General features: G+C 58.3%; 45 protein-coding genes and 1 pseudogene. 9 read left to right on the plus strand and 37 right to left on the minus strand.

Annotated elements, in window-relative coordinates:
• On the plus strand, nt 1-301 hold a 301-nt coding region (locus G533_RS24105), incomplete at its 5' end, for an integrase core domain-containing protein (protein WP_144079736.1).
• Between the two features lie 3 nt (nt 302-304).
• The gene (locus G533_RS0116825; RefSeq protein WP_027950972.1) at nt 305-628 is read left to right on the plus strand and encodes a tyrosine-type recombinase/integrase; all 324 of its coding nucleotides are present in this window, start codon (nt 305-307) and stop codon (nt 626-628) included.
• Nucleotides 629-731: 103 nt separating this feature from the next.
• On the opposite strand, the gene G533_RS22500 is transcribed toward G533_RS0116825, so the two are convergent.
• The 7 genes from G533_RS22500 to G533_RS0116860 all read right to left on the minus strand — a co-directional run bounded on the left by G533_RS22500 (nt 732) and on the right by G533_RS0116860 (nt 10,193).
• Nucleotides 732-1,355, minus strand: a complete 624-nt coding sequence (locus tag G533_RS22500; RefSeq protein WP_051230549.1) for an SLATT domain-containing protein — start codon at nt 1,353-1,355, stop codon at nt 732-734.
• Between the two features lie 7 nt (nt 1,356-1,362).
• Nucleotides 1,363-2,661, minus strand: coding sequence for an SMODS domain-containing nucleotidyltransferase (locus tag G533_RS0116835; protein ID WP_027950973.1), 1,299 nt, complete (start codon nt 2,659-2,661; stop codon nt 1,363-1,365).
• Between the two features lie 68 nt (nt 2,662-2,729).
• Nucleotides 2,730-3,488 carry a M48 family metallopeptidase gene (locus tag G533_RS0116840; RefSeq protein WP_027950974.1) on the minus strand — a complete coding sequence of 253 codons (759 nt, stop codon included), beginning with the start codon at nt 3,486-3,488 and terminating at the stop codon, nt 2,730-2,732.
• Nucleotides 3,481-6,768: a type I restriction endonuclease subunit R gene (locus tag G533_RS0116845; RefSeq protein WP_027950975.1), complete on the minus strand. Its 3,288-nt coding sequence runs from the start codon at nt 6,766-6,768 to the stop codon at nt 3,481-3,483. The genes G533_RS0116840 and G533_RS0116845 overlap by 8 nt, the downstream gene beginning before the upstream one ends.
• A 33-nt stretch (nt 6,769-6,801) precedes the next feature.
• Entirely contained in the window at nt 6,802-8,007 is a 1,206-nt protein-coding gene (locus tag G533_RS22505) for a restriction endonuclease subunit S (RefSeq protein ID WP_205622646.1), read from the minus strand.
• Complete coding sequence (locus G533_RS0116855; RefSeq protein ID WP_027950977.1) at nt 8,004-9,581, minus strand: type I restriction-modification system subunit M; 1,578 nt, start codon at nt 9,579-9,581, stop codon at nt 8,004-8,006. The genes G533_RS22505 and G533_RS0116855 overlap by 4 nt, the downstream gene beginning before the upstream one ends.
• Nucleotides 9,582-9,605: 24 nt before the next feature.
• Nucleotides 9,606-10,193 carry a restriction endonuclease subunit S gene (locus G533_RS0116860; protein ID WP_027950978.1) on the minus strand — a complete coding sequence of 196 codons (588 nt, stop codon included), beginning with the start codon at nt 10,191-10,193 and terminating at the stop codon, nt 9,606-9,608.
• 173 nt (nt 10,194-10,366) lie between these two features.
• Between G533_RS0116860 and G533_RS0116865 the strand changes: the two genes are divergently transcribed.
• On the plus strand, nt 10,367-11,602 hold the full coding sequence (locus tag G533_RS0116865; protein WP_027950979.1) for a Fic family protein: 1,236 nt from the start codon (nt 10,367-10,369) through the stop codon (nt 11,600-11,602).
• 381 nt (nt 11,603-11,983) lie between these two features.
• Here the strand turns inward: G533_RS0116865 and G533_RS0116870 are convergent, their stop codons facing one another.
• Nucleotides 11,984-13,099, minus strand: a complete 1,116-nt coding sequence (locus G533_RS0116870; protein ID WP_027950980.1) for a hypothetical protein — start codon at nt 13,097-13,099, stop codon at nt 11,984-11,986.
• 490 nt (nt 13,100-13,589) lie between these two features.
• Between G533_RS0116870 and G533_RS0116875 the strand changes: the two genes are divergently transcribed.
• From G533_RS0116875 to G533_RS25170, 3 genes are all read left to right on the plus strand, one after another.
• On the plus strand, nt 13,590-14,651 hold the full coding sequence (locus G533_RS0116875) for a type IV toxin-antitoxin system AbiEi family antitoxin (RefSeq protein ID WP_051230551.1): 1,062 nt from the start codon (nt 13,590-13,592) through the stop codon (nt 14,649-14,651).
• A complete protein-coding gene (locus tag G533_RS22510) occupies nt 14,593-15,447 on the plus strand; it encodes a nucleotidyl transferase AbiEii/AbiGii toxin family protein (RefSeq protein ID WP_144079924.1) in 855 nt (284 codons plus the stop codon). Before G533_RS0116875 ends, G533_RS22510 begins: the two co-directional genes overlap by 59 nt.
• A gap of 205 nt (nt 15,448-15,652) precedes the next feature.
• Nucleotides 15,653-16,429, plus strand: a complete 777-nt coding sequence (locus G533_RS25170; protein ID WP_027950982.1) for a restriction endonuclease — start codon at nt 15,653-15,655, stop codon at nt 16,427-16,429.
• A gap of 135 nt (nt 16,430-16,564) precedes the next feature.
• Here the strand turns inward: G533_RS25170 and G533_RS24110 are convergent, their stop codons facing one another.
• From G533_RS24110 to G533_RS0116925, 7 genes are all read right to left on the minus strand, one after another.
• Nucleotides 16,565-17,392 (minus strand): ImmA/IrrE family metallo-endopeptidase, encoded by an 828-nt coding sequence (locus G533_RS24110; RefSeq protein WP_084639079.1) that lies wholly within the window; start codon nt 17,390-17,392, stop codon nt 16,565-16,567.
• The gene (locus G533_RS0116895) at nt 17,385-17,798 is read right to left on the minus strand and encodes a hypothetical protein (RefSeq protein ID WP_027950983.1); all 414 of its coding nucleotides are present in this window, start codon (nt 17,796-17,798) and stop codon (nt 17,385-17,387) included. Before G533_RS0116895 ends, G533_RS24110 begins: the two co-directional genes overlap by 8 nt.
• The gene (locus G533_RS0116900) at nt 17,795-18,352 is read right to left on the minus strand and encodes a hypothetical protein (protein ID WP_027950984.1); all 558 of its coding nucleotides are present in this window, start codon (nt 18,350-18,352) and stop codon (nt 17,795-17,797) included. Before G533_RS0116900 ends, G533_RS0116895 begins: the two co-directional genes overlap by 4 nt.
• Before the next feature lie 655 nt (nt 18,353-19,007).
• Nucleotides 19,008-19,199 carry a hypothetical protein gene (locus tag G533_RS0116910; RefSeq protein ID WP_027950986.1) on the minus strand — a complete coding sequence of 64 codons (192 nt, stop codon included), beginning with the start codon at nt 19,197-19,199 and terminating at the stop codon, nt 19,008-19,010.
• A 20-nt stretch (nt 19,200-19,219) separates the two neighbouring features.
• Complete coding sequence (locus G533_RS22515; RefSeq protein WP_051230556.1) at nt 19,220-21,340, minus strand: DNA topoisomerase III; 2,121 nt, start codon at nt 21,338-21,340, stop codon at nt 19,220-19,222.
• Nucleotides 21,337-21,546 carry a carbon storage regulator gene (locus tag G533_RS25395; RefSeq protein WP_027950987.1) on the minus strand — a complete coding sequence of 70 codons (210 nt, stop codon included), beginning with the start codon at nt 21,544-21,546 and terminating at the stop codon, nt 21,337-21,339. Before G533_RS25395 ends, G533_RS22515 begins: the two co-directional genes overlap by 4 nt.
• A complete protein-coding gene (locus G533_RS0116925) occupies nt 21,543-21,755 on the minus strand; it encodes a hypothetical protein (protein ID WP_027950988.1) in 213 nt (70 codons plus the stop codon). Before G533_RS0116925 ends, G533_RS25395 begins: the two co-directional genes overlap by 4 nt.
• A gap of 192 nt (nt 21,756-21,947) precedes the next feature.
• Between G533_RS0116925 and G533_RS0116930 the strand changes: the two genes are divergently transcribed.
• Nucleotides 21,948-22,169: a hypothetical protein gene (locus G533_RS0116930; RefSeq protein ID WP_144079925.1), complete on the plus strand. Its 222-nt coding sequence runs from the start codon at nt 21,948-21,950 to the stop codon at nt 22,167-22,169.
• Here the strand turns inward: G533_RS0116930 and G533_RS0116935 are convergent.
• The 19 genes from G533_RS0116935 to G533_RS22560 are packed head-to-tail and all read right to left on the minus strand — an operon-like array spanning nt 22,166 to nt 38,975.
• On the minus strand, nt 22,166-23,824 hold the full coding sequence (locus G533_RS0116935) for a conjugal transfer protein TraG N-terminal domain-containing protein (RefSeq protein ID WP_027950990.1): 1,659 nt from the start codon (nt 23,822-23,824) through the stop codon (nt 22,166-22,168). The genes G533_RS0116930 and G533_RS0116935 overlap by 4 nt on opposite strands.
• Nucleotides 23,825-23,835: 11 nt before the next feature.
• Entirely contained in the window at nt 23,836-24,183 is a 348-nt protein-coding gene (locus tag G533_RS0116940) for a hypothetical protein (RefSeq protein ID WP_027950991.1), read from the minus strand.
• Nucleotides 24,180-25,499 carry an integrating conjugative element protein gene (locus G533_RS22520; RefSeq protein WP_158413434.1) on the minus strand — a complete coding sequence of 440 codons (1,320 nt, stop codon included), beginning with the start codon at nt 25,497-25,499 and terminating at the stop codon, nt 24,180-24,182. Before G533_RS22520 ends, G533_RS0116940 begins: the two co-directional genes overlap by 4 nt.
• Before the next feature lie 18 nt (nt 25,500-25,517).
• Nucleotides 25,518-26,474: a TIGR03756 family integrating conjugative element protein gene (locus tag G533_RS0116950; RefSeq protein ID WP_027950992.1), complete on the minus strand. Its 957-nt coding sequence runs from the start codon at nt 26,472-26,474 to the stop codon at nt 25,518-25,520.
• The gene (locus tag G533_RS23645; RefSeq protein ID WP_051230560.1) at nt 26,461-26,868 is read right to left on the minus strand and encodes a DUF1525 domain-containing protein; all 408 of its coding nucleotides are present in this window, start codon (nt 26,866-26,868) and stop codon (nt 26,461-26,463) included. The genes G533_RS0116950 and G533_RS23645 overlap by 14 nt, the downstream gene beginning before the upstream one ends.
• Nucleotides 26,861-29,599 carry a conjugative transfer ATPase gene (locus G533_RS0116960; RefSeq protein WP_027950993.1) on the minus strand — a complete coding sequence of 913 codons (2,739 nt, stop codon included), beginning with the start codon at nt 29,597-29,599 and terminating at the stop codon, nt 26,861-26,863. Before G533_RS0116960 ends, G533_RS23645 begins: the two co-directional genes overlap by 8 nt.
• Nucleotides 29,596-30,303: a TIGR03751 family conjugal transfer lipoprotein gene (locus tag G533_RS22530; RefSeq protein WP_205622647.1), complete on the minus strand. Its 708-nt coding sequence runs from the start codon at nt 30,301-30,303 to the stop codon at nt 29,596-29,598. The genes G533_RS0116960 and G533_RS22530 overlap by 4 nt, the downstream gene beginning before the upstream one ends.
• On the minus strand, nt 30,290-31,699 hold the full coding sequence (locus tag G533_RS0116970; RefSeq protein WP_027950994.1) for a TIGR03752 family integrating conjugative element protein: 1,410 nt from the start codon (nt 31,697-31,699) through the stop codon (nt 30,290-30,292). The genes G533_RS22530 and G533_RS0116970 overlap by 14 nt, the downstream gene beginning before the upstream one ends.
• Entirely contained in the window at nt 31,696-32,559 is an 864-nt protein-coding gene (locus G533_RS0116975) for a DUF3438 family protein (RefSeq protein ID WP_084639085.1), read from the minus strand. Before G533_RS0116975 ends, G533_RS0116970 begins: the two co-directional genes overlap by 4 nt.
• Nucleotides 32,556-33,194: a PFL_4703 family integrating conjugative element protein gene (locus G533_RS0116980; RefSeq protein WP_027950996.1), complete on the minus strand. Its 639-nt coding sequence runs from the start codon at nt 33,192-33,194 to the stop codon at nt 32,556-32,558. The genes G533_RS0116975 and G533_RS0116980 overlap by 4 nt, the downstream gene beginning before the upstream one ends.
• Nucleotides 33,191-33,556: a TIGR03750 family conjugal transfer protein gene (locus tag G533_RS0116985; protein ID WP_027950997.1), complete on the minus strand. Its 366-nt coding sequence runs from the start codon at nt 33,554-33,556 to the stop codon at nt 33,191-33,193. The genes G533_RS0116980 and G533_RS0116985 overlap by 4 nt, the downstream gene beginning before the upstream one ends.
• Nucleotides 33,556-33,960 carry a TIGR03745 family integrating conjugative element membrane protein gene (locus tag G533_RS0116990; RefSeq protein ID WP_035528720.1) on the minus strand — a complete coding sequence of 135 codons (405 nt, stop codon included), beginning with the start codon at nt 33,958-33,960 and terminating at the stop codon, nt 33,556-33,558. The genes G533_RS0116985 and G533_RS0116990 overlap by 1 nt, the downstream gene beginning before the upstream one ends.
• Nucleotides 33,961-33,972: 12 nt before the next feature.
• Nucleotides 33,973-34,233 carry a TIGR03758 family integrating conjugative element protein gene (locus tag G533_RS22535; RefSeq protein ID WP_035528721.1) on the minus strand — a complete coding sequence of 87 codons (261 nt, stop codon included), beginning with the start codon at nt 34,231-34,233 and terminating at the stop codon, nt 33,973-33,975.
• 14 nt (nt 34,234-34,247) lie between these two features.
• Nucleotides 34,248-34,916, minus strand: a complete 669-nt coding sequence (locus tag G533_RS0117000) for an IncC plasmid conjugative DNA transfer DtrJ family protein (RefSeq protein WP_027950999.1) — start codon at nt 34,914-34,916, stop codon at nt 34,248-34,250.
• Complete coding sequence (gene traD, locus G533_RS0117005) at nt 34,913-36,955, minus strand: type IV conjugative transfer system coupling protein TraD (RefSeq protein ID WP_027951000.1); 2,043 nt, start codon at nt 36,953-36,955, stop codon at nt 34,913-34,915. The genes G533_RS0117000 and traD overlap by 4 nt, the downstream gene beginning before the upstream one ends.
• Nucleotides 36,952-37,515 (minus strand): PFL_4695 family integrating conjugative element protein, encoded by a 564-nt coding sequence (locus G533_RS23650; RefSeq protein ID WP_051230564.1) that lies wholly within the window; start codon nt 37,513-37,515, stop codon nt 36,952-36,954. Before G533_RS23650 ends, traD begins: the two co-directional genes overlap by 4 nt.
• A complete protein-coding gene (locus G533_RS23655; protein WP_144079926.1) occupies nt 37,505-38,080 on the minus strand; it encodes a lysozyme family protein in 576 nt (191 codons plus the stop codon). Before G533_RS23655 ends, G533_RS23650 begins: the two co-directional genes overlap by 11 nt.
• Nucleotides 38,077-38,742 carry a TIGR03759 family integrating conjugative element protein gene (locus tag G533_RS22555; protein ID WP_051230568.1) on the minus strand — a complete coding sequence of 222 codons (666 nt, stop codon included), beginning with the start codon at nt 38,740-38,742 and terminating at the stop codon, nt 38,077-38,079. Before G533_RS22555 ends, G533_RS23655 begins: the two co-directional genes overlap by 4 nt.
• 11 nt (nt 38,743-38,753) lie before the next feature.
• Complete coding sequence (locus G533_RS22560; protein WP_035528724.1) at nt 38,754-38,975, minus strand: Cro/CI family transcriptional regulator; 222 nt, start codon at nt 38,973-38,975, stop codon at nt 38,754-38,756.
• A gap of 397 nt (nt 38,976-39,372) precedes the next feature.
• Here G533_RS22560 and G533_RS0117030 point away from each other — a divergent pair, with 397 nt between their 5' ends.
• A complete protein-coding gene (locus tag G533_RS0117030) occupies nt 39,373-39,705 on the plus strand; it encodes a YegP family protein (RefSeq protein WP_027951001.1) in 333 nt (110 codons plus the stop codon).
• Nucleotides 39,706-40,122: 417 nt separating this feature from the next.
• Here G533_RS0117030 and G533_RS25400 read toward each other — a convergent pair whose 3' ends face one another.
• Complete coding sequence (locus tag G533_RS25400) at nt 40,123-40,254, minus strand: SET domain-containing protein-lysine N-methyltransferase (protein WP_084639091.1); 132 nt, start codon at nt 40,252-40,254, stop codon at nt 40,123-40,125.
• 49 nt (nt 40,255-40,303) lie between these two features.
• Here G533_RS25400 and G533_RS0117035 point away from each other — a divergent pair, with 49 nt between their 5' ends.
• Nucleotides 40,304-41,266 carry an IS5 family transposase gene (locus G533_RS0117035; protein ID WP_027951002.1) on the plus strand — a complete coding sequence of 321 codons (963 nt, stop codon included), beginning with the start codon at nt 40,304-40,306 and terminating at the stop codon, nt 41,264-41,266.
• A gap of 143 nt (nt 41,267-41,409) precedes the next feature.
• Here G533_RS0117035 and G533_RS22565 read toward each other — a convergent pair whose 3' ends face one another.
• Together G533_RS22565 and G533_RS0117045 are read right to left on the minus strand one after the other, a co-directional pair.
• Nucleotides 41,410-41,622 (minus strand): SET domain-containing protein, encoded by a 213-nt coding sequence (locus G533_RS22565; protein WP_051230570.1) that lies wholly within the window; start codon nt 41,620-41,622, stop codon nt 41,410-41,412.
• A 106-nt stretch (nt 41,623-41,728) separates the two neighbouring features.
• Nucleotides 41,729-41,924 (minus strand): annotated as a pseudogene (locus G533_RS0117045) (IS630-like element ISPa47 family transposase); the annotation flags it as partial.

Here is a 41,924-nt window from a genome sequence, read left to right on the forward strand (position 1 = left end):
CTATCCCCGCAAGCCGTTCGAGAGTATCGAAGCAGCGCGCGCCTGGGTCTATGAGTTCGTTACCTGGTACAACAATGAGCATCGTCACAGTGCGATTAAATACGTGACGCCGGCACAGCGCCATGCTGGTCTCGATAGTGAGTTACTGCGGCAGAGGAAAGCAGTTTACGAAGCGGCGAAAGCCGCACATCCACAACGGTGGTCTGGCCCGACACGTGATTGGGAAAGGACCGACGAGGTCTGGCTGAACCCACCGAAAGAATTGTGCACTGAGAAACCATCATTGGCTAAGGCTGCATAATCAATGAACGCGACATCTTTGTTGACAAACACCGAGCATCCAGGCGCCAAGCCCACGGATCCCCTTTTCATCACCCAGAAAGATGTCCCCTACTCCCCAAATACCCTACAGGAACACATGGCGCTGATTTTGAGGGGCTGGGCCGGCATCGAAAAGGCCAGCTCTCACAGCGGCCGACGCTCCGTGATCACGGACATTATCCACAAGCAGAAGAAATCGTTGAAGGTGGCCCAGAAGGTCGCTGGTCACAAATCAGCCAGTACAACTGTTATCTACGATGAGCCCCCGGAAGAAGCCATCAGCGATGCGTTGAAGAATCTTTCGTAGTTGATGTCTGGCGGAAACCTGATAGATCAAACCCATGATCACTGGATAGCTTTACTGCCGCTAGTGCTGAGTGTGTGGCCCCATAACTAGTTCCATGCACAGCTTAGAGATCGCCAACAGGCGATATGCCAAGTGTGCAATCCCAGACGAAGGGGTTGAATATCCATAAACCCGCTATGCAAGCCAACATTATCAGGCAGATCCAGAATGAAAGAGGAACTTTGTCTCTGAAAAATTTGAAGCGCAACTCTTCTTCCAACCATCCAATTTGCAGTTCCCAGTAGAATTTGTAATGTGCATACCAATTACTAAAAAGAATCTGCTTACTAATGCAGTCTGAAAAAAACCGGCTCTCTATATCAAGCAGTTGCCTTTCACATTTAGAAATTTCTTCTCGGCCTTCCGCCCCTTTAAGAGTCAAGTACAACATCTTAAGCTCGTAGTAAAGTTTGGTAAGAGATGCGCCAGCTTCATTATATCGATGTTTGTCATGTGCATAGAAACCCACATATAAGCTAACTACACCTAAAACCACGAATGTGGCTGACGTAAACTGCGTGGCGAGATCTGTATATGCGAGCGAAAATATACCGAAAGCTATTGATGTAAACCCAATCCAACCTGGAATTTTTTCAATAATATCGTATGTGGCGAAGTGCTTTTTTGCACCGAAACCAACGTCATACCCACGTTCGGCAATTGCCTTAAGCAAATCAGATTTATTCATGGCTTTCTCACAAAATGGGGACTTTTATGCTATCTCTGGCCACCACTACCCCGCCCTTGAGGGCGTAGCATTCGACGAAATGGTTTCCTTGAAAATCTGCAGATTCTTTCCTCGAGTTATTGCCATTATTTGAGTGCTCAATTTGCCCTCGAATACAGTCTCGGCTCTTAGCCTCGACGCCTCGATTTAGTATTTTCCACCTCACTTCAAAGTCACCTTCGATATCGTGCTCTACAATATTGAAGATAAGCTTCCTGTTGTTACTAATGCCAAAACCCTTTTCGAGCATCAAAAGCAAGCTCCTTGGCAATCCCTGTCTTTGATGCACAGCACAGTCTATTTTCAGGCTATAGCGAACATCGACCGGGTAGAAATCCTCTATGAACTGCTCCGTATTACGCCATGCTTGCTCCGATAGGGCGGACCTATTTTCAGCATCGGAAGCCGGGAAGTTACGGCCATAGACCATTTTCCACTTATCATTCACAGAGTCGTCTTTCTCAGCCTCGATGGCTTTCAAACATAACTCATAAGCATCACTAGCTTTACTTTGAAACCGTTTTTTTACTTTTACATTCTGATTGCTACCAGGAGCTTTGTAGTGGTCTTGGTCAGGCTGGTCTGCCATATACTTGAAGAAATCCCTACTAAGCCAATCGAAGTAGAGAAAACTTTTATCATCGAATTCTACTGTTGAGTTCATAAAATTGTACGCTAGGGTGTCGATCAACAAACCGCCCATTACAACACCGTGTTTGTTCTTCCATGCCCTAGCCATTTTGCATAAAAGCCTCAAATTACGATTTTTGGCTTCATTCAGTTCTTTTATCGCCTGCATTTCCTGTCGCGGTTTAGTTATCTTCCAGCTTCCGCCATTATAAGAGTCTGGGTATTTAAAATAGCTATTGCCATCCTCGTCTGCTTCTTCAAAAACTGGCTGAACTTCTACATGAAAATTTGAGTAGGTAACTGTGACTACTAGACGATCAACACGGATGTCTGTTTTTGGGTACCTTACTTTAATTGCATCTTTTACATCAGTCAGAAGCTGTGACTGCTTTCCGTCTTTGTAATTTTCCCACTGCGCTTTTGGCATGATGTAGATCATGTCTAAATCAGATATACCTTTTATGCCCGTATACCGTCCATACGATCCAACTTGGATTGTGTTCGCCTCTTTAGACTCTGTATCTCTAAACTTTTTATTCAAGCTGGACGTGATCTCGCCATATCGGAGACTAATTTGTTCAGCGTTGTCGACTTTCAAGTTGTCCAGGAACATTTGGAACATATCTGAAACTGACATTGATATCCTTACCTTTCGATTCTGAAGCTGTTGTCCGTTAACAAAATTGCCGTCAGTTCAATCTTCTCTCAAGCGTTCAAGTACAACTCCGACATCCCATCCAGGTTAGCCTTCACCTTTTCCCAGTCCGGCATGGCTCGGTTCAGCAGCTGGTAGAACTGTACGCTGTGATTGTGTTCTTTCAGGTGACACAGCTCGTGAATAATGACGTAGTCGATACAGCGGGTAGGCGCTTTCACCAGCTGGGGATTCAGCGCAACGCGCCCATTGGGGGAGCAGCTACCCCACTGTGTTTTCATCGGACGGATGGACAGGGGCGGCACCTGCTTAATCCAGGGCAGTCGGTCAGTGACTAACTGTAGTCGACGGGATAGCACAATCTTCGCCCGGTTCTGATACCAGCTATCCAATGCGGCTTTTACTGTCTTTTTGTTCGGTGACGCGAGGTCGATGCAGATCCGTCCCCGCAGCAACTTCACCGGTTCCTGCTCGTCGCTCTGCTTCACTTTCAGGGTATAGCGTCGCCCCAGATAGAAGGCGGTCTCGCCGCTGACATATTCCCGCTCCAGGACATCGGCGTTGCGGGTTTCGATATCGCGCAGATGTTTACTGACCCACTGGGCGCGCTTCAGGAGTGCCTGCTTGGCCTCGGACAGGGTGGTCTCCGGCGGTGTTTCCACCTCTACCAGTCCGTTGGGATGGACGTGGATGCGCGCCTTGCGGACACCCGTGGCCGGCCGCTTTGTGCGCTGGCGCCAGAGGAACGCCAGGCGCCGTCCGCCATACTGCACGCTGTGCGTTGGTTCCAGAGTGGCGATATCAGTCATGATTCAGGCCCACGCGGACAATGTGCACGATCTGGTCGAGTAGCCCATTGGCTTTGTCCAAGCCAAAGCGCTGGAAGAGCGTGGGCAACAGGGCCTTGCGGATACCCTTGTCCACCCCAGTGGGATTCAGGGTATTCTGGGCTACGACTGTATGTACCGTCTCGTGGATCTGACGTGCCAGGCTGATCAGGGTCTCTGGCTCGGCGGCCATACCGGCATCCACAGCCTCGTCGCCGGCGATCAGCCGGAAGAGCCCGAAATACGCCTTGGCGTGGGGATTGTCTGCCAGCTCATCGGGAATGCCGGGTGTTTTGCGAGCCCTCACTGCCTCCTCGAACCCTTGGAACAGTGCGTACTGCTTGGTCGGGTGATCAAACAGAGCCTCGGCTTCCTCAATGGCTTTCTTCAGCAGTTCGGAAAATACCTTCTTGGCATAGGGGTCGTCCTCGAGGTCCTGTTCTATGGTTCTCCGGGTACGGGTACGAATAGTGTCCGCCTCGTTGCGGGTCTTTTCGTCGTCCCAGTCTTCCGGGTCCCCGCCCAGCCTGGAGACGTCGTAGGTACCCTCCCCTCGCGTGATTTCTACGCCCACCACATCGCGATCGACCAGTTTGCGGATCTGCTTCTCGTAGGCGCTGTAATCTACTGTTTCTTGGGCATCCTGCCGGGCGATTTTGCGCAGCTCTATAAACCACTTCAGGTCGCGCTTGTAGGTATTGACCATCTCTTCGGTGAAAGACTTGTCCTCGAAAAACGATCTTGAGGACCTGGCCACCTGCAGGCACATGCCGAACTCTGTGAGGGCAGCATAGAAGTTCTCGCGGATCTCCTGCCGGGTGTCGTACTCGACCCCGTCCGGATCAGTGTCGTATTTGGGCATCAGGACCTTGCGATAGGCTTCCACATCCTGGCGGTTCTTCACCTCACTGAAAAACGCCCAGACCCGCTTGTGCAGCTGCGGCAGTTGCTTGTATTCGGTCGCCACATTGGCATACAGGCCATCGATATCATCGATATCGAATCCTCCCTGGGTGTGCTCCTCCAGATTCCGGTAAGTCTCTATGGCTGTGTCCAGCTCCTTGAGGATGCCGCGATAGTCGATCAGCAGACCGAAGGCCTTTTCCTCGTGAAGTCGGTTCACCCGAGCGATTGCCTGGATCAAGTTATGGCCCTTGAGTGGCTTGTCGATATACAGCACCGCATTGCGTGGCTCGTCGAAGCCGGTAAGCAGCTTGTCCACCACGATCAGCAGGTCCGGATCTCCGTCCATCCCGAAATGCTCGATGGTCTCCCGCTCGTACTCACGGGGATCACCCGGCATGTTGTCCTTCCACCACTGCTGCACCTCGGGCAGTTCAGCTTCATCCACCTCACTGTGGCCCTCGCGGGTATCCGGTGCAGAAATCACGATACGCGATGAGACCAGCCCGGTTTCATCCAGGAAACGCTTGTAGCGGATGGCGGATAGTTTGCTGTCACAGGCCACCTGTCCCTTGAGGGGCTTATCCAGCTTCTTGAAGTTCTCGCTGAAATGCAGAGCGATGTCCCAGGCGAGCAGGCGAATGCGATTCTCAGCGCCGTAGACGGCGCCGCGCTTGGTGTACTTGCGCTTCAGGTCCGCCTTCTGATCATCAGTCAGGCCGCGGGTGATGGTCTCGAACCACTTGTCGATGGCCTGCTGATTCACGTCCAGCGCAGGACGGCGCTCCTCGTAGAGCAGCGGTGCCACGGTGCCGTCATCCACCGCTCGGCGCATAGTGTAGGCATGAACAATTGGGCCGAAGGTCTCCTCCGTCTCCCGCCGGTCTTTCCTCATCAGCGGCGTGCCGGTAAAGGCGATATAGGCGGCATTTGGCAGCGCCCTGCGCATGCGCTGGTGATTCTCACCACCGTGGCTGCGGTGACCTTCGTCCACCAGTACCAGGAGATTCTCACTGGGATTGTGGCAAGCCTTCATCTTGATGGCGGACAGGAATTTCTGCACCAGTGTGAAGATGACCCGTTGCTCACCATGGCCGATCTGGTTGGCCAGGTCCTTGCCGGAGCCCATGCGGGCCTGGCCAGCCTCTCCGCTACTTGCGGAGGTCAGGCCGAGAGCGCCCGACGCGGCGAAGGTTTGGGATAGCTGTTTCTCCAGATCCACCCGGTCAGTGACCACAATAACCCGGCACTGGCGAAGGGATTCGTGGAGCACCAGTAATTTACTCAGGAACACCATGGTGAAGGACTTGCCGGACCCTGTGGTATGCCAGATCACTCCGCCCTTTCGTGCCCCCTTGTCGTCCACGCCGGTAATCTGGCGCAACAGGGCCTCGATGCCGAAGAACTGCTGGTAACGGGCAATGATCTTGTCGTGCTTGTAATACAGGATGTAAAAGCGCAGAAGAGACAGCAGCCGCTGGGGGCTAAGGACGCCGATCAGCAGCTCATCCTGCTCGGTGGGCAACACCGGGTTGGCCCAGAGCTGCTCAAAATAATGCCGCACCTTGGTGGGCTTGTCGGCAAACAGCGCGTCGATTTGCCCAGGGCTCAATGGCCGGTTCTTGATGGCCTCGCGCTCGGTCTCGCTGATTACCTCCTCTTCCCACTTGGACCAGAATTTGCGCGGTGTCTTGGTGGTGCCATAACGCCCTTCAGTCTGGCTGACAGCCACCAACACCTGGGAGAAAGCGAACAGGTAGGGAATCTCCTGCACACCCTGGTTACGGATCATCTGGCTTACGCTTTCGTCGATCATGGACTTATTGGGATTCCCCGAGGCTGCCCGTTTGGCTTCGATGACTACCACCGGAATGCCATTCAGAAAACCCACCAGATCCGGACGGCGGTGGCCGGTGGCCGCGGCGTTCTGGACTTCCAATTCCTCGGTGACGATATAGCTGTTCTGTTCGATGTCCTGCCAGTTCACCAGTGGAACGGTAGTTGCGTGACGCTTCCCATCCGGCATGAACTCGTTGACGGTGATACCCAGGGTGATCATGTCGTGCACCGCCTCATTGGCGGGCATCAAACCCTCGGCCAGACCGGGTGACGCCAGTGTTGTAAGAATCTGCTGGATACCCTCGTTGGACAGCGGATAACTCTTGCCCTTGTACTCGAAGCGGTGCTGACGCAGAAATTCAATAAGCACCGGACGCAACAGTACCTCCCGGGTAGAGTTGTCGCGTAGCTTCAATACATCGGTCGATGAGCGATACTCCCATCCCAGGCGCACCAGCATCGCCAGCGCCGGAATATGAGAGGCGTAGAGTTCGCTGGTGTTAGGTGTGTATGTGTTCATGGACTTGGCTTCATTTCCTGGCTCGCAACCGCCTCAGGCGGTGATCGCTTCGGCCTCTTCTTCATTTTTTACGCGGCGCTTGCCGGTCAGGAGTTGTTGCATAAGGGCCTTCTTTTCGGACTTAAAATACACAAGTTCCTTTTTTAGGGCCTGGATAACTTTATCTTGTTCGGAAATCACGGTGGCTATCGCTTTCTGCTCTTCCAGTCTGGGAACAACGACTGTGATTTTGGCGAAGTGGTTGTACTTCAGATTCCAAGTATCAGAAACCAGCCCCTGTGAGTGTCGAAAAAACAAGTGGATTATCGGAGGCAGCTTGAAGAGATAAGCAGCGAACCTAGAATCTACCAATTTGCTCGGCTTTAGTACTGTGTAAGCAGGGCTAACGATCCCTTCAAGCCCTGACAGGGCTGAGACGCCCTGCCACATTCGCATTGTGTTGTAGGCAATATCCCCTGGACATACTTTTAAATACTTTGACTTGTCCTCGCTTGACGTGTCTTTTCGACCAACATCGTCACGATAGATAATTCCTTGGTCCTGTGTAACCGATAATAGTGGGTAGTCCGACAGGCCGCTTTCTTTCCTTTCCTTGAAGAGATCGCCAAGCTTTTCGGACTGCCACTCCCCTTCAAACCTCGGCAACCGCTTCTTCCCTATCAACAACTGCTGCATCAGTGCTTTTTTCTGCTGCTCACTGTTGGCCAGAAAATGCTCTGTGGTGGCGATGGCTTCATCCCAGGTGGAGAGGATTTTGGCGATTTTTCGTTGTTCAGTGATTGGAGGACACAGAACCTGGATTTTTCTAAGCTCTTCTAATGATATCTCCTTAAAAGTACTGCCTTTGCTAAGTGCATTAATGCGGGAAATGATTGGAAAAGTCTGTAACTGATAGTAGTGAAAATAGCTATTATGATCTTTTGAAACAGATATTCTTGCGGTACCCTGCGTCAAATTTGCTTCTGGCAAATCATCAGGAACTATAGCTAATTCACCTATATTCCCCCTAAGAGAAAATACAATATCTCCGGGATGGACCGAGGATCGGCGATATTTAAAGTGGATATCTTTACTTGTCTTTTGAAGTTTCTCCGGATCAATTTTGCCGCGAACATCGGAACTCTTAATATACGGCACCCCGTCAGTTATATGGGGTCCTGCTTGTACAATGCCGTACGATATTTTCTCCTTGACCACCTCGGATAGCATTTTTCTATCCCAACCGCCAGGCACGTTCACGTTTTACCTCCGACACCAGCCGCTCCCGGCTTCCTGCCTCCCGCGGCACTAGCACCTCCCTGTGTGTCGTAACCCAGCTCCTTAAGGTAGCCATCCATTTCCAGCTCCAGTGCTTCCAGCTTTGCCTTGAGTTGCACTCGTTCTTCACGTACTGCCAACAGGTCAATTTCTTCTTCTTCCTCGAAGGTATCCACATAGCGGGGGATATTCAGGTTGAAATCGTTTTCCTTGATTTCTTCCGGGCTGGCGACATGGGCATATTTGTCTACGTCTTGTCTTTGTTTGTAGGTGTCGACGATCTTCTTAAGATTGTCTTCCGACAGGGCGTTCTGGTTCTTGCCCGCCTGATATTCACGGCTGGCGTCGATGAACAATACGTTGTTGTCTTGCTTATCCTGCCGAAAAACCAAGATGGCGGCGGGGATGCCGGTGCCGTAGAAGAGTTTCTCCGGGAGGCCGACGACAGCGTCCAGCAGGTTTTCTTCGATCAGTTTCTGCCGGATCTTGCCTTCGGAGGAACCACGGAACAGCACGCCGTGGGGGACGACCACGCCCATGCGGCCGGTACCGGGTTTCAGGGTCTCGACCATGTGGGAAATGAACGCGTAATCCCCCTTGGTTTTCGGGGGAATGCCGCGGCGGAAGCGCCCATGAGGATCATCACCGGCGCCGTCGTGGCCCCACTTGTCCAGGGAGAACGGCGGGTTGGCCGCTACGATGTCGAACAGCTTAAGCCTGCCGTCCTTGTCCAGCAGCTTGGGATTGCGAATGGTGTCGCCCCACTCGATACGGTGGTTATCCACGCCATGCAGGAACATGTTCATCTTGGACAAAGCCCAGGTGCTGCCGATGGCTTCCTGACCGTAGAGCGCAAAGCGCTTGGAACCGTCAAAAGCGTTCTTGATCAGGTTGGCGCATTTCAGCAGCAGTGAACCGGAGCCACAGGCGGGGTCACAGATCTCATCGCCCTCCTTCGGCGTCAGCAGCTCGGCAATGAGTTCGGAGACTTCCGGCGGGGTATAGAATTCCCCGGCTTTCTTGCCGGAGCTGGCAGCGAATTGTTTGATCAGAAATTCGTAGGCGTTACCGATAATATCCAGGCGACCGATACGGCTAGGACGCAGGTTGAGTTCGGTTTTATGGAAATCCTCCAGGAGGGACTTGAGGATCTCATTCTTTTGCTTCTCATCACCCAGCTTGTTGGAGTTGAAACTGATGTCCTGAAACACGTCGCTGAGCTTCTGGATGTTGGTTTCTTCTATAGCATGCAGGGCCTTGTCGATACGCTCGCCATTACCCGGTTCATGCCGGTGTTCATACAGGGCGTAGAAGTTGGCATCCGGTGGCAGGACGAAGCGCTCGTTTTTCATCAGCTCCCGGATCAGTTCGGGGTGATCGCCGTGCTCGGTCTGGTACTGCTCCCAGTGGTCCTGCCAGACGTCGGACAGGTACTTTACGAACAGCATGGTCAGGACGTAGTCCTTGTAAATGCTGGGGTCCACCGTGCCGCGGAAGGTATCGCAAGCCCGCCAGACGGCCTGGTTGATTTCTCGTTGGTTCACACTGTCGTTCATCTGAGTTCCTATATTTCCTTGAACCTATTGAATCAGTCCGCGCGCGACCAGCGTTAACTGCTGTTCACGGTTACGGATCAGTTGTTCTGTGAGCTGTTTCTCGCGCCGCGCGGTGTCCACAAGGTTCACGATTAACTGTTGCCGCTGCAGATCCGGTATGGGGAGTGGCAGGGCTTCGAGGATCTGGCGGCGGATGCTGGTGACGACGCTGCCCTCTGCCGATTGCTCAAAGTAACGCTGTGCAGGGCCTTCATTGAGGTACCAGGCCAGGTACGCCGGCAATACGAGATCCCCCCTTACCCGCAACAGATAGAACTGCGGCGCGCACACGGCTCGGGCCGGCACCTGATCTAGATGAACAGCCACGTTTCGGTTGCCTCGTGCAATGAAAAGCACATCGCCGCTCCGCAGCCAGTCTGGAGACTTACGGCCGGCTGGAGTGGTGCTGACCAGTGCCCCCCAGTCGACTCCCTGCTCAGGATCAGCGTTCTTGATCTGGACCACCGCCAACTCCCCGCCGGGAACCGATTTGATCGCGCCACGGAACGGGTAGCCAGGGCGAGCCTCCGCTACATCGCCAAGCTGAGCCATTGTTACTGCATCATTCGACATGCTGCATATTCAAGACCAGCAAACGACGCATGTCAAGCGCTCTAAATGCATCATTACATATGCTGCAGTTTTCTTCATTGAAGCTTCATGGCTTGAGGTGGACATCAAACCGGACATTTTAGTGCTACACTCCGTCCAATGAAGCTCCCTAACATTCTGTTATTCATGAAAATATGAGCAGTGAAGAACCGGACATAAAAGCGGACATCGAACCGGCGGAGGACCGTGGCGAGGATATCGCGGCGATGGAGCCGCTGCTGCTCAGTGATAATGTCCCTCGACGAGAAGCCCTGACGGAGCTTGCCATGGAGCTGGCCGCGAAATCCGCCGGATTCAGCCGTAGCCTGCCAGACGGGGTGGTCAGCGCCCTGGCCGAACTGGTCCGTTCCATGAACTGTTATTACTCCAACCTGATTGAGGGGCATGACACCCATCCGATCGACATCGAGCGCGCCCTGCAGAATGATTACAGCGACGAACCGCGCAGACGTGATCTCCAGCTTGAGGCGCGTGCCCACGTCGCCGTCCAGCAATGGATTGATGAGGGTGGATTGTCCGGTCGTGCCACCACGCTTGACGGCATCTGCGAGATACATCGACGGTTTGGCGGCGAGCTCCCGGGTGAACTGCTCTGGGTCGAGGATCCCGAGAGCGGCGAGCGGGCTCGTATGACACCCGGTGAACTTCGTGATCGAGACGTGATCGTCGGCGCCCATGTGCCCGTCAGCCCGGGCGCCCTGCCCCGCTTTCTCCGTCGTTTCGAGCAGGTCTATGGTCGACTCGGCAAGGCACAGACAACGATCTCCGCTGCAGCTGCCCATCACCGCCTCCTCTGGATACACCCCTTTCTGGATGGTAATGGCCGTGTCGCCCGCCTCATGTCCTACGCCATGTTAAGAGAAGCGCTCGACACCGGCGGTATCTGGTCCATCGCCCGTGGTCTGGCCCGGCAGGAGGCACGCTATAAACAGCACTTGATTTCCTGCGACCAACCTCGTCGTGGTGACCTTGATGGCCGCGGCAGTCGCAGTGAGGCGGCACTTGCAGAATTCACCGAGTTTTTTCTGCAGACCTGTATTGATCAGGTGGACTTCATGGAGCAACTCGTCCAGCCCAACAAACTGCGCGAACGCATTCGACTCTGGGTCGAGGAAGAAATCCGTACAGATAGTCTACCGCCAAAAGCCGGCCACATACTGGAAGCCGTCCTCTATCGCGGAGAGCTTCCTCGCGGTGACGTTCCCAACATTGTCGGGACTGGCGATCGCCAAGCCAGGCGCATTGTTTCAGCGCTCCTGCAAAAGGGTGTATTGCAATCAGCCAGTCCCAGAGCGCCTCTGCAGATTGCCTTCCCGGCACGACTGGCCGGACGCTGGATGCCAGGGCTGTTCCCTGAAGCGGCCAGTTGACTACCATCTATATCCTCCGAAAAAGCGGCAGGCTGCGGGAACATACCCTTCTTACAACAAGCTGGCATTACAATTCGGGCGATGGAGGTGTAGGCTAGGTGTCCTTTAGGACGCCTAGCCTACACCTCCGGCCCCTCTATATTTTCCGGCCCTGCAGGCAATCCGCACGCAGACCGTTTTGGATTTTCAGTAGACGTCGCTACTCCCCTGACATGTCAGCCCGATTCTTCGTGTTCCGCCTCGAGTTCTTGGGAAATTTCCTGGTGCGCCGTTACTTTTGGCACTCTCCCGGATACAGCATTTCCATCAGGATACCCTCCCCTTCTTTCATCTCCAGCGTCTCGCACACCGTTTCAAAATGCTCATGCTGGAAATTGGATGTCAGAAAGTCTTTGTAGGAGGCGACTTCTGCCCGCACCCGCTGACTGGCCCAGTGGCCCAGTGGCCCGAATCATCCTGCCTGTCAATGAACTCCACCATCTGTTCAAGACGGTGAATAGTGCTCAATACATCGCCCAACTCATTAATATGGTTGCGCAGGGATTTCGCATTTTTCTTCCGCTGCCGGATGCGTGCCTGTCGTTCGGCTTCTTTCTCTTGACGACGTTCTTCTTCCTCAATAAGCAGGCGTTTCTCCTTGGCTTCCACCGCCGCTGCCTGCAACCACACGAAAATATCCAGAGCGCGCTCTTCTAGAGTAGTGGCTTTGGTATCCCGCCAGCGTCGCTCGTTCTTGGAAAGATCCAGACGCCAGTCAGACTGATTATCACTGATATGGAAGATCAATCGCCCAGAGGGATAGTAGTCCCAGGTTCGATAGGACTTTCTATCACTGTTGCCCGACCACCTCAGCCGGCGCGCCTCGTACTCCAGCTCTTCCTTGGTCGGCGTATGGGGTTTCTGATCTCGGGTTTCATACAGCGTGAACTCGAAAATCTCCTCGCCCACTTTCCAGAAGCAGTTGCTCTTCTCAAGATACAGCTCATGGCCCAGTTTGCTTGCAAGAGCGGCCATTGACTGAAGAAGGCGGAAGGCCCGGGCTTTGCTGGAATCACTCAAACAGGTCTTTTTCCAGTAAGAGTCGCCCAGGTCCCGAAACCCGCACTGATCTTTCTCAGTTTCCTCCAGCAAAGTACGCAGAGCATCCACAAAAGGATGGAGGGTGCGTGGCAAGCGCTCGACCAACCTGAAATCGGCGGCAATTTGTTCGCGGTAGCTAAGCGCCTGCGATTCGATGGCCGTCACCGCTGGGGAGCGTGTCTTCACCGGCCTGGGCTGGATATTCACAAGGGCATCAGCGGGCTCCAGACTGGTACGCAATCTGGGTTTTGACACTTTCTTGCCGCTCTTGAGCTTTGCCCAGTAACCCCTGGAGGGCGTAGGAATGTGATGTTTCCGGCAGTGATTCTTCACTGCAACGTCAGAAACTCCGAGAGACTCCGCTACCCGGGTCACCGGCTGTGACCACACCAGGTCAAACAATTCCTGTCGTGTCATTCGTATACTCCGTCGGACTTTCGCTCTACAAGCCACTGCAACTTACACATTGGCATCCGTGTTTTGTGGTATTTCCGCTGCACCATTAGATTGGTGAGTTTATATGTAGTCAGGCTACGCAAATCGCGACATTCTTGATGAGCGGAGCGGATACAGTTGTGACAGGCTCTTTTTATGGGATGACAAACGTCCTCCTGTATGGGGGCAGACTAGCTGCTTCTGTCGACTTTCCGCCTTATCCAGATTGAGAGGGCGCGATTGATCAGTGACCAATGCCCTATAAGTGACTTTGCAGTTGTACACTCCAGGGAGCCGCACACATATAGTGTACGCCTTCATTTTGTGTACATTATCCGGGCGAGTATCTATGGCATCCGGTAACCTTATGTATTTATTAGATAAATATACAGACAAGGGGTAGGTGTACACCACTAGACACCGCACACTATTATTGTACAATTGCATTTAGTGTACGAGGCTGGCGCAGAAGATGGAGAATCAGATTCTTGAGAGGGCGATCACTGCACTCACCGCAGAGGTCCCTCTACAGGTCGCAATCAGAGACCGTGAGGTTGCTATTGGGAGATATCGCGCGGATGCGCTTATCGAACTTGGCGATGATGCCGTGCCCTATGTGGTTGAAATAAAGCCCCGAGCCGCTCAGGCGAACCTGGGTGCGCTTGTCGAACAATTGCGCCTCATACAAGAGCACCACGGCGTAGATAGGGGCATGCTCGTCACCGACTATGTAAACCCGAACCTTGCCGCGCGACTGAAAAAGCTGGAGCTCCAGTTTATCGATACCGCGGGTAATGCCTACATCAACGCACCCAGAAATTTCATCTATGTCCGGGGAAATAAGCTGCTTCAGGAATTCACAGCGACGGAGACAAATCGGGCTTTTGAGCCTACCGGCCTGAAAGTTGTATATGCATTCCTGAAAAATCCGGAGCTGGTGAACCGGCCCTATCGCCATATCGCGGAGGTCACCGGCGTCGCCAACGGCACCATCGGGTGGGTGATGAATGGCCTGAAAGAAGCGGGATATTTAAGGGATCTTGGCCGGGACAAGGGAAAACGCCTGATCGACCTCGAAGGCCTGTTTCGACGCTGGGTCGATGCCTATCCCCTGAAGTTACAGAAAAAGCTGAACCTGGGCACGTGGACCGCCGGAAATCCCATTTGGTGGGTCGATGTTGTGATAGAAGAATTTGGTGCAGTTTGGGGTGGAGAGCTCGCCGCAGACAAACTGACCCATTACATCAAGCCGAAGGACGTGACTGTCTACCTCCCGAAAAAGCGCTTAAACGAGTTTGTAAATGGTGCACGCTTGCGAAGAACGGGAAAAGATCAGCGCACCGAGGAAGGTGTTGTCAGAATATTCGACATGTTCTGGACGCCAGATAACCAATGGACAGAAACCACTGACCCCATACTCACCTACGCGGACTTAACAAGCACCGGTGATCCGCGCAACCTGGAGACAGCGAAGCTTGTTTACGAAAAGTACATCGATAGATATCTCCGGGGAACTGCACCCGGGCGAGATTGAGCTTTATCGCGCTATCGATAAGGCTGCCTCCCAGCTAAACATCCCTTATCTCATTGTCGGAGCCATGGCCAGAGACATTGTGATGGCGTATGGCTTCGGTGCTGCGATTGAGCGCGCTACCCGGGATATTGACTTTGGCATCCAGGTGGCTTCCTGGCCAGACTTTGACCGACTGCGAAAGCTGCTTCTTGATCAAGGCTTCTCCCCGTCCAAAGAGCCACAACGCCTGGTCAGCCCCGAGGATTGGGACCTGGATATTGGATATATCGATCTGGTTCCCTTCGGCGCGTTGAGTGAGACCGGCGATCGAATTGCCTGGCCTCCAAAAGGTGATATCAAAATGAGCGTGTTGGGCTTTGTTGAGGCACTTGATAACGCGACCCAGGTAAGGATCGACGCCAATCCCGAGCTGATCGTGCCAGTGGCATCCCCGCCGGGAATGGCACTTCTTAAATTGGTCGCATGGGGAGACCGGGACATTGCCGAGCGCCCAAAGGATGCGCAAGACCTACTCTACCTCATGAGTACATACCTCAAAATCGATGCAATAGTGAACGAGGCCTATGAGTCCGGGGCCATGGACCGGTTTGACCACGAATTTGATCCGGTGGGAGCTTACCTGTTGTCTCTCCATGCAAAACACATCGCTGCGCCTGCCACGGCTCATCGTATTGCGGAAATTCTGCAAGATGAGGAAAGCTCTGAAGCTTTATTGTTAGACATGGCCAGAGGGCGCGATGCAGATTTAGTGGGCGCGCAACTGGATGCGTTCAGGCAGGGATTCTGCTCGCTGTGATGAACACTATCGACCTTAGCGACCGCAATCGGCGGCACGTAGGTACCGACGACCGGGAGTGCAGGATAAATCCACCGGGCAATTTCGCAAGTGCCTGCCCCACGTCATATGGCTGTGACCAGCCTCCCAAATTTCACGCTGTCGAGTACTGCTATTGCGACTGATCGCTAAAATTGTAGGCTGAGATGCTGGAAAGGAAATCCTGATGGGACGCAAGAAGCAGTCAGTACTCGATGATCTAATGATCGCGCCATGGTGGGTAAGCCCCATGGTGGCGGCCGCTGCCTATATTGGACTCAAGTATCTGGTCCCCATCTTCATCCCGGATAACCCGTTTTTCGTGGGCATGAAGACTGCTGGCCCCACCGTTGCGCCCTACGTGGCAATCCTGTTCCTGGTCCCCATGCCCTTCGCGTACCTGAATGGTCGCCGCAGACGAAGGCTGGTAGACACGCACAGACGACTCAGTGATATCCGCGGTTTGTCCTGGCGCGAGTTTGAAGAATACGTTGCTGAAATCTACCGTCGCCGCGGATACACAGTAAAGGAGAATCTGGCCGACGGCCCCGACGGTGGGGTCGATATTCGCCTTGAGCGAGACGGCAAGCCCCACATCGTCCAGTGCAAGCAATGGAAGTCCAATAAAGTCGGCGTCACCGTCGTACGTGAGCTCTACGGTGTCATGGTCAGCGAGGGAGCGCTGAGTGCCTCGGTCGTCACGACTGGCATGTTTACCGAAGAGGCGCGTCATTTTGCTGCCGACAAGGCCATTGATCTGATCGATGGTGCTCAGTTGGAAGGCCTAATAGGACAGCCCGCGACCAAGCATGCCCAACCGACACAAGCCGACGCAACCGTCCTCGACTGCCCCCGCTGCGGCTCTGCCCTTGTGAGGCGTAGGGCGCGACGCGGCAAGATGGCCGGCAAGGAATTCTGGGGATGCTCTTCATTTCCAAAATGCCGGCACACCCAGAATGAATAAATCGAGGAGCCTCCGCTCACATATGCAATATAATCTGGATACCACGACTTACTGCACTTAGATTCTCACTCCTGAACCTGCTTTTCAGTCAAAATATAGGAATAGTGGCGAAACGCGCCAATGCTCCGAATTGGCTCAACGGAACGTTGGCTCGACGATATCCACTTTCTCCTCTTCTTCGATTTGGTCAACAATTTGACTCTCATCAGCCCACCAAAGGAAAACCATAAAAGAATCTCTACTGATGGGCCAAATTACTTCCATGACCTCGTATTTTTCTGCTCCCAATGCGTCAATCCAAATGTCTGAATCAACCTCGTGTGCTTCATATTTCTCATTATTAGATAGTATTCTACAAAAGCCAGGAGACTCATGACTAATGACTCTCACGGGGTAGAAATACTGGGGAACCTGCTTGGACTTATGGTACCAACGTCGTCCATTCGGTCCATAACATGCAAGTATTACTGGATAATCACAAGAGTTAACAAATCGAATTGCAGCAGCTGTCAAGCTAACACCAAACGCCTCTTTGATCGACTGAATAACATCAAATGAAATATCGGCTCCTCGGATAAAACGAGCGAACAGATACTCTGGCATAAGTAACTCTGATGCATATTCGTTCGCAATTTTTTCGCGACCAAGTAGATTTCTACTATTAGACGTACGATTCGCAGTTATCAGCTCCTTCTTGCAAAGGTTCCCCACCGTCCCTCTATGCTTTATCCAGTGTCCTAACTCATGACCAATGGAGAATCGCCTGCGTTCAGTCATCGATGCCGAGTTGACACTAATAACAGCTCGATCGCCATATCCAATGATGCGAGCCTCACACCCACGTAAAGGTCTAACCTTGACCATCGCTCCCTTATAGTAAGCTATAGCTTCTATGTCTATTTCACTGGCTGCGCTGATTGACAGTTCATCTCGATAGAGACTTTCAATGTATCGCCTACTCATCGCCTATATCAAAACCAAGCTCACGAAGATCTTCGATAATTGATTCAATTTCACTATCTGGTATGTCTTCACCTTCTCGAAATGCCAAAGTAAATTCGTTTGGCAGGCGACCGCTCGCCATCAAGCTGATTATGAATGCTTTAGCGTCCTCAATTTTCGACCTACGAGTACTATCGTCCTCTCTCTCACGTAAAGCATCTAGTTCCTGCCTAGCGAGCTGTAGCCTGTTCACTTTACGAGCTGATAGAACGCTATCGACCAGTGATCTGGTGGACTTGAAGTCATCTGTAGTCCTTAGATCCTCGCACTGATACCGGATCTTTAACTCCTCCGAGGACAACCCCAGAACCTCCTCTTGAATGAGGTCGAGAAGGCCGTTCTCAAAATCCCTAGTTCTATTAATCATATCTGGCCTTTCTCCTGCATTTGTACCAACTTTCTAAATATGCGCTTTCGAGCGGCGCCATACTCCTTCTCTGACATCCTGGTTCTCGCCAATGTCTCTCGTCGTTTCTCGCCATCGAAAAGCCCTTGAATTAACACAGTGGCATGATCATCTTCCTCGAAGGCCTTAAATATTATAGATATCGACTGTTCTGACTCTAGGATAGCGCTCGCGTCGGGATAGATCGTCTCAAATACATTTTCAGTCTGGCTTTCCACATCCTCCGCGAATATCTCGGCTTTGACCTGTTTTGTGCGCCGCTGATCGGTAGCAATGCTCCTCATCGTTCCAATTAAATGCTCTAGAATTCCGAGATCCTTGTTCCAGCGTCGGGCTCCTTCTAATGTGCGTGTCAATGCCTCACTAATCAGCTCATCTTCCGTTAATTCGAGCGACTTGAAGACCAACCTGGATCTTGCAAACAGTCTAAGCTTAATTAGATCTTCTGGCTCTAGACCGGAAATCGCACTTTCGGCATCTACTAGAGAATAAAAATTATCCCCTGTATCCGTCATAGACATCCCCTCCTTGATGTAATAGGCGGCACGCTGCCCAGAACTAGACGGCGAAAAAAATTTTAGTTCTACGGCCAGAAATGCAATGGCGCCCGCCTATATCCATAAGCGATGTGTAATCGTAAAACTGAAACCCCATCAATCTGTGAGAAGGTATCAAAAATGCCAAGGTACATCATCAACAAGAACGCCCAACCCACCGGCGAGCATGAAGTACATCAGGAAACGTGTACTTGCTCCTATATGCCGCTCCCATCAAACCGAATTGACCTCGGAATTCACGCCACATGCCAAAGTGCAGTTGCGGAAGCAAAGCGCCGATTTCCAGGAAAATCTATTGATGGGTGCTACTACTGCGCCAATGCATGCCATACAAGGTAGGAGAACGAATATGGCCAAAATTCGTGGCCTTCGCGATGGGAAGGGAGGAAGGAATGAGCACTACGACATTGGGGCACGCAAGTCAGTACCTCGGGGCACAGTGGTTCGTGAAATTGAAGCCGGCAAACACCCCGAAGCCCATACCTACAAAAGGAATGGGAAAAAGTACGCTCGAGACAATCCAGACCCCTCAAAGGGTGACAACGTGAACCGTTGAACTGCCGAGTAGCCTTCGTTCTGTCGAGAAGTTCTAATAATCGAATCTCGGCCAACACTACTTCAGGTAGTACCCCCAGCGATCCCGGATCTCACGCTCCGAGGGTCGTTCTATTGTCTGGAATTCCGGCAATCGCCCATCCGTGTAGACGTAGAGATAACCCCAGTCGTATTCCTCCAGCTTCGAGTCTTCCCGGAGCCCTGTCGCCGGCCAGGCACACTTCTCGTAACTCGAGGGCTTATTGATCAAATCATCGTCCTCCGAGGGTGCTAAGCCTTAGCTGAGGCCCTGGCTGGTTTTCCCCGAATGTCTTTGAGGGTCTCTCGACAGCCCTGGCGATAGTTGGAGCATCCCCAGAAAAACCTGTGTTTGCCTTTGATCCGGCGTAGCTGACCGTTGCAGCCTTCGCGAGTGCAAGGGTGAGTAGTGGCGGTCTTTATACCATTCCCTGACGTCCGCTTCCGGGTCGTTTTCCGGAGTGGCGCGCGTTTGCCCTTCAGCGCCTCCGGGATTACCAATCCACCGGCACCCTCCTCCACCAGGCCTTCCACGTGCCCTTGGATGCTGCTCATAAAATGAGCAAGCATCTCGTCGCCTTCCACGATCTGGTTCAGATTGAGCTCCCACAACGCAGTCATATCGGGGAGGGTCACAAACTCAGGCAGTGCATCAATCAGCGCCTTGCCCAGATCCGTGGACACCACCGTCTTGCGCTGCTTCTCGAGATAATCCCGCTTGAATAGCGTCTCAAGTATCGTTGCTTGGGTGGCCGGCGTACCAAGGCCATCCGTTTCCCGCAGCACCTTTCTGATCAACGGATCCTCCACAAACCGGGCTACCCCGGTCATGGCGTCCAGTAGCATCGCTTCGGTGAAGGGCTTCGGTGGCGTGGTCATCTTTTCCTGCAGGTGTGTGTCGGTCACCTCAATGCGCTGCCCCGGTTTCAGGATAGGCAGCGGCGCTCCGCCCTCCTCCTCCGGCTCATCGGTTGCCTTGTCAGCTACGTCTACGACCGCCAGCGCGTGTCTCCAGGCATACCAGCCCGCATCGACCTCCAGGGCCTGCTTCGCCTGCAGTCTCTCATCGCCGACCGAGGTCGGCACTACGATGTCAACCGCGGTTTTCTGCAATTCCCGGGGCGGAAGAAACTGCAGCAGGTAGCGGTGCGCCACCAGGCTGTAGATGAAGTGTTCATCGGGTGACAGGCTTGCTGACGACAGGGCTCTCGTGGTCGGGATAATGGCATGGTGCGCCGTCACCTTACTGTCGTTCCAGCAGCGGCCATGCCGGGTCAGATCCACCGCATCCGTCAGAGGCGCCAGGTGATGGTCCAGGCCCAAGGTCCGGGCGATCGCTTCGCGTACTTCACTGGCCTCAGCGTGGTGGTCCTGGGGCAGGTAGGGACAATCCGAGCGCGGGTAGGTCAGCAGTTGGTGCTTTTCATAGAGAGACTGGGCCAGATCGAGGGTTCGCCGGGGAGAGAGACCCTTCAGTTTGGCGGCCAACTTCTGCAACTCGGGCAGGGAAAATGGCAAGGGCGGTGTAATTTTCTCCGGCTTGCGAGCGAATGCCATGACCTGGCCCGCCTGCCCGGTCAGTGCGGATGCAACGGATTGCGCATAGGCCCTGTCGATCACACGCCCGTCGGGGTCAAGGTAGGGTTCTGCTCGCTCGCCTGGTCTCCACTGGGCGGTGAAATCGGCGCCATCGGCCGTCACACTGGCCTCTACCGCATAGAACGGGTGCGCCTGAAAATCGGCGATCTCGCGGTCCCGACGCACGACCAGGCCCAACACCGGGGTCTGCACTCGACCGACACTCAGCACACCGGAAAGACCCGCGCTCCGTCCCTTCAGGGTGTAGAGTCTCGTCAAATTGAGTCCGTAGAGCCAATCCGCCCGTGCGCGGCCCACCGCGGCATCACGCAAACCGCGGTACTGGGCGTTGTCCGGCATCGCGCGCAAGGCCTTGCGCACCGCCGGCGGATTCATGTCACTGATCAGGACGCGCTTAACCGGGGTGTTGCCGATGCCAATCTGCTCGAGTACCGCATCGACAACCCACTGCCCTTCCCGATCCGGATCCCCAGCATGAACAATCACTGTGGCCTGTTTCACATAGCGCTTGATGGTGTTGTAGAGCTCGCGGGCCTTCGGGGCCAGCTTGAGCCGCCAATCATCGGGGACAATGGGCAGGTGCTCGAGTTCCCACTTCTCGTGGGCGGGGTTGTAGTCCTCCGGCATGCACTGGGCCAGGAGATGACCGGCGCACCAGACCACCACGTTACCCTCGCCTGAGAGAATGTGTGTCTTGTGCCGCTCCTGGGGACCCGGCAACACCGCCGCGATGGCCCGCCCCAGCGAGGGCTTTTCCGCAACAAAGACCCTCATCGGTCTCGGCTGGAGCTCAGGCCAAGGACGGGCCGATCGGCTGGCCTGCCATCTGCCCGCACCGTCCGTGTTGCCTGGTCACTCTGCACCTTGATCCTGACCTTCCCGTTTTCGAGTGCTTCAACCACAATTGCCGTGTGGTCACCAATGTGGAGGGTTTCTCCCACCCTGCGTGTCAGAGTCAGCATCCCGGTTTCTCCCATCATCCATATCTCGACATCAGTTCCAGGGCCTCGCGGTCGCCCGAGGATGCCAGCTGCCAATGGAATTCTTCCAGCGCACTGATCACCGCCTCCGGGTCGACGTCCTCGCCCAGCAGACGCTTTACCTCGTCTCGCGACACCTGCCGGGTAAAGGCCAGCAACGCCTTCACCTGGCGCGGCTCCAGTTCAAGCATGAGTGTTGTTCGCTGCATAGACCAACCTCCTGGCGGCATTTGATGAAACAAACTACTGAGCCCACTGATCAGGCCAATGCGTCCGCGTATCACGCCTATTTTGCGGGATCAGCCGTGACGGGCACACCCTGAATCCACCACCCTCCCCTGCCGGATGTCGTGCTATGCTTGAAAAGACGACACACCGGCTCGGAGGGCGGTGAGATGACGATGAAAGACATTTTCTTTGGACTGACGCGCGCCAGTACCAATCTCTTGAGCGGGATCGGTTCTGCTGCAGTCGAAGTCCTGCGTCAGGGTGATTTTCAGAATCGCGAGGAGTCAGACTTGGATCGCGCCGTCCGCGAATCTGATGAATATTTCTTCCGTGACTCGCCCACTGGGGATGGCCGCTACGACCTCGACCCGAACCACGTACGCGATTCACTCTAGGTCCTCCCCTTCGTGGCGGCTTTTGTCGCCACCTGTCCCGCAAACTGTCCACCTGTGGCACCGATAGAGCCAACATTCCCACTAAACGTCGTTAGTTGACCCACCACATTTCCTGACTGGAAGCCAACCCATCCAACCGCAGTGAGATAGAGTATGGGAAACACGATGTACAAAAACCGGGATATATAAAGCAGGATCAACGACTGGGTGACGCTGGTACCCGAGGCAAACACGCTCAGGCCGCCGGCACTGGTCAGCAGGTGCATCAGGTTGTTATCGACCCAGAAGGCGACGGCCCAGATGAAGGTCAGGAAATGGAACCCGAAGTAGATCACGCTGAGTGTGACCAGTGCACGCAGGCCATAGCGCCCGAATATCAACAAGAACGGTAGCGCTATGATCATCATCATGAGCGCCAGGGGCTGGAAGAGGCTGATACCGTTGCGCATGGCATAGCCTTCCCCCATCGCCGCGGGGGCCTTCAGGGCCGAGCCGATCAGGGCCACGCCCACCTCGCCGGCATCCCGCGCCGCCTCTCCCAGGATCAGGTAGGCACCGGTATTGAGGACGTTTCCGGCGCTCTGGAGCAGCAGATTCTCGCTGTTACGCCAATCGGCGAACCGCCCCTGGCGAACCTGCTCAGCGCCATCGCCGTAGGTCACCGCCAGGGGCATGTCAGAACCCACTGCCTCCGCGGTACGCTTCACGGCCAGGTATTTGCGCAGGAACACGTCCTCCCGCTCCGATGCGCTGAGCGTCACCGTCGAGGTTTCCTGGATCAGGTTGTCCGCGTTGTAGATCATTTCGTTGCGCAGATCGGCCGGGATATTGTCCAGCACCCGACGGCGCAGCCCCACAGCGCCATCGCTCCACCAATCCCGGCAATCCGGAAAGCCGCCTTCCACCTGATAGGACTCATAGCCCGCATCACGGGTCGCATCAAACGCAAATTGCGGGTTGGGCACGGTGCTGTAGTAGCGGTCATACAGTCCCGAGCCCAATAGGTACTCGGAGCCCAGCCAAGTGGCGTCGTGCTTCTCCGCCTGGGTCAGGCTGGCCAGGTTGGTCCGACTGAGGCGGGAGTATGCCGGCTGCCAACAGTCGTTCTTGAACTGCTCCAGCTCCTGGTTGAGCACAGGATCTTCCAGGTTCGCTTCGGCCAGGCGGTACTCAACGCTCGCCACATCGTAGGAGCAGGGAATCGCCGCGACCGACGCGGCGGTCACCGCCTTGGACAGCCAATGCAGCATCGCCCACCACAGGGGGATAGACCCGGTCTGGTCGGCCATGGTGGCCAGCGTCGCATCGTAGGTGGTCCCGGTCGCCGTGCCGGGAATGGTTTCCGGGGTGTCGGTACAGCGCAGGGCCGGCTTGTGGTACTCCATGTCGGTCAGCTCGACATCGAGCATGGGGATCGCCGCGAAAATCAGCACGCCGAGCATGGCGATGAAGTCGGCCTCAATCTTCTTGAGCGACTGGATCGCGGCGGAGCCCTCATCATCCCCGCCCTTGTGACTTTCCAGGACATGACCGAGCACCATGGCGATGATGGGGATAAACACGATGCCGGTATCCACCAGCACCGCCCAGATGCCCTGGTACAGAATCCATCCGAACAGGGTCGTCACAAATTCAAAGTAACTCGCTACGCCCATCGCCCTGTTCCTTATCCCGCGCCCAGGAGCCGACTGAGCACGATCAGTCCCTCGAGGATGAGCAACCCGCCAATGACGGTACGCCGCAGTCGCATCCACTGCCGTAGCTGATCCGGTGTCAACCTGAGCCGGCGCTGGCCGAGGGTTTCCCAGTAATACCCTGCCAGACACCAGAGGATGACTCGCAGCACCTGCAGTACCGTGCGCCAGGGCGCAATCGCGGTGTTCAACTCACCGACCCGTTCTCCCGGCGCACGGGGGTCCATGCCCCACCACCACAGGACCAGGGTCATCCCCACGAGGACCGCCCCAGTGAGAGCCAACCAGCCCAGGCCTTTGCCGGCCCAGCGCCAGCTCATGGCGTATTCGCCCCGTCGCGGAAGGTGGAGGGCGGTACCGGTTCCACCTGCATGACCTGGTTGCGCGCGGCCTGCCGCTGCAACAGGGCCGCGGGCATGCTGGTCGCCACTCGCTGGCGGATGTCGATCTCGTAGAGCAGGTTGTCAATATCCTGCTCCAGTTCACCGATGTAGCGCTCGATTTCCTCGACGCCCACGGCGACATTCGCCACATTGGGCTCATCGCGGCCGGCGAGCAGAGCACGGCGCGCAATCATGGCCCGCTCCATTGTCCGGGCCAGCGCCATTTCCCCGGCCAGGCGGGTAATCAGTTGCGGCTGCAGGTTCACGTTTTCCTCGCGCAGCGCCTCGATTACTGGGCGGGAGATACGCAGGTTGGGGCCACCGGACACGGCCTCCAGTTCAGCGGCGGTGGGGGCACCGGCCGCCGCCACCAGCGCGGTCAGCTCGATGTCGATGTCCTCGGAGAGCCGGGCGACCTCATGGGCCAGGCCCATCCCGGCCTGCACTTCGATCTTGTCGCAGCCGTTACAGGTGCGGATGGATTTATCGCCTACCACTCGCACCGTCCAGTCGCCGAAGGCCTGCGGGGTCTCCCACTCCTCGCAGATCGCCGCCCCGGCGCAGGTTGCAGTGGCACTGGTGGTGTTGGTGGCCGTGCGGTTGAGCAGCAGGTTGTAGCCGGCCCTGGCCGCATCCTCGACGGGTTCTATCGGCGGCTGGTTGCGGCCGCCACGGCGACCGCCGCCGACCCACACCACACCCCGGTCCACACCATCAGAATCAGCATCCTCCTTGGTCTGCAGGATCTCCGCGCCACCCACGGATTGCTCGCCCCACCAGCCGCCCTTGGCCACGGTTTCCCAGCGGTCATTGCCGATCACCTCTTCCATCTTGCCCACCAGCTCCTCGCAGGAGGTTCGGGCGATCTGAAATTCTTCGGAGGCCTGCAGCACCCCGTTTTGGAGCAGATCGTAGAGGGCCGGGTTCACCCGCTGGATGACCAGGGCCGGCAGGGAAGCCACCGCGCCGGTGGCCGCGCTGATGACATTGTCCATGAGGTCGGAGAACGAGCCCTTGATGCCCGCCAGCTGCTCACTGACCGAGACCGACATATCGAAATTCCCGCACATCAGGTCGGTGTTCCAAGCCACATCGCCACCGACCCGCACCGTGCTGTTGCGATTGCTCGCCGGTCTGGAAATCGGCTCGCCGCCACCGATGCCGTAATAGAACGTCTGGTCAGTGGCCTGTACCACGACGCTGGAAAACACGGTCCCGAGCACCATGGAGAGCGTCAGGAGTGTTCGGGTCATGCGAGCCATCGGCGCCTCCTAGAGCGTAAAAATCAGTACGGCCCCGGCGGGCTCGCAGCAACGGTAGGGGCGCCACACCTGCCAGGCGTTGCCACGGGTCTGGTTCAGCCGCCCCGCATAGGGGTCATGGGGATTGAGGGTGTCGTCGATATCGGGCAGTACGGCGCAGGCCTCGAGGGTCGGCGTCAGTTGCTGATACCGCGCCTCAGCCAAACCCTGCGGTGGCCACTGGCCCTGCCCCGGGGTGCCGTACGCATCGAGCGGCACATAAACATGGGGCTGGTAGTTCTGGCTGACGATATCCATCGCCCGGATCGCCGCGGTCAGCGCACTTTTATAGTCGTGGCCCTGGGTGACGAAGCCATGCCGCGGGTACAGGCTGGCAAAGGTGGCGGCGCCCCGCCCTACCCGCTCGAAAACATGGAGCAGCGACAGGCCCGCCTCGACCGTGGGCTCGCGCCAGGCCGGGTCAAAGCTGCTCACAAAATAGGGCGTCATCGGGTATGTGAGGGGTGTACAGAAGGGCAACGCCTCGGTGCTGGCCGCCGCGAGCAGCCAGTAATCGGCCACGCCCGGCGAGCCAATCACATCGCTGTTTTTGAATTTGAGCGCCTGCTCGCGCACGGTCGCGCCACCTTCGTCGCTGGCACCGCCGTCCTCCGCAAACTCGGTGGGTCGGGCAAAGCCATTGGATTCTGGCCAGCTGGTGTTGCCGAGAAAGGGGTAGGCGGTCACCACCACCTCGGGGATGTAGTGCTCCGCCCGCACCGAGAAGTCGAACTCACACCCCAGTGGGGTACAGGTCATCCAGATACAGATGCCGATGGGCTGGTAAGCCTGGCAGGTAAGGTCCAAGGCCGCGGTGACAATCTCGGTGGTGCTGACGGTGGCATTACCACCAGTAATCTGCGCGCTGGCCGGTCCGGCTCCCCACCACAGCGCCAGGCACAGCAGGCACGCGCTAGGGAGTCGCACGGTAGGCCTCCACTTTACGCAGGGCCTCGGCCACATCGTAGATGCCGTACACCACATAGCCCGGCGATACCAGCACCGCGGGCAAGCGCTCGATTTGCAGCAGTTGCGCCATCGCCGCCGCGGTGGCTTTGTCGCGCACGGCCTCCAGGACCGCCCGGCCGGTCGGCGAGCTCAGCCGGTCCAGCGCCTCGCGCTTCGCCTGTTCAGTATCGCCAGGGTTGGCAAACGTCAGCCGCGCCAATGGCATCCGGGGGTCACCCAGGGTATAGACCGCCGTGGCCTGTTCGAGCCCACGCAGCGGCGGCAGATCCTCAGCGGTGAAGACCGTGACCTCCAGCCCGTGGGCCGGGGCCATATAAAGAAGAAGGAACAGTCGGTGCAGCACACTACGCATGACCGATCCCCCGGGCCCGGTCGATCTGCGCCGCCACTTTCAACGCCGCCTCCAGTTCGGAACAGCCATGCTCGCGCATCAGGGCGTTGCGCGTGGCTTTTTCGTGCTTCTCGGTCTGGGCGAGGGCCAACATCAGTGACGGCGGCACATTGCGGGCCAGGTACTCATGACGCTCGGTCATCAACACCCCTTCAGTGTATTTGCCGGGGGCCTTGCTGGCGGAGAGCAACATCGCGCGCTGGCCATCATCGAGCTGGCGGTATTCGCCCAGGGCCTCGACCTCCTCCTTGGGCATCACCAGGCACAGCCACCACTCGACCATGTTCAACATCTTCTTGGCGGCCGCCGGGTAATCCTCCATGTTCTGGGTGGCGCTCCACAGCCAGGCGCCGAGCTTGCGCCACATCTTCACGATTTTCACCAGAAACGGCGCCAGCAGCGGGTTGGTGGTGATCACGTGGGCCTCGTCGATGGTCACGACGATCTCCCGGTCCGTGAACTGATCGCGCTCCGCGATGTGGTTGATCCGGTTAAGGCAGCTGATCACGGCGATGGCGAGGTTGGCCTCGTAGCCCTCCCGGGCGAAGGTGGCCAGATCGATGATGGTGACATCCGCCTCCTGCCAGGGGGTTCCGGCCGAATTGAACACCTCGCCGTTGAATGCGTGGGTGTACATATCAATGGCCTGGCCCATGTTGCGCAGTTTGTTCGCTTCCATGTCGGTCTGGGCCTGTTCTGCGAGGGTAAAAAACGCATCGCGCACATACTGGGTCAGGGTCGGCCGGTCCTCTGCGTGGGCGGCCCGTGCCGCCTCGAGAATCGCCCGGCGGATCATGCTGCGGTCGGCCCGGCGGATCTCCCGCGCCTCACGCTCCTCGCCGCCGGTAATCATCAGTAGGGCCACGATCTCCAGTTCGCCCATGATGTCCCGGGGCTCGTCTTCGTCGTCCTCCGCCGGCGCGGCCTCCAATGTATCGAAGACCGGGCCATCGATATCGAGCAAGAGATGGGCGTCAGCGAAGGGGCTCAGGGTTACACCGCTGCCGGGTTTCAATGACACCTGGTTGACCGACAGGCCGAGGGAGGCAAACCACTGCCCGAGCAGCCCGAAGGAATTGCCGGCCTCGATCACGAACAGCCGCGGCCGGTGGATCGCCATCACATGGGCCAGCATGGCAATCACCGAGGCGGACTTGCCCGCCCCGGTGGGCCCCAGGATCAACATATGGGCATTTTTCTGGCGGTCGGCGGGATTCAGGGGATCGAAGAACATCGGCTCGCCACCCCGGTTGAACAGCGCAATCCCGGGATGGCCGGTCCCCCGGGCACGCCCGAAGAAGCACGACAGGTTGGCCATGTGCTGCACCAGGGTGATCTGGGCGCCCCGCCAGCCCTCCCTGGCATCCTGCGCGGGGTCGTAGACCATCGGCAGGTTGCGGATCGCCGCGTCCAGCGCCGTGAAATCATCCCGCGGCGCGATGGCCCGGAAGCCGTAATTCAGCAAGCGTGCGCGCAGGGCCGTGGTGCGCTCGTTGAGCTCGGCCACTGAGTGACCACGCAGGTACACGGCGTACTGGGCCCGGTAGAACTTCTGCCGGGAGGCCAGAATCTCCCGCGCCGTCTCGCAGTCCTTGCGTACCTGGGCCGACTCGCTGTTCTCGCCAATGGCCGAAGCGTCAATGGCCTGGATGTGGCTCTCCACCGTGTCCTGGGGGATCACCACCAGGGTACTCACGAACACGCTGCCAGGCGGCAGGAAGTCGATCAGGGTGTTGTGGGCATCTCCCCGCCGGGTCTCCCCGGTGACCTGCCCGACCGCGGGGCGCCGGCGCAAGCCATCGATCGACAGGCAGCGCAAGGCGGACGGGCCGAACCACCAGCACTGGTTGTCCTGGTCACTGCGCGGGTGAGTATAGAACAGGGTTTCGGCGAACCGGTCCCCGTAGGGCAGCGTCTCGTCATCGCAGCGGGTTTCCCGCATAAAGGCCTTCAGGTCGCCGCCAAACAAGTCCGTGCCGTGGTTGAAAAACCCCAGCAGCCAGTCGTGGAATTCGGAGCCACTGAGCCGCCGCACCTGGACCCCGGCGGGCTGCAGGGCATGGGTGAACTTGTCCACCGCATCGGACAAATCCAGTAGCGCCATGTCGCGATCCATCAAGGGCTCGTGCTTGCCCCGTCGGCGCTTGTGGGCCGGGAACTTGCGGTACAGCACCAGCAGGTTGCGTCGCACCGCGCCGCGCCAGGGACTGTGGGTCACCACGGTGTCCGTAAACAGACCACCGGGCTTGCTGATCCCGCGGTAGTGGCGGTTGAGCAGGGCCAGGTAGGCCTCGGTATAGTCAGACCCGCGGGCGGCGGGACGCACATAGTTCGCCACCGCGGTCGCGGGCCCATCGAGGTCTGGCTCATCGAAGGTGTAGGTCTGGATCACCCAGGGCGCGGTATCGTGTTCATCGAAACTGTCCTGCAGGGCATCCTGCAGCGTGTCGCGCACCTGACCCAGGTAGTCCGCGGTACGCCCCTCGGTCCCAATCGGGGTCACTTCCAGGACGGCTCCGACACTGACCCCATCAGCCAACAGGATCGCCTTGTGCTCGGGCAGCACCTCAACCCAGGGCAGGAAGTCCACGAAGGAGCGCTGGCGCCGGTAGAGGCCCTGCTGCGCGGATTTCGAGAGCGGCCGCTTGCGCACCACGTCCGCACGCCGGGGTGTCGGTTCCGAGGCGGTCATTGCTCGCCCTCCACAATGGCGTCGCCGGGCCGTTCCCCGGCAGCGTCATCCCGCGCGGTGTCTGGCGCTGCTTCGGGTGCCAGGGGGCGCCCCTCAAGGTGACTGCTCTTGTGATAGCGCTCCTCGGAGGAACGGGTGTTGGGCGCACGCTGGCCGGTGCCCGCCGGGGTGTCCTGGGGGGTGCCCGTCGTCACGGCGGCGCCGGCCAGCGCGGTCGGCGTGGTGCGTTGTGACTCGCCCGGCAGGCGGTAATGCACCTGGTCATACAGGGGGATCACGGTGCTGTAGCCAGGGATCGGCGCGCGGGTGCGGGTCGCCAGGTGCGGGTAGATGTAAATGACGATGTCGGGGTTGTCGAGGCGCGGGAACAGGTTGTCGATTTCGGTAGCGACCTCCCGGGTGTAGGGCAGGTAATCGAGATCCTCGCCGGCCGGTTGCGCGTCGATGTGCCGGTACAGGGCCGCGGCGTGCTCGCGCACGGTGTCCTCGCAATCCTCGATAGACGTTGCCGCGTCCGCCAGGGCGAGCTCTTTACAAACATCCACCGCCTGCGGGGGATCGAGGTCGCTCTGCCCTTGAGCCGTCATTGCCCCGCGATAGATGTCCAGCATGGTGTCCTCCGTCTCCGGGAGGATAGTGTCCTGGGTAGCGCAACCACCCAGTGCCAGCACGGCGGTCAACACAGCGGGTTTAGTCCAGTGCACGGTAGTCTCCTTGGCGGGCACTCACATGGTTGGTGCGCCGACCGTTGGGGTCGTAATCGATTTCCAGTTGCTCGGTGATGTGCAGGCTGACCCGGGCGCCGGGATCGACATAAATGGCGTCGAACTGCTGGGCCTGACGTTCATCCAGCCAGCGGGCGATTTCCAGGCTGCCGTCGGCGATCGCCTGACCGAGGATGTACTCGCCCATGTCGCCGGTGACGATGGTGCCCACCCCGGCGCCACCGCCATCGAAGGTGGTGATCTGCGTGGTCTGGCTGGCAGCCGCCGCTTCCGCCGCCGCCGCGGCACTGACCACTCCGATGCGCTGGGCGAGGTAGGTGGAGGCGTTGGAGATACGCTGCCCCACCACGCAGGGGTTGCCGTATTCGTCGGAGAGCTCACCGATGACGATGTTCCGCTGCTGGGTGTTGCCCTCGTAGACGTTCTCCGCTTTCGGCACCGTCCGGATGGTCCCGTCCTCAAATACGAAGGTGATGGAGTGCAGATCCCCGCGCACGCAACCGAGAGTCCAGTCCCCCACCGCCTTGCCGCTGGCAATGGCGTAGGCCACTTCGGGGACCTCGATACCATTGGCGGCCAGGTTGTCGGTCCCGATGATGACCTTGAAGCTGTAGGGGTCGGTCACCTGCGCCCCGATGGGTACCCGGCCCACCAGGGCGGTCATGGCGGTGGCATTCATCAGGGTCGCGTTACGCGGCACCGTGTACCAGGGCACCGGGGCTTCCTCGGCGGTGGAGCCACTCGCAGCCGTCGGCAGGCCCAGGCCTTGCCCGCTTCGGCCGGTCACCCGGTTCAGGTGATCGCTCAGGCTGTTCCCCGCGCCGCCAATCCCGCTGCCCAGCGGCGCCACCCAGGTGATGGCGTCCGGGGCGACCGCCGCGCCGGTACCGCTGCCGGCAAAGCCGCCGGCGGATAGACCACCACTGGCCAGGCGGCCCTCGACGTCCCGCGCGTGTTCCTCGAGTTCGCGCAGTTGCTGTCGCACCCGCTGCACATCGTCGTCCAGCTGAGCCTGTACTTCGCGGCGGGTATTGTTGAGCTCGGTATTGAGGCCTCGCCCCAGCCGGGATTCCATCTTGCGCAGCTCGGCGTTGTCCTTGCGTAACGCGACATTGGAGTCACGCAGGGCATCCGCTTCATCGCGCAGGTTTTTCACTTCCGCCACCAGGGTTTTCACCGTGTCCGCTTCGGTGTCGCCTTCGACGCCCAGATCAACGGCCAGCCCCCGTGACACCGGAGCGCCACCGGCCACCCGCAGGGCCTCCTCCGTGGTGCGGTGCTCCCGGCCGCAGCCCCGAAACAGCAGGAGCATCACCAGAAGCAGCAGCGCCGCGCTGCCGACCTGCACCCAGCGATTCGCCCCGATCGCACTCATTGGCCTGCCCCCCGGATCACGTTGCGGATGGGCCGGTCCGTGACCACGAACAAGGTGGTGCGGTTGTCGCCCGTGGTCCCGGTGTTGCGACCTGGCAGGCTCCGGGTATAGAAGGCGCTGGCGATAAAGTGGGGATCAACCCCGGTGCGGTGGGCGTTGGGTGTATGCATCACCTTGCGGTTATCCAGCGCCACCGGGTGACTCGCCTCGTTGGTCACCACGAAGGCCGTGACGAAGAAGTCGCCCGCGGACCAGGCCTGATAGGGCTGGATCACCAGTGGATGACGGCCCGCGTCATAGAGGCGGCCCTGGTTGCCCGCCAGTCCCACCGGGACTTTTTTGACGCCCGGCAGCGGTGCGATCAGGCGCTGGGGCGCATAGATCGACTGGGCGGCATAGCGCAACAACTCGAACAGATTGGCCTCGCCCGGCAGCGGGCCGCCGGCGTTTAAACCCGGCTCACCCAGGAAGGTCTCGCTCCCCGCCAGCACCACCTGCAGGGTGTCCACGGTCGCTGGCGGTTGCTTGAGGGTGCGGGCGCTGACATCGAATAACAGGAACTCACCGCTCTCCAGGCGCAGCTGCACCCGCTGCGTGTCGAAGGGCTCCAGCGCTGTCCAGTAGGCCGCGCCACCGGTGACCAGGGTCCGGAACACATTGGGATTGGTCAGTGCTGGCGGCAAGCCAACCTCGGCATTGCTCGGCAATATCAGCAGTTGTTCCACACCCACCACCAGCTCCAGCGCGATGGGTGTCTTGCGCCACACCACCGTTTCCGCGTGCGCCGCGCCACTGAGTACGCTGCCAGCCGCCAGGCACAGCAGCACCAGGCATTGCAGCCCTTGTCGCATCCGTCTCATGTGGCACCCTCCCCTTCCGGTTCGTTGATCTCGATGACTCGCGGCACATCGGCCAGGCAATCCAGCGCCAGTCCCCAGGGATTGGCCTGCGGATCGACGTCATAGGCCACCACGCGCAGGGGATAATGAATCAGGCGATCCTTGACCCGCTCTCCCCGGTAGGTTTCCTGCACGTGCAGGTCAAGGCCGACCACCCACTGGTTGGGAGCCACCACCTGCACCCGGGCATTGGAGAAACCCCGGCCGGGGATTTCCCAGACGGAACGCTGGCGACCGTTGATCTCGCGCTCGCGCTCGTCCAGGTCCTGCAATCGCTCCTCAAAACAGGCGGGCGTAAAGAACGCCCGCAGGCTGTGAATCTGGTTGTAGTAGTCCTCCTTGCCGTCCGCAGGCCAGCGATTGAGCTGCTGGAACACGTAGTGGGCAAAGACATAGATGCTGGCCTTCGGGATGTCGCCGAGCTGCTGCACCGCACCGCGGCTCAAATCCGGTGGATAGTGCAGGCGGATGTTGTCGGGCGCCCGGCTCCAGCCGACCAGGGCGACCAGCAGGAGCAGGCTGAGGATCGCGAGCACACCCAGCAGCAGGCGGATCATCGCGTCCTTGGAATGGACCAGGCTGTCGTATCGGCTCATGGCGTTCTCCAGCGGTGGATGTCCCAGCTGCGGCTTTCCCGAACCAGGGTGCGCGGCGCCAGACCGCGATCCTGCAGCCAGGCCTGGATCGCGATGACGTGGTACTGCCGGGGTTTGCCGCGCTTGACGATCCGCAGGCGCTTGCCGATCAACCACAGGCTGCCGAACACGAAGGCCAGAGACAGCGCGAAGCCCATCAGGGCAAATCCCAGCAGCGCACCCACCAGCGTCGACACCGGCACCCAGACGCCCAGGCACAGTAGGGCGGCGTACTTGATCTCCGAGTTGGTCATCGACAGGAAGACGACCGGCTCCTCATTGAGCCGGTCGGGCAAAAAGTCGATGTCGCGGCGTGCACTCATCAGAGAATCGTCGCCGCCTCGGTCAGCAGAAAGACGATGAACACCAACAGCAGTACGCCGGCGCCAAAGTTGATGCCCAGTTGTCCCCAGGTGCCCTTGCCGTCCTGCACCTCGGAATACGCGCCCATGGTGTTTTTCACCACGACGATCATGGCCAGCGTGGCCAGCGCCAGGCCGATGAAGACGCCAATATCGAAGGCGTAGTCCTGCATCAGCCCGATATAGTCACCGTCCGTGCTGCCCCGGGACGGCGGCGCCGTGGTCGGCAGGCCCTGGGCCAGTGCGCCGCTAGTACCGGCGCCCAGCACGAGACCGGTAACGTACAGCCCCAGGCGCTGCCGGCTGGCGCGCCAGCGCGCCTGGATGCCTTGATAGGCGGTGATCAAGATGTTCACTCGTTGCATGGTCAGGTCCTCTCAGGTTCCCCACACGATGTTGGCGACGGCCATAATGACCATCGCGATGAATGCCGCGCGGACAACCTTGCCGGCGGCCTCCGGGGTCTTGACCCCTGGAGTCTTGAGGAGCTGGTAGGCACTGATCGCGACCCAGGCGAGCCATACCAACATCAGAACAATCAGCACCGATACCACCAGGGTGTGCACATCCGCCGCGCTGTGACCGCTGCCATTGGCACCGTTGAAGGCGGTCTGCTGTGCGGGGCTCATCAGTGGCATGGCGTCCCTGTCTCCTACACGAACTTCTTGAACCGGCTGGCGGCGATGTAGACCATCCCGGCGGTCAGCAACATGGTCGGCGCGAACAGCAGCGCCGGGGGCACCGACCAAGGCAGCATCAGGTACAGCGTCACGGTGACCATCACGCTCGGGGCGATCCAGCGTTTGGCTTTATGGAACACGTAGGCGCTCTCATGGCCGCCGGTGAACTTGCGGATGTCCCGTGCCACCAGGCCTTCGAACAGGCCGGCCACGATCGCCAGTACGTAACCGGGCAGGGCCAGCACCACGATCACCAGACGCAGCAACAAGAGCTTCACGGTGTTGATCGCTGCCACCCCATACACGCCCGCCGACGCCGTGAGTCCGACAAAAGACAGGCCCCGGTCGAATTGGCCCCAGGCCATGGCGGTGAGCTCCGTGGGCCGTAGAGGTGACAGCGGGTAGTCGTCGATAGCCTCGACATAGTTGCGCTCGGTGATGAGCAGGCCACGGCTGTGGGTGCCCGGCCACCAACCCAGCGCGATCCCGGCCCATTCCAGCAGCACCGAGAGCAGCGAAGCGGTCAGTGCCGCACCGATCAGGGCACCCAGGATGGCCAGCGTCATGCCGATCGGACCGCGCTTGACCGGTCTTGCCGGTGCGTCATCCCGCGCAGTGTGGGCGGTTGCATTGCGGCTCATGATTGCCAGCCCAGGGGCGTCGGGGTCGCCCAGTCGGTGCTCGCGGTATAGCTGTGCTGGTAGTCCCGGCGCATGGCCTCGACCATGGCCTGCAGGCCGCTGGGCAGCTCCGCGTCGTCGGAAAACAACGGCAGGCGCAGCTTGTAGAGTCGGCCGGCGATCAGGGCGAAGGCATGGCCTTTGGGTAGCGCATCCAGGTCCCCGGCGTGAATCATCGGCACCCGCTGGCTGGAGATCCGCTGGCGGGTGCTCGAGGTGAAGTGCACATCATTGGTGGGGTCGGCGCTGTCAGTGCTGCCCGAGTCCAACATGAGATGGTTGATCTCGACGTCCTTCAGGCGTGTGGTCAGCAGTTCCGCGGTGGCTTTTTCCTTGACCCGCAGCATGATGATGGTACCGAGGTTGCCCACCACCTGCCCCGCCCGCGCCGGGTTATCGAAGCGGGCGATGATGTCGGAAAGCGTTTGGGTGTAGACCGTCAACTGGAAGCCGGCGCCACCGGCCTTGTTGGCCAGTGGAATGAACTCCCTGCCCACCAGCTCATTGAACTCATCCGCGTGGACGCAGACTTTTTTCAGGGGAGCGCCGCGCTGGGCGTCCTTATAGAGACTGCCAGCAACTGACGTGAGGTCCGCGAACATGGCGTTACCCACGGCACTGGCGACATCCGGGTCAGAGAGGGCATCGAGGCCCACATAGACAATGCCGCCGCGCTCGATCACCCGTTTCCACGACAGCCGCTCGGTGGTGTCCTCGGGATTACTCTCCGGGGAGAGCAGGCGCGCCACCGGTCCCGAAGTGAGTTTTTCCAGCAGGGGATAGAGGCTGGCCACCAGCTTGTCGAAGTGGCTCTTGTCGTGCTCGAAGGTTTTGATCAGCGAGGTGGCCGTGGGGTCACTCAGACCATGGCGTCGGAAAAGCTCGACACTGGCCCAGGCGGTGCGATCCCGGCCTTTATATTGCGTCGGCATTTTCGCCTCGCTCTCGACCAGATCCGCTAGCTGTTCGGCCCAGTCCTCGAATTGCTGTTGCCGGGCCACGCAGGCGAGGTAGCGCACCACCAGGGCGTCGATATCCGTACTGCACTCCAGCAGCACCTGGTAGTTGATGGGCTCGCCAAGGACATCGAGTACCTTCGCCAGCACATTGACGTAGCGCCAGGCGAACTCCCTGAAAGCTGCGGAATTACCTTCATTGGGCAGTTGCCCGGCGATGCGGCTCGCGACTTCCGTCACCCGGGAAAACGAGCCCACCGGGTTATAGGCCACCGACTGTTCGGTAAAGCCCAGGTGAAACACCTGGAACTCCCCGGCCCTGCCCGCCCGGCGGGCCTCGGTATACAGGCGCGCCAGCAGATCACCGTCCCCTTTGGGATCAAAGACGATGACCACGTCGCCACTGCGGATATCCTGACTGGCGATCACTTCCAGCAGACGGGTTTTGCCGACCCGGGTGGTGCCGACGACAAAGGTGTGGGCGACTCGTTCGGCCTGCTGCAGGGTGACGTCCTGCTCCTTCTCGAACAGGCCGACCCCGTGCAGTTCCGGGCTGCCCTCGACATAGGGCCGCGGTGGAAAGGGGTTCAGCAGCCACTGGCTGTTCAGTGGTGCCATCAGCGGTTTCAGGGGTGTGGTGCTGACGGCGCCCACCGTCGCCCGTACGCTCCGATAGAACAGACCGCGGCGGTCGAAATGGTAGTGCTCGGTGCGCTGGGTATCGGCGTAGCGCTGGGTATGCCGCGCATCCCACAGAAAACCCCGGCCCAGAAACAGCTCGCCTTGCGGGGCACGGAGTTTTTTAGGGTGGATGCGGTAACTCGGCAACACCCGTAAGCGACGCTGGTAGCGCAGCAAGCGGGTCATGCGCCGGAACAGCCACAGGGCGCGCACGGCACAGGCAGCGGCCAGGCCATAACCGACGCCGCCCGGCAACAACAGCACCTGGGGCGCGCCCACGCCCAGCAGGGCCAGCGCAATGTGTGTCGCTATGGCAGACTGTTCCACCGGGGGACGCAGCAGGGCTTCGATCGGTGCGCTCATGGCCCGCCCTCCCCTGCCCTATCCAGTTCCAAGATACCCTGCGGTACCACCAGCACGGGGTAGGTCGTGATGCCGTAGGCTTCCGTCAAGCCGGTGTCGGGATACAGCGCCAGTGACAGACCGGCGGCCTGCGCCTTCTTTTGCAGTAGCAGCCAATCGTCCCGGTTCGCCGCCTGCACCACCATGCCGGTGGCATTGATAGACAGTAGGGTCGGGAGTGTCCTGGCCAGCCAGTCGAGGCTGGCGCGATCCATGCCCATAACAAAGAAGGGCTGTACCGGTGCCTCGGTCCGCCGCAGCGCCGGCGATCCGGGCCGTAGTTGTCGGGGCATGAGGGGCAAACGCTTTTCAAGGGGCATCACACCCGGCTTTGGCGTAGGGTTCACGCGGCTGTCGCTTTGCGACCGTGTTTGGGCGAGCGATTGAATATAAGGTGCCGCGGGAACCGCCTGTGCTCCGCTGTAAACCACCACCGGTGCCCTGACGGGTTGTACGGCCTGCGCCGGCGCAAACGCCAACCCGATGAGTAACGGCAGGCAGTGAAGCGACCTAATGCGCATCGGCCACCTCCAGTGTAATGGGCTCGCTCCGCCCGGCGGACTTCTCGGCGTAGCGCGTATGCAGGGACATCACCCGTTCGCGATAGGCCGCTGCTGTTGCCCGATCCACGTCGGTGGTCTCACTGGGGCGGTGATAGTGCCCCACCGCCAACCACCAATCACCGGACCGCTCAAAGTGTTCCTTAAGGAACGCGGCGGCGAGCTTGGCATTCACCACGGGGTCGGTAAGCCGCCAGGGCGAGTCAATTCGCTCGAACTGCCAATACCAGTTGAGTTGCAGCGGCCCCACATCGACGCGCAACTGACCGTTTTGCAACGCCGTCATCAGGGCGGCGAACATCGCGTCGCGATCGGGGTAGAAATGGGCCTCGCCCGCGATGTTCAGAGTCCAGGGCCACGGCGCGAACTGCCCGTTCCGCTCCCGCCCGGTCTCTGCCAACGCCATCGCATAGAAAATATCCCTGGGGACGCCGACGTAGTCGGCGACCACGTCATAGCGCGCGCGGTCGGCGATCGCGCACGTTGCAAGACCTCCCAGGACTGCACCGACCAGCGCGTGCATCACTCGACGCGCGCCCATTGCCCTGCCCCATCCCTGCGGTAGATGGCCGGCAGATCGACTTCCGTGCGGAATTGATCGCCGTGATTGAGTGTTGCCCTACCCTCGGCGAGGGCCTGTTCCAGCCGTGGGACGTCCGCGGCCCAGTCACGCAGCGCGGCGTCATCGCCGCGAGCGCCGACCACGTGCACATCGAGTTGGCCCGGATGACCCTGGAGCAGCTTAATCAAACGGTTGCGGCCCGTCGTACTGCCCAGCCTGAGAATCAACGCGGTGCGTTGAATGAATTGGCCCACCGTTGGCGTCTGTTGAGGTAGACCGTGGGTCGCGAGGCGCGGCGTCTGTGGGTAAAGACGTTGCCAAGCGGCATCGACGGCGGCTTGAAAGGCGAGCTCCTTGCGAGTGCGTTCAAACTCGGCCTTGACGAACAGCTCGGCAAAACGCCGGCGTTCCGCGGCCGAATCCGTGCTCACCCCAAGCGCTGTGATGGGATCGAGACCCGGCGACCATTGCCCGCGCCGGCCCGCCATAAGGCGTTGATAGCGCCGAAATTCGGCTTCACTGAGGCCCCAGGTCTGGGCGCTTTCAACCAAAGGAATCTCGCTGGTGATGACGACCTCGGGCGATTCCGCCACCACGCCCGCGGACAGCACAGCCAGACCTGCCAACCATCGCCACCTCATGGCGCTAACGTCCGCCCCATCGCCAGGTAGTCGACGTCGGGGTCAAACCCATCGGCCTTGAGGGCGCCGCGGGTTTTCAGGTGAAGTTCGTACTGCCGGCCCCGCGGCACCTGACCTTCTCGCCGCCAGCGGTAAATGTTATGCGGGGTAGTATTTAGGGCCCGTGCCGCCGCCGAGGCGTTGTTCCCGAAATAACGAATCACTTCATCCACGGACATACCCGAAGCTCCCTGTCTGAGGACGCGGCCACCACCGCCGGTAGCCGCCACAGAAACTACTGCATCATCGGCAGAGACCGGTTCTCCATGGTGTGCCCCTGCCACCCTCTTCCCAGAGCAGAGACTGTGCCAACTCACTCAGCAACGGATGAAACGAGTTTATCTCATTGATTTTGCAGTGTTTTTTACACCCAATGACGTTATACCCCAGCGCGCTGGCAAAAGGGCGCGGCGTAGACGATCACCCGCGGACGCGTCCGGACGTGTCCGCGGGTCGCGATCAGCCTCATCGTACTCACCCCACCCGAGCCCGGTAGCGTTACCAGGCCCGCTCACGCATAATCACGATGTCCCCCCTAGGGACCCCACGAGAACAACACAAGCCGGAGTGCGATTTATGGCAGGCAAATTCGACCTGAAGAAAAGCCCCAGTGGTAAGTTCATGTTCAACCTCAAGGCCGGTAACGGCCAGATCATCCTGACCAGCGAGCTCTATGAAAGTAAGGCAGCTGCAGAAAATGGCATCGAATCGGTGAAGAAGAACGCGGCAGACGATAGCCGCTACGAGCGCAAAACCTCTAAAGCAAATGAGCCCTACTTCACTCTGAAAGCCGGCAATGGCCAGGTCATTGGCAAAAGTGAGATGTACTCCGGAGCAACCGCGATGGAGAACGGCATCACCTCGGTGAAGACCAACGGGCCAACCGCGGAGGTTGTCGACAACACCTGATGTCGACAGCGCTGTCAGGCAACAACGTGCGCTGTGGGAGCTCTTTTGCTCAACAAGTCTGACGGCGCCTACAGACTTGCATGCAGTCCCAAGAACCCTGTTCTTGGGATCCGGCAAAGCCTGATACCGACAAATTCAATAATCCGATCGCCTGGTTCGAGACGGACTCAAAGATGCTGAAGCTGGTATTGGAGTATCTACGGGGTGGCGGTTCCGACTTCCTGCCGTATCTATATCCAGCCCGCCTCAGCAAAAGCTCAATCTCTATCGGGTTTCAGACCGTTACCCGCTCTGGATCGAGTTTCGCCTCTAAGGGTGATCCGGTACTGCCCCAAGGTAAAGTTACCACTCCCATCCGCGCCTGATACCTGAGCGCCGAATCAAACACAGGCCTTTTCGGTCAGGACGTTACCGGTGTCAGCTCCAATCGTCGCCGTAGTGATGCGTGAGCTCTTCGCCCGCCTGGATGTCTCGCAGCGCCACTACCGAGAGATCCGCGTAATACGATACATTCGGGTCGTTGCTGTGATTAAGGCATCTCTGATTAATTCAGGCATTCGTTCATAATAGACGGCATCTTCAATTCAGGTTGAACCCCATGCGTCAGGACTCTTTTTCTGGAAGCGGCTTCGAGAAGTACCGCAAGAAAACCCGCAAGGAACAGTTCCTTGAGGAAATGGAAACCATCATTCCCTGGAAAGAACTCTGTGACGCTATTGAGCCGTACTATCCCAAGCCGGAGGGCGCCGGTCGCAGACCCGTCGGTATCGAGAGGATGCTGAGAATCCACTTCCTGCAGCACTGGTTCAACCTCTCCGATCCGGCTGCCGAAGAAGCTCTGTACGATTCCCAGGCGCTGCGTAACTTTGTAGGCATCGACCTGGGGCGCGAACCTGCACCGGATGAGACCACGATTTGCAAGTTCCGCCATCTGATGGAGAAGCACAATCTGGGCGACCAATTGTTCCACTTGGTGAACCAGTACCTCAAGGACAACGGGATGAAGGTATCCCGCGGCACCATCGTCGATGCCAGCATCATCAGCGCACCGAGTTCCACCAAGAACAAGAAGAAAGAGCGCGATCCGGAAATGAAGCAGACGAAAAAGGGTAACCAGTGGTATTTCGGCATGAAGGCGCATATTGGCGTCGACAGTAAAACCCGGCTCATTCACTCGGTGGTCGCGACAGCGGCCAACGTACACGACTCCCAGGTCCTGCCTGACCTGCTTCACGGCGAAGAAACCCGGGTTTGGGGCGACTCCGCCTACACCGGCCAAAAGCAGACGATCACCGATTACGCCCCCCTTGCTCAAGACTTTACCCAGGCCAAAGGCAGCCGCAACCGAAAGCTGACTGAAGACCAGCGCGCGAAAAACCGGAACAAGTCGCGCGTCCGGGCACGTGTGGAGCATCAGTTCGGGATTATCAAGCGGCAGTTTGGCTTTAACAAAGTCCGCTACCGTGGGCTGGCGAAAAACGCTCATCGCCTGTTCGTCGCCTGCGCCCTGAGTAACCTTGTTGTTGCAAAGAAGGCGCTGTTGGGTAGAAGCCGAATGTAATTGCAGGGAAGTTGCGCCTGATGCGCAGCTATTCGGGGCCATATTGCCCCGAACGACAAAATAGACCGGCGATTCCGCATGACGTTTCCGCGGAGATGCCCCAGAAATGATGGGAAGTGGAAGATACTGGATCGGTCCGCTATTCATCGGCAATTAATCAGATGATCCTTAATGTATTTAAGGTTGCAGGTAACCTCCACCGGGTCGCCCGCCTCCGGCCACAAGGTATAGGGGGAAGCACCCCGGGAGGGTTTGGTTTTGCACATGCCCAGCAGCTGCCCGGCCTTCAAATCCACGCTCGTGAACAGGCCCTTACCGTGAATACCGCTGTCCCTGACCTGGAGTTTTCGTTTCATCTGGCTCCCTGTTCCCAATCAGTCTATTCAAACGCACAGGGTATCGCTTGAAATACCGTGTCGTTTGCTTCATGGCGAAATTATTAACCCGGCATTCAAATAGATATCAAGCGGCATAGCGGATGAACTCAGCTTCGAAGTATTTGGCAACTCGCCCGGGCAGCTTTTGCAATTTCCGCAGGTGGTTCAATGCCTTCGCCTTGAGTTCCTTCTTGTTGCGTGCCGGCTGCCCCTTGTGAACGCCTGCCTTCAAATCACAGTTCAGATATTCGTCGGGATTCAGTTCCGGGGAGTAGGCCGGC

Source organism: Haliea salexigens DSM 19537 (assembly GCF_000423125.1).
Lineage (GTDB): Bacteria > Pseudomonadota > Gammaproteobacteria > Pseudomonadales > Halieaceae > Haliea > Haliea salexigens.

What these genes read in the sequence shown, in the direction of transcription:
- G533_RS0116855 (WP_027950977.1), bottom strand. Translation starts at nt 9,581, where the DNA reads ATGAACGACAGTGTGAACCAACGAGAAATCAACCAGGCCGTCTGGCGG.
- G533_RS0116875 (WP_051230551.1), top strand. Translation starts at nt 13,590, where the DNA reads ATGGAGAATCAGATTCTTGAGAGGGCGATCACTGCACTCACCGCAGAG.
- G533_RS23650 (WP_051230564.1), bottom strand. Translation starts at nt 37,515, where the DNA reads ATGCGCATTAGGTCGCTTCACTGCCTGCCGTTACTCATCGGGTTGGCG.
- G533_RS0116930 (WP_144079925.1), top strand. Translation starts at nt 21,948, where the DNA reads ATGAAAGACATTTTCTTTGGACTGACGCGCGCCAGTACCAATCTCTTG.
- G533_RS0116990 (WP_035528720.1), bottom strand. Translation starts at nt 33,960, where the DNA reads ATGCAACGAGTGAACATCTTGATCACCGCCTATCAAGGCATCCAGGCG.
- G533_RS0116840 (WP_027950974.1), bottom strand. Translation starts at nt 3,488, where the DNA reads ATGACTGATATCGCCACTCTGGAACCAACGCACAGCGTGCAGTATGGC.
- G533_RS0116980 (WP_027950996.1), bottom strand. Translation starts at nt 33,194, where the DNA reads ATGAGCCGATACGACAGCCTGGTCCATTCCAAGGACGCGATGATCCGC.
- G533_RS0117030 (WP_027951001.1), top strand. Translation starts at nt 39,373, where the DNA reads ATGGCAGGCAAATTCGACCTGAAGAAAAGCCCCAGTGGTAAGTTCATG.
- G533_RS0116900 (WP_027950984.1), bottom strand. Translation starts at nt 18,352, where the DNA reads ATGACGGATACAGGGGATAATTTTTATTCTCTAGTAGATGCCGAAAGT.
- G533_RS0117000 (WP_027950999.1), bottom strand. Translation starts at nt 34,916, where the DNA reads ATGAGCCGCAATGCAACCGCCCACACTGCGCGGGATGACGCACCGGCA.
- G533_RS0116935 (WP_027950990.1), bottom strand. Translation starts at nt 23,824, where the DNA reads ATGGGCGTAGCGAGTTACTTTGAATTTGTGACGACCCTGTTCGGATGG.
- G533_RS0116925 (WP_027950988.1), bottom strand. Translation starts at nt 21,755, where the DNA reads ATGCAGCGAACAACACTCATGCTTGAACTGGAGCCGCGCCAGGTGAAG.
- G533_RS0116970 (WP_027950994.1), bottom strand. Translation starts at nt 31,699, where the DNA reads ATGAGTGCGATCGGGGCGAATCGCTGGGTGCAGGTCGGCAGCGCGGCG.
- G533_RS22565 (WP_051230570.1), bottom strand. Translation starts at nt 41,622, where the DNA reads ATGAAACGAAAACTCCAGGTCAGGGACAGCGGTATTCACGGTAAGGGC.
- G533_RS0116940 (WP_027950991.1), bottom strand. Translation starts at nt 24,183, where the DNA reads ATGAGCTGGCGCTGGGCCGGCAAAGGCCTGGGCTGGTTGGCTCTCACT.
- G533_RS0116895 (WP_027950983.1), bottom strand. Translation starts at nt 17,798, where the DNA reads ATGATTAATAGAACTAGGGATTTTGAGAACGGCCTTCTCGACCTCATT.
- G533_RS0116870 (WP_027950980.1), bottom strand. Translation starts at nt 13,099, where the DNA reads ATGACACGACAGGAATTGTTTGACCTGGTGTGGTCACAGCCGGTGACC.
- G533_RS22535 (WP_035528721.1), bottom strand. Translation starts at nt 34,233, where the DNA reads ATGCCACTGATGAGCCCCGCACAGCAGACCGCCTTCAACGGTGCCAAT.
- G533_RS0116825 (WP_027950972.1), top strand. Translation starts at nt 305, where the DNA reads ATGAACGCGACATCTTTGTTGACAAACACCGAGCATCCAGGCGCCAAG.
- G533_RS0116865 (WP_027950979.1), top strand. Translation starts at nt 10,367, where the DNA reads ATGAGCAGTGAAGAACCGGACATAAAAGCGGACATCGAACCGGCGGAG.
- G533_RS22560 (WP_035528724.1), bottom strand. Translation starts at nt 38,975, where the DNA reads ATGTCCGTGGATGAAGTGATTCGTTATTTCGGGAACAACGCCTCGGCG.
- traD (WP_027951000.1), bottom strand. Translation starts at nt 36,955, where the DNA reads ATGAGCGCACCGATCGAAGCCCTGCTGCGTCCCCCGGTGGAACAGTCT.
- G533_RS22515 (WP_051230556.1), bottom strand. Translation starts at nt 21,340, where the DNA reads ATGAGGGTCTTTGTTGCGGAAAAGCCCTCGCTGGGGCGGGCCATCGCG.
- G533_RS25170 (WP_027950982.1), top strand. Translation starts at nt 15,653, where the DNA reads ATGGGACGCAAGAAGCAGTCAGTACTCGATGATCTAATGATCGCGCCA.
- G533_RS0116975 (WP_084639085.1), bottom strand. Translation starts at nt 32,559, where the DNA reads ATGAGACGGATGCGACAAGGGCTGCAATGCCTGGTGCTGCTGTGCCTG.
- G533_RS22500 (WP_051230549.1), bottom strand. Translation starts at nt 1,355, where the DNA reads ATGAATAAATCTGATTTGCTTAAGGCAATTGCCGAACGTGGGTATGAC.
- G533_RS0116835 (WP_027950973.1), bottom strand. Translation starts at nt 2,661, where the DNA reads ATGTCAGTTTCAGATATGTTCCAAATGTTCCTGGACAACTTGAAAGTC.
- G533_RS0116960 (WP_027950993.1), bottom strand. Translation starts at nt 29,599, where the DNA reads ATGACCGCCTCGGAACCGACACCCCGGCGTGCGGACGTGGTGCGCAAG.
- G533_RS25395 (WP_027950987.1), bottom strand. Translation starts at nt 21,546, where the DNA reads ATGATGGGAGAAACCGGGATGCTGACTCTGACACGCAGGGTGGGAGAA.
- G533_RS22520 (WP_158413434.1), bottom strand. Translation starts at nt 25,499, where the DNA reads ATGACCCGAACACTCCTGACGCTCTCCATGGTGCTCGGGACCGTGTTT.
- G533_RS0116845 (WP_027950975.1), bottom strand. Translation starts at nt 6,768, where the DNA reads ATGAACACATACACACCTAACACCAGCGAACTCTACGCCTCTCATATT.
- G533_RS0116860 (WP_027950978.1), bottom strand. Translation starts at nt 10,193, where the DNA reads ATGTCGAATGATGCAGTAACAATGGCTCAGCTTGGCGATGTAGCGGAG.
- G533_RS23645 (WP_051230560.1), bottom strand. Translation starts at nt 26,868, where the DNA reads ATGCGTAGTGTGCTGCACCGACTGTTCCTTCTTCTTTATATGGCCCCG.
- G533_RS0116985 (WP_027950997.1), bottom strand. Translation starts at nt 33,556, where the DNA reads ATGAGTGCACGCCGCGACATCGACTTTTTGCCCGACCGGCTCAATGAG.
- G533_RS0117035 (WP_027951002.1), top strand. Translation starts at nt 40,304, where the DNA reads ATGCGTCAGGACTCTTTTTCTGGAAGCGGCTTCGAGAAGTACCGCAAG.
- G533_RS24110 (WP_084639079.1), bottom strand. Translation starts at nt 17,392, where the DNA reads ATGAGTAGGCGATACATTGAAAGTCTCTATCGAGATGAACTGTCAATC.